This is a genomic window from Tardiphaga sp. OK246, from assembly GCF_900188215.1.
Classification (GTDB): domain Bacteria; phylum Pseudomonadota; class Alphaproteobacteria; order Rhizobiales; family Xanthobacteraceae; genus Tardiphaga; species Tardiphaga robiniae.
In genome coordinates this window covers 731,011-787,971 of the sequence record NZ_FZOX01000001.1, presented here as the reverse complement: position 1 = coordinate 787,971, position 56,961 = coordinate 731,011, and the positions used below count along the sequence as shown (strand labels likewise).

At 62.5% G+C, this 56,961-nt stretch carries 54 protein-coding genes and 1 pseudogene (2 of these 55 cut by a window edge); 34 read left to right on the top strand and 21 right to left on the bottom strand.

Annotated features, from left to right (window positions below; genetic code table 11):
* Positions 1-594, bottom strand: partial view of a Tex family protein gene (locus CHC01_RS03875; RefSeq protein ID WP_276511307.1) — the 5' portion only. Its footprint begins 1,749 nt before the window's first position; 594 of the gene's 2,343 nt are visible here — the first part of the coding sequence; the start codon lies at positions 592-594; its stop codon lies beyond the left edge, outside the window.
* Between the two features lie 239 nt (positions 595-833).
* On the opposite strand from CHC01_RS03875, the gene CHC01_RS03870 reads away from it, so the two are divergent.
* The 20 genes from CHC01_RS03870 (at position 834) to CHC01_RS03775 (ending at position 25,255) form a co-directional block, all read left to right on the top strand.
* Positions 834-2,087 (top strand): Hsp70 family protein, encoded by a 1,254-nt coding sequence (locus tag CHC01_RS03870; protein WP_089262612.1) that lies wholly within the window; start codon positions 834-836, stop codon positions 2,085-2,087.
* Positions 2,088-2,181: 94 nt separating this feature from the next.
* Positions 2,182-2,763: a TetR/AcrR family transcriptional regulator gene (locus CHC01_RS03865; protein WP_089262610.1), complete on the top strand. Its 582-nt coding sequence runs from the start codon at positions 2,182-2,184 to the stop codon at positions 2,761-2,763.
* 115 nt (positions 2,764-2,878) lie between these two features.
* Positions 2,879-4,225 carry an MFS transporter gene (locus CHC01_RS03860; RefSeq protein ID WP_089262608.1) on the top strand — a complete coding sequence of 449 codons (1,347 nt, stop codon included), beginning with the start codon at positions 2,879-2,881 and terminating at the stop codon, positions 4,223-4,225.
* Positions 4,226-4,337: 112 nt separating this feature from the next.
* Positions 4,338-5,444 carry an efflux RND transporter periplasmic adaptor subunit gene (locus tag CHC01_RS03855; protein WP_089262606.1) on the top strand — a complete coding sequence of 369 codons (1,107 nt, stop codon included), beginning with the start codon at positions 4,338-4,340 and terminating at the stop codon, positions 5,442-5,444.
* A 27-nt stretch (positions 5,445-5,471) separates the two neighbouring features.
* On the top strand, positions 5,472-8,612 hold the full coding sequence (locus CHC01_RS03850; protein ID WP_089262604.1) for an efflux RND transporter permease subunit: 3,141 nt from the start codon (positions 5,472-5,474) through the stop codon (positions 8,610-8,612).
* A 19-nt stretch (positions 8,613-8,631) separates the two neighbouring features.
* The gene (locus CHC01_RS03845) at positions 8,632-9,231 is read left to right on the top strand and encodes a TetR/AcrR family transcriptional regulator (RefSeq protein WP_089262602.1); all 600 of its coding nucleotides are present in this window, start codon (positions 8,632-8,634) and stop codon (positions 9,229-9,231) included.
* Between the two features lie 36 nt (positions 9,232-9,267).
* Positions 9,268-9,891, top strand: a complete 624-nt coding sequence (locus CHC01_RS03840; RefSeq protein WP_089262600.1) for a flavin reductase family protein — start codon at positions 9,268-9,270, stop codon at positions 9,889-9,891.
* 236 nt (positions 9,892-10,127) lie between these two features.
* Entirely contained in the window at positions 10,128-12,404 is a 2,277-nt protein-coding gene (locus CHC01_RS03835; protein WP_089262598.1) for an acyl-CoA dehydrogenase, read from the top strand.
* A gap of 13 nt (positions 12,405-12,417) precedes the next feature.
* The gene (locus tag CHC01_RS03830) at positions 12,418-13,701 is read left to right on the top strand and encodes an acetyl-CoA C-acetyltransferase (protein WP_089263640.1); all 1,284 of its coding nucleotides are present in this window, start codon (positions 12,418-12,420) and stop codon (positions 13,699-13,701) included.
* A gap of 7 nt (positions 13,702-13,708) precedes the next feature.
* On the top strand, positions 13,709-15,805 hold the full coding sequence (locus CHC01_RS03825; protein ID WP_089262596.1) for a 3-hydroxyacyl-CoA dehydrogenase NAD-binding domain-containing protein: 2,097 nt from the start codon (positions 13,709-13,711) through the stop codon (positions 15,803-15,805).
* Between the two features lie 27 nt (positions 15,806-15,832).
* Entirely contained in the window at positions 15,833-16,264 is a 432-nt protein-coding gene (locus tag CHC01_RS03820) for an acyl-CoA thioesterase (RefSeq protein WP_089262594.1), read from the top strand.
* 86 nt (positions 16,265-16,350) lie between these two features.
* Complete coding sequence (locus tag CHC01_RS03815; protein WP_089262592.1) at positions 16,351-16,545, top strand: hypothetical protein; 195 nt, start codon at positions 16,351-16,353, stop codon at positions 16,543-16,545.
* Positions 16,546-16,660: 115 nt separating this feature from the next.
* A complete protein-coding gene (locus tag CHC01_RS03810; protein WP_244558198.1) occupies positions 16,661-17,479 on the top strand; it encodes a DeoR/GlpR family DNA-binding transcription regulator in 819 nt (272 codons plus the stop codon).
* A 160-nt stretch (positions 17,480-17,639) separates the two neighbouring features.
* On the top strand, positions 17,640-19,184 hold the full coding sequence (gene glpD, locus CHC01_RS03805; protein WP_089262590.1) for a glycerol-3-phosphate dehydrogenase: 1,545 nt from the start codon (positions 17,640-17,642) through the stop codon (positions 19,182-19,184).
* The gene (locus tag CHC01_RS03800) at positions 19,181-20,269 is read left to right on the top strand and encodes an ABC transporter ATP-binding protein (RefSeq protein ID WP_089262588.1); all 1,089 of its coding nucleotides are present in this window, start codon (positions 19,181-19,183) and stop codon (positions 20,267-20,269) included. Before glpD ends, CHC01_RS03800 begins: the two co-directional genes overlap by 4 nt.
* Position 20,270: 1 nt before the next feature.
* On the top strand, positions 20,271-21,356 hold the full coding sequence (locus CHC01_RS03795) for an ABC transporter ATP-binding protein (protein WP_089262586.1): 1,086 nt from the start codon (positions 20,271-20,273) through the stop codon (positions 21,354-21,356).
* Positions 21,356-22,258, top strand: a complete 903-nt coding sequence (locus CHC01_RS03790; protein ID WP_068733714.1) for a carbohydrate ABC transporter permease — start codon at positions 21,356-21,358, stop codon at positions 22,256-22,258. Before CHC01_RS03795 ends, CHC01_RS03790 begins: the two co-directional genes overlap by 1 nt.
* Positions 22,258-23,064 (top strand): carbohydrate ABC transporter permease, encoded by an 807-nt coding sequence (locus tag CHC01_RS03785; protein ID WP_089262584.1) that lies wholly within the window; start codon positions 22,258-22,260, stop codon positions 23,062-23,064. Before CHC01_RS03790 ends, CHC01_RS03785 begins: the two co-directional genes overlap by 1 nt.
* 9 nt (positions 23,065-23,073) lie before the next feature.
* Positions 23,074-23,403 (top strand): DUF2160 domain-containing protein, encoded by a 330-nt coding sequence (locus CHC01_RS03780; protein ID WP_089262582.1) that lies wholly within the window; start codon positions 23,074-23,076, stop codon positions 23,401-23,403.
* Positions 23,404-23,464: 61 nt separating this feature from the next.
* Positions 23,465-25,255 carry an ABC transporter substrate-binding protein gene (locus CHC01_RS03775; RefSeq protein WP_089262580.1) on the top strand — a complete coding sequence of 597 codons (1,791 nt, stop codon included), beginning with the start codon at positions 23,465-23,467 and terminating at the stop codon, positions 25,253-25,255.
* A 114-nt stretch (positions 25,256-25,369) separates the two neighbouring features.
* Here the strand turns inward: CHC01_RS03775 and CHC01_RS03770 are convergent, their stop codons facing one another.
* From CHC01_RS03770 to CHC01_RS03750, 5 genes are all read right to left on the bottom strand, one after another.
* On the bottom strand, positions 25,370-26,470 hold the full coding sequence (locus CHC01_RS03770; RefSeq protein ID WP_089262578.1) for an alkene reductase: 1,101 nt from the start codon (positions 26,468-26,470) through the stop codon (positions 25,370-25,372).
* Between the two features lie 182 nt (positions 26,471-26,652).
* Positions 26,653-27,153: a DUF1993 domain-containing protein gene (locus CHC01_RS03765; RefSeq protein WP_089262576.1), complete on the bottom strand. Its 501-nt coding sequence runs from the start codon at positions 27,151-27,153 to the stop codon at positions 26,653-26,655.
* Between the two features lie 188 nt (positions 27,154-27,341).
* A complete protein-coding gene (locus tag CHC01_RS03760) occupies positions 27,342-28,571 on the bottom strand; it encodes a lytic murein transglycosylase (protein WP_502695622.1) in 1,230 nt (409 codons plus the stop codon).
* A 116-nt stretch (positions 28,572-28,687) separates the two neighbouring features.
* A complete protein-coding gene (locus CHC01_RS03755; protein ID WP_089262574.1) occupies positions 28,688-29,200 on the bottom strand; it encodes a GNAT family N-acetyltransferase in 513 nt (170 codons plus the stop codon).
* A gap of 41 nt (positions 29,201-29,241) precedes the next feature.
* Positions 29,242-30,687 (bottom strand): helix-turn-helix domain-containing protein, encoded by a 1,446-nt coding sequence (locus CHC01_RS03750; protein WP_089262572.1) that lies wholly within the window; start codon positions 30,685-30,687, stop codon positions 29,242-29,244.
* Positions 30,688-30,899: 212 nt separating this feature from the next.
* Between CHC01_RS03750 and CHC01_RS03745 the strand changes: the two genes are divergently transcribed.
* Together CHC01_RS03745 and CHC01_RS03740 are read left to right on the top strand one after the other, a co-directional pair.
* Entirely contained in the window at positions 30,900-31,109 is a 210-nt protein-coding gene (locus CHC01_RS03745; protein ID WP_068733054.1) for a DUF4170 domain-containing protein, read from the top strand.
* 248 nt (positions 31,110-31,357) lie between these two features.
* On the top strand, positions 31,358-31,906 hold the full coding sequence (locus CHC01_RS03740; RefSeq protein ID WP_089262570.1) for a hypothetical protein: 549 nt from the start codon (positions 31,358-31,360) through the stop codon (positions 31,904-31,906).
* A 5-nt stretch (positions 31,907-31,911) separates the two neighbouring features.
* Here the strand turns inward: CHC01_RS03740 and CHC01_RS03735 are convergent, their stop codons facing one another.
* Positions 31,912-32,796 carry a metallophosphoesterase family protein gene (locus CHC01_RS03735; RefSeq protein WP_089262568.1) on the bottom strand — a complete coding sequence of 295 codons (885 nt, stop codon included), beginning with the start codon at positions 32,794-32,796 and terminating at the stop codon, positions 31,912-31,914.
* Positions 32,797-32,934: 138 nt separating this feature from the next.
* Here CHC01_RS03735 and CHC01_RS03730 point away from each other — a divergent pair, with 138 nt between their 5' ends.
* Positions 32,935-33,423, top strand: a complete 489-nt coding sequence (locus CHC01_RS03730) for an NUDIX domain-containing protein (protein ID WP_089263637.1) — start codon at positions 32,935-32,937, stop codon at positions 33,421-33,423.
* A gap of 57 nt (positions 33,424-33,480) precedes the next feature.
* A complete protein-coding gene (locus CHC01_RS03725) occupies positions 33,481-33,993 on the top strand; it encodes a GNAT family N-acetyltransferase (RefSeq protein WP_089262566.1) in 513 nt (170 codons plus the stop codon).
* 135 nt (positions 33,994-34,128) lie between these two features.
* Here CHC01_RS03725 and CHC01_RS03720 read toward each other — a convergent pair whose 3' ends face one another.
* The 3 genes from CHC01_RS03720 to CHC01_RS03710 form a co-directional block, all read right to left on the bottom strand.
* Positions 34,129-36,483, bottom strand: a complete 2,355-nt coding sequence (locus tag CHC01_RS03720; RefSeq protein ID WP_089262564.1) for a TonB-dependent receptor — start codon at positions 36,481-36,483, stop codon at positions 34,129-34,131.
* 123 nt (positions 36,484-36,606) lie between these two features.
* A complete protein-coding gene (locus CHC01_RS03715) occupies positions 36,607-36,984 on the bottom strand; it encodes a hypothetical protein (RefSeq protein ID WP_089262562.1) in 378 nt (125 codons plus the stop codon).
* A gap of 204 nt (positions 36,985-37,188) precedes the next feature.
* The gene (locus CHC01_RS03710; RefSeq protein WP_089262560.1) at positions 37,189-38,115 is read right to left on the bottom strand and encodes a LysR family transcriptional regulator; all 927 of its coding nucleotides are present in this window, start codon (positions 38,113-38,115) and stop codon (positions 37,189-37,191) included.
* Positions 38,116-38,216: 101 nt separating this feature from the next.
* Between CHC01_RS03710 and CHC01_RS03705 the strand changes: the two are divergent.
* Together CHC01_RS03705 and CHC01_RS03700 are read left to right on the top strand one after the other, a co-directional pair.
* A pseudogene (locus tag CHC01_RS03705) lies at positions 38,217-39,934 on the top strand (FAD-dependent oxidoreductase).
* A complete protein-coding gene (locus CHC01_RS03700; RefSeq protein WP_089262558.1) occupies positions 39,931-40,917 on the top strand; it encodes a Bug family tripartite tricarboxylate transporter substrate binding protein in 987 nt (328 codons plus the stop codon). The pseudogene CHC01_RS03705 and the gene CHC01_RS03700 overlap by 4 nt, the downstream one beginning before the upstream one ends.
* Before the next feature lie 22 nt (positions 40,918-40,939).
* On the opposite strand, the gene CHC01_RS03695 is transcribed toward CHC01_RS03700, so the two are convergent.
* The 4 genes from CHC01_RS03695 to CHC01_RS03680 are packed head-to-tail and all read right to left on the bottom strand — an operon-like array spanning position 40,940 to position 47,771.
* Positions 40,940-43,003, bottom strand: a complete 2,064-nt coding sequence (locus tag CHC01_RS03695) for a hypothetical protein (RefSeq protein ID WP_089262556.1) — start codon at positions 43,001-43,003, stop codon at positions 40,940-40,942.
* A gap of 9 nt (positions 43,004-43,012) precedes the next feature.
* The gene (locus CHC01_RS03690; protein WP_089263636.1) at positions 43,013-45,826 is read right to left on the bottom strand and encodes a DUF4159 domain-containing protein; all 2,814 of its coding nucleotides are present in this window, start codon (positions 45,824-45,826) and stop codon (positions 43,013-43,015) included.
* The gene (locus tag CHC01_RS03685) at positions 45,826-46,767 is read right to left on the bottom strand and encodes a DUF58 domain-containing protein (RefSeq protein ID WP_089262554.1); all 942 of its coding nucleotides are present in this window, start codon (positions 46,765-46,767) and stop codon (positions 45,826-45,828) included. Before CHC01_RS03685 ends, CHC01_RS03690 begins: the two co-directional genes overlap by 1 nt.
* A complete protein-coding gene (locus CHC01_RS03680) occupies positions 46,767-47,771 on the bottom strand; it encodes an AAA family ATPase (protein ID WP_089262552.1) in 1,005 nt (334 codons plus the stop codon). The genes CHC01_RS03685 and CHC01_RS03680 overlap by 1 nt, the downstream gene beginning before the upstream one ends.
* A gap of 261 nt (positions 47,772-48,032) precedes the next feature.
* On the opposite strand from CHC01_RS03680, the gene CHC01_RS03675 reads away from it, so the two are divergent.
* From CHC01_RS03675 to CHC01_RS03655, 5 genes are read left to right on the top strand one after another with little or no spacing between them, the layout of a single operon-like run.
* Entirely contained in the window at positions 48,033-48,644 is a 612-nt protein-coding gene (locus CHC01_RS03675; RefSeq protein ID WP_089262550.1) for a DUF1285 domain-containing protein, read from the top strand.
* A gap of 35 nt (positions 48,645-48,679) precedes the next feature.
* Complete coding sequence (locus tag CHC01_RS03670; RefSeq protein WP_089262548.1) at positions 48,680-49,345, top strand: CoA pyrophosphatase; 666 nt, start codon at positions 48,680-48,682, stop codon at positions 49,343-49,345.
* Positions 49,342-49,605, top strand: coding sequence for a DUF6111 family protein (locus tag CHC01_RS03665; RefSeq protein ID WP_089262546.1), 264 nt, complete (start codon positions 49,342-49,344; stop codon positions 49,603-49,605). Before CHC01_RS03670 ends, CHC01_RS03665 begins: the two co-directional genes overlap by 4 nt.
* The gene (locus CHC01_RS03660) at positions 49,602-50,855 is read left to right on the top strand and encodes a CCA tRNA nucleotidyltransferase (protein WP_089262544.1); all 1,254 of its coding nucleotides are present in this window, start codon (positions 49,602-49,604) and stop codon (positions 50,853-50,855) included. Before CHC01_RS03665 ends, CHC01_RS03660 begins: the two co-directional genes overlap by 4 nt.
* 14 nt (positions 50,856-50,869) lie before the next feature.
* Positions 50,870-51,733, top strand: coding sequence for a serine hydrolase domain-containing protein (locus CHC01_RS03655; RefSeq protein WP_089262542.1), 864 nt, complete (start codon positions 50,870-50,872; stop codon positions 51,731-51,733).
* A 47-nt stretch (positions 51,734-51,780) separates the two neighbouring features.
* Here the strand turns inward: CHC01_RS03655 and CHC01_RS03650 are convergent, their stop codons facing one another.
* The 3 genes from CHC01_RS03650 to CHC01_RS03640 all read right to left on the bottom strand — a co-directional run bounded on the left by CHC01_RS03650 (position 51,781) and on the right by CHC01_RS03640 (position 53,294).
* Positions 51,781-52,029 carry a YodC family protein gene (locus CHC01_RS03650; RefSeq protein ID WP_068733086.1) on the bottom strand — a complete coding sequence of 83 codons (249 nt, stop codon included), beginning with the start codon at positions 52,027-52,029 and terminating at the stop codon, positions 51,781-51,783.
* Between the two features lie 82 nt (positions 52,030-52,111).
* Positions 52,112-52,834, bottom strand: a complete 723-nt coding sequence (locus tag CHC01_RS03645) for an aspartate/glutamate racemase family protein (RefSeq protein ID WP_089262540.1) — start codon at positions 52,832-52,834, stop codon at positions 52,112-52,114.
* A 106-nt stretch (positions 52,835-52,940) separates the two neighbouring features.
* On the bottom strand, positions 52,941-53,294 hold the full coding sequence (locus CHC01_RS03640; protein ID WP_176454488.1) for a nuclear transport factor 2 family protein: 354 nt from the start codon (positions 53,292-53,294) through the stop codon (positions 52,941-52,943).
* A gap of 50 nt (positions 53,295-53,344) precedes the next feature.
* Here CHC01_RS03640 and CHC01_RS03635 point away from each other — a divergent pair, with 50 nt between their 5' ends.
* Together CHC01_RS03635 and CHC01_RS03630 are read left to right on the top strand one after the other, a co-directional pair.
* Entirely contained in the window at positions 53,345-53,824 is a 480-nt protein-coding gene (locus CHC01_RS03635; RefSeq protein WP_089262538.1) for a MarR family winged helix-turn-helix transcriptional regulator, read from the top strand.
* A gap of 98 nt (positions 53,825-53,922) precedes the next feature.
* A complete protein-coding gene (locus CHC01_RS03630) occupies positions 53,923-54,372 on the top strand; it encodes a PaaI family thioesterase (protein ID WP_089262536.1) in 450 nt (149 codons plus the stop codon).
* Between the two features lie 80 nt (positions 54,373-54,452).
* Here CHC01_RS03630 and CHC01_RS03625 read toward each other — a convergent pair whose 3' ends face one another.
* Positions 54,453-54,818 carry a 6-pyruvoyl trahydropterin synthase family protein gene (locus CHC01_RS03625; protein ID WP_089262534.1) on the bottom strand — a complete coding sequence of 122 codons (366 nt, stop codon included), beginning with the start codon at positions 54,816-54,818 and terminating at the stop codon, positions 54,453-54,455.
* Positions 54,819-54,849: 31 nt separating this feature from the next.
* On the bottom strand, positions 54,850-55,482 hold the full coding sequence (queE, locus tag CHC01_RS03620) for a 7-carboxy-7-deazaguanine synthase (protein ID WP_089262532.1): 633 nt from the start codon (positions 55,480-55,482) through the stop codon (positions 54,850-54,852).
* Between the two features lie 192 nt (positions 55,483-55,674).
* Here queE and CHC01_RS03615 point away from each other — a divergent pair, with 192 nt between their 5' ends.
* Positions 55,675-56,217, top strand: a complete 543-nt coding sequence (locus CHC01_RS03615) for a hypothetical protein (RefSeq protein ID WP_089262531.1) — start codon at positions 55,675-55,677, stop codon at positions 56,215-56,217.
* Here CHC01_RS03615 and CHC01_RS03610 read toward each other — a convergent pair whose 3' ends face one another.
* Entirely contained in the window at positions 56,218-56,667 is a 450-nt protein-coding gene (locus tag CHC01_RS03610; RefSeq protein ID WP_089262529.1) for a tRNA (cytidine(34)-2'-O)-methyltransferase, read from the bottom strand.
* Between the two features lie 86 nt (positions 56,668-56,753).
* A protein-coding gene (fsrB, locus tag CHC01_RS03605; RefSeq protein WP_089262527.1) for a siderophore utilization protein FsrB crosses the window boundary here: on the bottom strand, positions 56,754-56,961 show its 3' end. The gene runs 1,082 nt beyond the window's last position; the window shows 208 of its 1,290 coding nt (coding positions 1,083-1,290); the start codon falls outside the window, past its right edge; it ends in the stop codon at positions 56,754-56,756.

Here is a 56,961-nt window from a genome sequence, read left to right as displayed (position 1 = left end):
GGTCTTCTTGCCGGTGCGCACGGTCGAGGCCATCAGACCGTTCGACCACATCTGTTCGCGCAGCGCGCCGATCAGATCGGCATCTTCGGCGAAGCGCTCGACAAGAATGGCGCGCGCGCCGTCGAGTGCAGCGGCTACATCGGCGACGTTCTTCTCGGCATTGACGAAAGCTTCGGCAACTTTCTTCGGATCGTTCTGCGGCTCGGTAAGCAGCAGTTCCGACAGCGGTTCAAGGCCGGCTTCCTTGGCGATCTCGGCCTTGGTGCGGCGCTTCGGTTTGAACGGCAGATAGATGTCCTCGAGACGGCCTTTGGTGTCGGCGGTCATGATGGCGGTTTCGAGCGCGGCATCGAGCTTGCCCTGTTCGCGCACCGATTCCAGAATCACGAGGCGGCGTTCTTCGAGTTCGCGCAGATAGGTCAGGCGTTCTTCCAGCGTGCGCAGCTGCGCGTCATCGAGACCGCCGGTGATTTCCTTGCGGTAGCGTGCAACGAAGGGCACCGTCGCGCCGCCGTTGAGCAGTTCTACCGTCGCCGCGACCTGCTGTTCGCGCACGCCAAGTTCGTCTGCGATCTTCTGATTGATGTTTGCCACGCGTAGAGATTCCTTCGAAATTCCGTGGCGGGTCATACCGCCGTCGCAAAACGCTTATGGACCGATGCCACACGATTCATCAACCCCGGCGGATGCAGTCGATTGTTCTGTGGATCGCGTTGTTTTGCTTCGAAAATTGCAGTGTTCGATACGCTTCATGACAGTGCGGCTGTGCAAAAATATAATGCTAGATCGCGGCCTGCGAACTGTGTAGACGGACGTTCCTTTCGGGAGCGGCAATGTCGGTTTGTGGTCTGGATTTTGGGACGTCGAACACGACGCTAGGCACGGTCATCAATGATGTTCCGGTGCTGGCGGCGCTCGAAGACTATCATGTCACAATTCCGAGTGCGATCTTTTACAAGGCCGATACCGGCGCCTTCATAGGCCGCAAGGCGATTGAGGCCTATGTCGAGGGCGCGCCTGGCCGCCTGATGCGCAGCCTCAAATCCGTGCTTGGCACATCGCTGATCGATGAGACGACGCGCGTCGGCCGCGAACGCGTCAGTTTCCGCAATGTCATCGCCTATTATCTCGGTGCGGTGAAGCGGCGTGCGGAACAGGCCACAGGGCTTGAACTCCGCCAGGTCGTCCATGGCCGTCCCGTCCATTTCGTCGACGACAATCCGGCGGGCGATGCCAAGGCCGAAGCTACGCTCCGCGCCATAGCGAAAGACGTCGGCTTCGAGGACGTCACGTTCCAGTTCGAGCCGATTGCCGCGGCGCTGGATTACGAGCGTCAGATCAATTCGGAGGAGATCGCGCTGATCGCCGATATCGGCGGCGGCACGTCGGATTTCTCCATCGTGCGCCTTTCGCCCGAGCGGCACCGTCATGCCGACCGCAAGGACGACATTCTCGCCAATGACGGCGTGCGCATCGGCGGTACCGATTTCGACAGACATCTCAGCCTCGGCGTGATCATGCCGCTGCTCGGCTATCGCTCGGCGATGAAGCGCGCGGGGCTCGATGTGCCGTCAGGCTATTTCCACGATCTGGCGACCTGGTCGAGCATCAACCGGATGTACGATTCCAAGGTCATGAATGAGGTGAAACAGGTGCGCTATGAGGCACAGCAGCCGGAGCTGCTGGATCGCTTGGTGCGCGTACTGGACGAGCAGCGCGGCCACACACTGGCCATGGAAGTCGAGGGCGCCAAGATTGGCCTGTCCGACAAGCCGAAATCGAGCATCGCGCTGGACTGGATCGAGCCGGGTTTGGCCGCTGGCGTCGCCCGCAAGGAACTCGTCAGCCACACCCAGTTGCTCGCCGATCGGATCACCGCGCGGATCAAGATCTGCCTGAACCAGGCCGGATTGAAGCCCGAAGCGATCGATGCGGTGTTCCTGACCGGCGGTTCGGTGCAGCTCGCCCATGTCCGCAAGGCGATCACGGCGGCGCTGCCGGCCGCCCGCGCTATCGATGGCGACACGTTCGGGGCCGTCGGCAAGGGTTTGACTGTCGAGGCGGCCCGCCGCTACGGGCACGGCTAGACCCAAAGGCCAGGGCAGTAAAAGGGGGCTGAACGCCTTGTGGTTATGCGCGGCGGTCGCTTGATCCGGCGCCCGGCACAGCCATATTAAGTCCATGGCGAAGCTCTCGAATCGCGACAGGATTCTCACCGCAGGCCTCGCGGTCGTGCATGCGCGCGGCTATGCGGGGGCCAGTGTTCGCGACATCGTGCATGCCGCGGGCGTGCCGCAGGGCACCTTCACCAACCACTTTACCTCCAAGGAAGAATTCGGCCTCGAGATCATCGATCTCTATTTCGCGAAGGGTCGCGAACTGATGGCGCAGACGCTGCGCAATGAGGGCCTGTCGCCACTGGCGCGGTTGCGCGCCTATATCGATGCCAATGTGGCCCGGCTCACCGAAGACCAGATGTGCAATGGCTGCCTGTTCGGCAACTTCACGGCAGAAGCCAGCGACCACAGCGACCTCATCCGCGACCGGCTGCTGACGATCTTCGCCGATGTTCAGCAGAGTATTGCCGAATGCCTGACCTCCGCGGTGAAAGCCGGCGAGCTGCCGGCCGACTTCAAATGCGCGGAGGTTGCGGGTTTCATCGTCTCCTCGCTGCAGGGCGCCAACCTGCTGTCGAAAGCCGAACGCAGCCCGGCACCGATTGAGCGCTTCGCGCAGGTGCTGTTCACGCAGGTGCTGCGCTGAGCTGATTGCTGCTCTGCACAGACATTGCCGCTCCTCGGCTCTTTCGCTAAACCGTGCGACATGACAGCGCGGCCCGCAGAGGCCGTCGCCGACAACAAGCGACCGGGAGTGAACCATGAGCCAGACCGCCGTCGGCGCGCGCGCCACGCGCAGCGCAAAATCCGACATCGAAACCTCGACCATCCGCGCCATTTCCTGGCGGCTGATCCCGTTTCTGGTGCTGGCTTATTTCCTGGCCTATCTCGACCGCGTCAATCTTGGCTTCGCCGCGCTCACCATGAATGCCGAGTTGAATTTCTCGCCCACCGTTTTTGCTTGGGGCGCCGGCATCTTCTTCATCGGCTATTTCATTTTTGAAGTTCCCAGCAACATCGCACTGGAGAAATTCGGCGCCAGCCGCTGGATCGCGCGCATCATGGTGAGCTGGGGCATCATCTCCGCGCTGATGGCGATCGTCAGTGGCCCGTGGAGCTTCTACACGCTGCGCTTTCTGCTCGGTGTCGCCGAGGCGGGTTTCTTCCCTGGCATTATCCTCTATCTCACTTACTGGTTTCCGGCTGAATATCGCGCGCGCTTCCTCGCGGCCTTCGCGATCGCGGTCCCCGTATCCACGGTGATTGGCGCGCCGATCTCCGGCATGCTGCTAGGGCTCGACGGTGTCATGGGCCTGAAGGGCTGGCAGTGGTTGTTCATCATCGAAGGGATTCCTTCGGTCATTCTCGGCGTCGTCACCTGGTTCTATCTCACCGACAAGCCTGAAAAGGCCGAATGGCTGACGCCCGACCAGAAGATGTGGCTGTCCGACAAGCTTGAAGGCGAGCGCCTCGCCAAGGAGAGCGCCCATGGCATGACACTGGGGCAGGCGCTGTCATCGCCGAAGGTACTGATGCTGAGCGTGATCTATTTCGGCTTCGTCGGCGCGCTTTATGGCATGCAGTTCTGGCTGCCGCAGATCGTGAAGGCGTTCGGCTTCACCAACCTGCAGACCGGTTTCGTCACCGCGATCCCCTATCTGTTCGGCTCCATTGCCATGGTGCTGTGGGCGCAGCATTCCGACAAGACCCGCGAACGCGTCTGGCATGTCGGCCTGCCGCTGCTGCTGACCGCCGTGGCGCTCGCGCTGTCCGGCATCTCCACCAATCCGACCCTGACCATGGTCGCGCTGACGGTCGCTGCGATCGGCGTGTTCTGCACCTTCGCACTGTTCTGGACGCTGCCGACCGCGTGGCTCAGCGGCACGGCGGCGGCCGGCGCCATCGCGCTGATCAATTCGATCGGCAATCTCGCGGGCTTCGGCGGTCCCTATCTGATCGGCTGGGTCAAGGAATTGACCGGCAGCACCTCGACCGGGCTTCTGGTGCTGGCGGCGATGCCGCTGGTCGCCGGTATTCTCGTGCTGGTCGGCAATCACGGGACAGCAACGGAGTTCGCAGCTACCGGCAAACCGGCGCGGGTGAAATAAGGCCGGGATGGGGTGTTGCAATCTGCCGAAATTGTGACCACTGACGAATATTGACATTCGTCAGTGGTCACGCCTAAGTTCCCTTCGAACATTCATTCGAAGGACGCTCGTGATGCTCGGCCACACCAAAGTCAGCGCTTCCCGCAAGCCATTCGCTGCCGCGCTCTTGCTGATCCCGGCCCTTGCTCTGGCCGGATGCGGCAAGAAAACTGAGGCGGAAGCCAAGCCAACCCGCCCCGTGCTGGTCGCGACTGTGCATTACGAGCCGGAATCGCCGCAGCGCAGCTTCGTCGGCACCATCCGCCCGCGGATCGAGACCGATATGGGCTTCCGGGTGACCGGCAAGGTCGCCAAGCGCCTCGTGGAGGTCGGCCAGAACGTCGAGATCGGCCAGCCACTGGCGACCCTCGACGAGGTCGACCTGAAGCTGCAGGCCGAGCAGGCGGTCGCCGAACTCAACGCATCCACGGGCGTGCTGGCCAATGCCACTGCAGCCGAGGGCCGCGCCACCGAACTGCGCGCCAAGGGCTGGTCCACTCAGGCACAGCTCGATCAGGCCAAAGCCACAGGCGACGAAGCTCGCGCGCGTCTCAATCGCGCCGAACGCTCGGTCGAACTCACCAAGAACAGCCTCTCTTATGCGACGCTGATCGCCGACACCCGCGGCGTTGTCACCGCGACGCTGATCGATGCCGGGCAGGTCGTCGCCGCAGGGCAGGCCGCCATCCGTGTCGCGCGTTTCGGCGAGAAGGAGGCGGTGGTTTCCATTCCGGAAACGCTGGTTGGCCGCGCCAAGGAAGGCAAAGCTAGCGTGACGCTGTGGTCCGAGCCCGGCAAGCAATATGCCGCCAAGTTGCGTGAACTTGCGCCCAATGCCGACACCGCGACGCGCACTTATCTCGCCAAGTTCTCGCTGCCCGAGGCCGACGACAAGGTGTCGCTCGGCATGACGGCGACGCTGACGCTCTCCGATCCCGCCACCGAACGCGTTGCGCGCGTGCCGCTCTCGGCGCTGTTCAGCCAGGGCAACAACCCTTCGCTCTACGTCGTGAGCGCATCGGGCGACGTCGCGCTGCAGCCGGTCAAGGTGAAGTCCTATGAGAGCAACGACGTCATCATCTCAGGTGGCGTCGATGAAGGTGCCAAGATCGTGACGCTGGGCGTGCAGAAGCTCGACCCGGCGCTGAAGGTTCACGTCGTCTCCGCATTGTCGTTTTAAGACGCTCGCATTCAAAGGACGAAGCCGATGCATCGCTTCAACCTCTCCGCCTGGGCCGTCGCTCATCCGGCACTGATTTTGTTTCTGATCATCGCGCTCGGTGTCGGCGGCTTCTTCTCGTACGAGAAGCTCGGCCGCGCCGAAGACCCGTCCTTTACGGTGAAGGTCGTCAACGTCACGGCGATCTGGCCGGGCGCGACGGCCAAGGAAATGCAGGAGCAGGTTGCAGATCCCATCGAAAAAAAGATGCAGGAGCTGCCTTACTTCGACAAGGTACAGACCTATTCGAAGCCGAACTTCACCGCGCTGCAGGTCACGTTCAAGGACAATGCGCCGGCCAAGGACGTGCCGTTCCTGTTCTATCTGCTGCGCAAGAAGCTTGCCGACGTGCAGGGCAGTCTGCCGGCCAATCTGGTCGGGCCGACGGTCAATGACGAGTTCAGCGACGTCGACTCCATTCTTTACATGATGACCGGCGACGGCGCCGATTTCAAACAGTTGAAGGTGGTCGCTGAAGGCCTGCGCCAGCGCCTGCTGAAGGTGAAGGGTGTCACCAAGGTCAATCTCTACGGCACCCAGGACGAGCGCATTTTCGTCGAATTCTCCCACGCCAAACTGGCGACGCTCGGCATCACGCCGCAGACGCTGTTCGACTCGCTGGCCAAGCAGAACGCGATCCAGCCGGCGGGCACGGTGGAAACCTCATCGCAGCGCGTGCCGCTGCGCGTCACCGGTGCACTTGATGGCGCCAAAACCGTCGCGGAGACGCCGGTCGAGAGTAACGGGCGCACGTTCCGCCTCGGCGATATCGCGACGGTCAGCCATGGCTTCGTCGATCCGCCGGATTTCAAGGTCCGGCAGAAGGGCCAATACGCACTCGGCATCGGCGTGGTGACGGCGAACGGCGCCAACATTCTTGAACTCGGCAAGGACGTCGAAAAGGCCAAGAACGAGTTCATGGTCGCCGTCCCGCAGGGCGTCAATGTCGAGCAGATCGCCGATCAGCCGCTGGTGGTCGAACATGCCGTTGGGGAATTCACGCACTCGTTCATCGAGGCGTTGGGCATCGTGCTGTTCGTCAGCTTCCTGGCACTCGGCTGGCGCACCGGCATTGTGGTGGCGCTCTCGGTGCCGCTGGTGCTCGGTATCGTCTTCATGGTCATGAATGCGATGGGTATGGACCTGCACCGTATTACGCTAGGTGCGTTGATTATCGCGCTCGGCCTACTGGTCGATGACGCCATTATCGCAGTCGAGATGATGGTGGTGAAGATGGAGCAGGGCTGGGACCGCGTGCGCGCGGCCTCCTTCGCCTGGGAGTCCACGGCATTCCCGATGCTCACCGGTACGCTCATTACAGCGGTCGGCTTCCTGCCGATCGGCTTTGCGAATTCCGCAGTGGGCGAATATGCCGGCGGCATTTTCTGGGTTGTGGCGATATCGTTGATCGCCTCGTGGTTCGTCGCGGTGATCTTCACACCCTATATCGGCGTCAAGCTGCTGCCGAACTTTGCTGCCCACGGAAAGGCCAATCACGATCCGCATGCGGTCTATGAGACGCGCATCTATCGCGGGTTGCGCAGCGTCGTGCAGTGGTGCGTCACGCACCGCATCAAGGTGGTGGCTGCCACCGTCGGCATCTTCATCGCCGCCATCGTCGGTTTCGGCCATGTCCAGCAGCAGTTCTTCCCGCTGTCTGAGCGCCCCGAACTGTTCCTGCAGCTGCGCCTGCCGGAAGGCACGGCCTTTGGCGTTACCGAAAAGGCGGTCAAGGACGCCGAGAAGCTGCTCAAGGACGACAAGGACATCGCCACCTATACGGCCTATGTCGGCCGCGGCTCGCCGCGCTTCTGGCTCGGCCTCAATCCGCAGCTCCCGAACGAGGCCTTCGCCGAGATCGTGATTGTGTCCAAGGATGTCGAGGCACGTGAGCGCATCAAGTCCAAGATCGAGAAGGCCGTCGCCGATGGCCAGCTGCCGGAAGCACGCGTGCGCGTCGATCGCTTCAATTTCGGTCCGCCGGTCGGTTTCCCCGTCCAGTTCCGCGTCATCGGGCCGGATACCGCGACCGTGCGGGATATAGCCTATAGGGTGCGCGAAGTAATGCGCGCTAACAAGAATATGGTCGATCCGCAGCTCGACTGGAACGAACAGACACCTTCCCTCAGGCTGGTGGTCGACCAGGATCGCGCTCGTGCGCTCGGCCTGACGCCGCAGGAACTGTCACAATCCCTGGCGATGCTGATCTCCGGCGCGTCGGTCACGAACGTGCGTGACGGTATCGAGAAAGTGGGTGTCGTTGCCCGTGCCGTTCCGTCGGAACGCCTCGATCTCGGCCGTGTGGGCGATCTCACCATCATCTCGCGCAACGGCGTTCCGGTGCCTTTGTCACAGGTGGCAAAGATCGAATATGCCCATGAGGAGCCGATCCTCTGGCGCCGTAACCGCGACATGGCGATCACCGTGCGCGGCGACGTCGTCGATGGCGTGCAGCCCCCGGATGTCACCAACCAGATCTGGCCACAGTTGCAGCAGATCCGCGACAGCCTGCAGCCGGCCTATCGCATTGAGATCGGCGGCGCGGTGGAAGAATCCAGCAAGGGCAATGCCTCGATCGCCGTGCTGTTTCCGCTGATGATGATCATCATGCTGACGCTGCTGATGGTGCAGTTGCAGAGCTTCTCGCGCCTGATCCTGGTGTTCCTGACGGCGCCGCTCGGCATCGTCGGCGCCTCTTTGGCGCTGAACGTTGCCAACAAGCCGTTCGGCTTCGTGGCACTGCTCGGCCTGATCGCGCTGGCGGGTATGATCATGCGCAACGCCGTTATTCTGGTGGATCAGATCGAAACCGACGTGCGGCACGGCCTGACCCGCCGCGAAGCCATCGTCGAGGCGACCGTGCGCCGTGCGCGTCCGGTCATCCTGACGGCGCTGGCGGCCATTTTGGCGATGATCCCGCTGTCGCGCTCGGCCTTCTGGGGGCCGATGGCGGTCACCATCATGGGTGGATTGTTTGTGGCGACGTTCTTGACGTTGTTGTATCTCCCGGGTCTCTATGCCCTATGGTTTCGCAAGAGCCTGGATGAACGCGGATCGGGTGAGGATGTGGATCATCACGCACCGCACCATCACGACAAGCAACAGGCCTTTCCGCTTGCTGCCGAATAACTGAAGACTGCACGCCGAGATGACTCTGATTTCTGATCACGTCGAAGCCGATATGCGGGGCCGCATCGTTGTGGTCGCGGAAAAGCTGTTTCGTGAAATCGGCTACCAGAAGACCACCGTCGCCGATATTGCGAAGGTGCTGCGGATGTCGCCGGCGAACGTCTATCGCTTCTTCGATTCGAAGAAGTCGATCATCTCGGCCGTGGCGCAGCGGTTGATGGGGGAAGTTGAAGAGGCCGCTGGAGCGATTGCTGAAAATCCGCAGCCGGCCGCCGCGCGGCTCCGCGAACTGCTGACGTCGATCCATGAGATGAATGCCGAACGCTATGTCGGCGATGCCAAGCTGCATGAGATGGTCGCCATCGCCATGGAAGAGAGTTGGGATGTCTGCACTGCTCATATGGAGCGCATCACCGTTACCATCGGCGGTGTCATCGCGGACGGTGCTGCCAAGGGTGAGTTTCAGGCTCCGGACGTCGAATTGGCAGCCATGTGCGCCTGCACCGCCATGATGCGCTTCTTTCACCCGCAGATGATCGCGCAATGTGCGACGAAACCTGGCCCGACCCTGGACCAGATGATCGACTTCGTTCTTGCCGGGTTGGCCCCGCGGGGCTAGACGATCTCTCTGACGTCAATTCAGGGGATCTTCCGCGTGACCGCATTCGATCTGCATTCCTACGAGCCCGTCAACGGCCACGGCCTCAAGCACGATCCCTTCAATGCCATCATCGGTCCGCGTCCGATCGGGTGGGTCTCCTCCCGAGATGCCAATGGACACGTCAATCTGGCGCCGTACAGCTTCTTTAACGCCTTCAACTACACGCCGCCGCTGATCGGCTTCTCCAGCATCGGGATCAAGGACTCCGCCCGCAACATGCAGGCGACGAAGGAATTCGTCTGGAATTTGGCCACCATGGATCTGGCCAAGCAGATGAACGCCACGGCGGCGCATGTCGGCCCGGAAGTCGATGAATTCGAGATCGCCGGCCTGACGCCGGTGCCGAGCAAGTTGGTGAACGTACCTCGTGTCGGCGAAGCCCGCGTTGCTTTCGAGTGCAAGGTGACTCAGATCATCGAACTCAAGGGCGCGAACGGCGCTTCGGCCAACGCCTTCCTCACCATGGGTGAAGTCGTCGCCGTGCATATCGACAAGACCCTGATCGTGGATGGCGTGTACCAGACCGCATTGGCTGGCCCGATCCTGCGCGCCGGCCGCCGCGGCGACTATTTCCACATCAAGCAGGACGCCATGTTCGAGATGAACCGGCCGGACTGAGGCCGGCTATTCTTCCGGCATTTCGGTCGCGCGACCACTGGTCACGCGGCGGGAAATCGCCTTTCGGGAACCGTTGCGGTATCCTGTCGTTAATGATGGCTCGATGCTGTCAAATTTCGCTTGAATTTCAATGCGAAAGCTAAGGTGACACCGACACCGTCCCGCTAAGAGCGTCTGCCTTTTGGCGCCCGTGGTCCACCCGGACTGCTGGTCGTCTCGATTGAGAGGAAGCCTCCATGAGCTCGTCCAGCTTGCGCCGTGATTATCTCACCAAGCCGATCTTTGGCTGGGCCAAGGGCGTGCTGCCGAAGATGTCGGACACCGAGCGCGAGGCGCTGGAAGCCGGCGACGTCTGGTGGGATGCGGATCTGTTCACCGGCAATCCGGACTGGGCCAAGCTGCTCGCCGTCAAGCCGGCCACACTGACCGACGAAGAACAGGCCTTCATGACCGGTCCGGTGGATCGTCTCTGCGAGATGATCGACGACTGGAAGATCAATTGGGAATTGCGCGACCTGCCGCCCGAGATCTGGGACTTCATCAAGCGCGAGAAATTCTTCGGCATGATCATTCCGAAGGAATTCGGAGGTCTCGGCTTCTCGCCTTATGCGCATTCGGAAGTGGTGCGCAAGATTTCGTCGCGGTCGGTGGTCGCCGCCGTCACGGTGATGGTGCCCAATTCGCTCGGCCCCGGCGAACTGCTGATGAAGTTCGGCACCGACGCGCAGCGCCAGCGCTGGCTGCCGCGCCTTGCCGATGGACGCGACATTCCCTGTTTCGGCCTTACCAGCCCGGAAGCGGGTTCGGACGCGGCGTCGATGATCGACAGCGGCATCATCTGCAAGGGCACGTTCGAAGGCCAGGAGGTTCTGGGCCTGCGCCTCAACTGGCACAAGCGCTACATCACGCTCGGCCCGGTCGCGACGCTGATCGGTCTCGCCTTCAAGGCCTATGACCCCGATCACCTCGTGGGCTCACAGGATGAGCTTGGCATCACGGTTGCGCTGATCCCGCATGATCTTCCGGGCGTCGAGATCGGCCAGCGCCATCTACCGTCGATGCAGGTGTTCCAGAACGGCCCGAACTGGGGCCGCGACGTTTTCATCCCGCTCGACTACATCATCGGCGGTCAGGAGCGGCTTGGTCAGGGTTGGAAGATGCTGATGTCGGCGCTCGCCGCCGGTCGTGGCATCTCATTGCCGTCGCTGTCTGCGGCCGGTGCCGCCTATGCCGCGCGCACCACTGGTGCCTATGCCCGCATCCGCGAACAGTTCAACATTTCGATCAGCAAGTTCGAAGGCATCGAGGAGCCGCTCGCCCGCATCGCCGGCACGGCCTATCTGCTCGATGCCGCGCGACGCCTGACCTCGGCGGCGCTCAATCTGGGCCATCATCCCGCGGTTATCTCCGGCATCATGAAGCTGCATGCCACCGAGCGCATGCGCATCGCCATCGACGATGCCATGGACATCCATGGCGGCAAGGCCGTCATCGACGGCCCGCAGAACTATATGGGCAATCTCTATCGCGCGGTGCCGGTGGGCATCACGGTTGAGGGCGCCAACATCCTGACGCGTAATCTCATTGTGTTCGGGCAGGGCGCCATCCGCGCGTATCCCTATTTGTTGCAGGAAATGAATGCGCTCGGCGATCCCGACAAGGCGAAGGGCTTAGAGGCCTTCGACGCCGCGTTCTGGAAACATATCGGCCACAGCGTCACCACGCTGTTCCGCGCCTGGGGCCGCTGCTGGACCGGTGGCGTATTCGCGCCTGCGCCGGATGCCGGCGATGCCACACAGTTCTATCGCCAGCTCTCGCGTTATTCCTCGGCCTTCGCATTGTGTGCCGACATGGCGTTGTTGACGCTGGGCGGAGCGTTGAAGCGCAAGGAAATGCTGTCGGCCCGGTTCGGCGATATTCTCTCCGAGCTTTATCTGCTCTCGGCTGCGTTGAAACGCTGGGAGGACGAAGGCCGCCAGCAGGACGACTTGCCGGCGCTTGAATGGTGTATGGCGTCCGGCTTCAAGACCATCGAGAACCGCTTTGCGGAGATTCTGGCCAACCTGCCGAACCGCTTTGTCGCCGGCATCCTCAAATTCATCGTGCAGCCATATGGTGCATCGGTGCTCGGGCCTTCGGATCGTGTGGTGCATCGCTGCGCGCAGATGATCCTAGAGCCGTCGGCGACGCGCGATCGCCTGACGCCGGACCTGTCGCATGTTGACGACGATCGCGGCCTGGCGCGGCTGGAGAAGGCGTTCAAACTGGTGACATCGAGTGACGATATTGCCAAGCGCATCCGCACGGCAAAGCTCAAGAACTGGAAGGATGCAGTGGCACAGGGCGTCATCACTCAGGCCGAGGGCGAAAAGCTCGCCGCTGCGCAAGAAGCCGTCAAGCTGGTGATCGAGGTCGATCACTTCGCACCGGAAGAGCTGTCGCCCGGCTATAAGAAGTCCGATAACGTGCACCAGTTCTTCCAGGAACTTGGTGAGCAGCGGGCAGCAAGCTGATGGCAAGACTTTCATGACAAGACCAGTCTATATCGTTGACGGCAGCCGGACGCCGTTCCTGAAGGCGCGCAGCGGTCCCGGTCCGTTCACCCCTGTCGATCTTGCCGTTCAATGTGGCCGCCCGCTGCTGGCGCGGCAGCCCTTTGCACCGGATGCCTTCGACCAGGTGATCCTTGGCTGCGTCAATGTCATCGCGGATGAGATGAACCCGGCGCGCGTCGCGGCACTTCGGCTCGGTATGGGCGAGGCGATGGTCGCCTTCACCGTGCAGATCAATTGCGGCTCCGGCATGCAGTCGATCGATACCGGCTATCGCTACATCCGCGAGGGGAATGCCGATCTGATCCTAGCCGGGGGTGCCGAAGCGCTCAGCCACGCGCCGCTGGTCTGGCCGCAGAACGGCGTACGCTGGTTCGCCGGGCTTGCCATGGCCAAGGGTGTGCTCGGCAAGGTGGCGGCGATCGCCAAGGCCCGGCCGGCTTATTTCAAGCCGATCATCGGCCTTGAGCGCGGTCTCACCGATCCGATCACCGACCTCAATATGGGCCAGACCGCCGAGAAGGTCGGGCATCTGTTCGGCATCACGCGTGCGCAGGCCGATGCCTATGCCGTCGAAAGCCACAAGCGCCTTGCGCATGCGCAGGAACAGGGCTGGCTGAAGGGTGAGGTCGAAACCGCCTTCGATCGCAAGGGCAATTTCTACGACCACGATGACGGCGTCCGCGCGGATTCGTCGATCGATAAGCTCGCGACACTGAAGCCGGTATTCGAACGTCCGTGGGGGCAGGTCACCGCCGGCAATTCTTCGCAGATCACCGATGGCGCATCATGGACGATTCTTGCGTCCGAAGAAGCGGTGGCGAAACATGGTCTCACGCCGAAGGCTGTGATCGTCGACAGCCAGTGGTCTGCACTCGATCCGTCGATCATGGGGCTCGGTCCGGTGTTGTCGTCGAACGATCTGTTGAAGCGCAACAACATGACGATTCAGGACATCGAGACCTGGGAGTTGAACGAAGCCTTCGCCACGCAGGTGCTCAGCTGTCTCGCCGCCTGGAAGGACGAGAAATTCTGCCGTGAGGTGCTCGGCCTCGATGGCGCCGCCGGCGAGATCGATCGTGCCAGGCTCAATGTCGATGGTGGTGCGATCAGCCTCGGCCATCCCGTTGGCACGTCTGGCAACCGTATTGTGCTGCATCTCGTCAATGCGATGAAGCGGCTTGGCACCAAGCGGGGTATCGCTACCGAATGTATCGGCGGCGGCCTCGGTGGCGCGATGTTGATCGAGACGGTGTGAGGGCGTCATGGACAGCAAGATCATGGACGTTCTTGGGGATCGCGTGCTCGAACTCGGGCCGGCTCCCGACACATCGGGCGCCTATCGCCACTTCAAGCTGACACGCGATGCCGATGGCATCGCGTGGCTGTTGTTCGACCGCGCCGATGCGAGCGCCAATACGCTGTCGGCTGTGGTGCTGGAAGAATTCGATCAGGTGCTGAATGCGCTGGAAGCTCAGCGCCCGACCGGCATCGTGGTTCGTTCGGCCAAGACGTCCGGTTTCATCGCCGGCGCCGACGTTAATGAATTTCGTGGCGCCAGCGATCCATTGGAAGTGGAAACGCAGATCAGCCGTGCTCACGCGGTGATCGACCGCTTCGAGGCGCTGAAGATCCCGACGGTGGCCGTCATTCACGGTTTCTGCCTGGGCGGCGGCCTCGAAGTGGCGCTGGCCTGCCAGATGCGCATCGCCATCGATGGTGCGCGGTTTGGTTTTCCTGAAGTGATGCTCGGCCTGCATCCAGGTTTGGGCGGCACGGCGCGTTTCACGCATCTGGTCAATCCGATGCAGGCGATGCCGCTGATGCTGACCGGCAAGACCATCGACGCGCGCAAGGCGAAAGCGATCGGCCTTGTCGATGCGGTGACCGAGGAGCGCCATGTCCGTAACGCCGTGCGCGATGCGGTGTTCGGCAAGCTCAAGCGCGCCAAGCCGAGTGCGCTGATCCCGATCATGAACTTCTCGCCGGTGCGCGGCATTCTCGCATCGCGCATGGTCGCGGAGGCCAGCAAGGCTGCGCCGCGCGAACATTATCCCGCGCCCTATGCGCTGATCGAGCTGTGGGAGAAACATGGCGGCGACCGTGCGGCGATGCTCAATGCCGAGAAGGCGTCCTTCGCCCGGCTAATGGTGACGCTGACGGCGCAGAACCTGATCCGCGTCTTCTTCCTGCGCGAGGCGATGAAGAAGCTCGCCGGTGACGGCAACACCATCAAACATGTCCATGTCATCGGCGCCGGCGCCATGGGCGGCGACATCGCGGCGTGGTGCGCGCATCAGGACATCCGCGTCACGCTGGCCGACATGAAGCCCGAGCCGATCGCGGGCGCCATCAAGCGGGCCGCCGATCTCTATAGCAAGATCATCCGCAAGCGCACCGATCAGCGTGATACGCTGGATCGCCTGATCCCCGATATGGACGGCGAGGGCGTACGCAATGCCGACCTCATCATCGAGGCGGTGTCGGAGAAGCTCGAACTGAAGCAGAAGGTCTATGCCGGCATTGAGCCGCGCATGAAGCCGGATGCGATCCTCGCCACCAATACATCGAGCATTCCCCTGCAGGATCTGCGCAGCACACTGGCGCGGCCGGAGCGGCTGCTCGGCCTGCACTTCTTCAACCCGGTGTCCCGCCTGCAACTGATCGAAGTCGTCAGCCATGACGGTGTGGATCAGGATATGCTGAAGAAGGCCACGGCTTTCGTCGGCGCAATTGATCGCCTACCGCTGCCGGTGAAGAGTTCGCCGGGTTTCCTCGTCAATCGCGCACTCACGCCCTACATGCTCGAGGCGATGATGCTGATGGAGGAGAAAGTCGACAAGGAAACCATCGACGCCGCCGCCGAACAGTTCGGCATGCCGATGGGACCGATCGAGCTGGCCGATCAGGTCGGGCTCGACATCTGCCTTGCCGTAGGCGACATGCTGCGCTCCAAGTTTGGCGACCTGCTGCCGCCGACGCCGGCCTGGCTGCGCGAGAAGGTCAACAAGGGCGAGCTCGGCAAGAAGACCGGCAAGGGCTTCTATACGTGGCGCGACGGCAAGGCCGAGAAGAGCTCCAGCGCGGTCGCAACGGCCCGTCCGACGCAGGAGATGATCGATCGCCTAGTGCTGCCGATGTCCAATGTCTGCGTCGCCTGTCTGCGCGAAGGCATCGTTGACAACCCCGATGTGGTCGATGGCGCAATGATCTTCGGCACCGGCTATGCGCCGTTCCGCGGCGGCCCGCTGAACTATGCGCGGACGCGTGGAACCGAGAATATCACCGCCACGCTGCGCACGCTGGCGGCCCGGTTCGGCGATCGCTTTGCGCCGGATGCCGGCTGGGAAACCTTTAAATGATGACTCAATTTGCGGCAGGCTTTGCTCATGACTGAATCAACGACGCAGCCAGTGACGGGGCTGGATGCGGAACCGACCGGCGATCTCACCATCCGCACGGTGGCGATGCCGGCAGATACCAATGCCAATGGCGATATCTTTGGCGGCTGGCTGCTCAGCCAGATGGATCTTGGCGGCGGCGTCTTTGCCGCCAAGGTGGCGAAGACGCGCACCGTCACCGTCGCCATCGAGGCAATGACCTTCCGCAAGGCCGTTCATGTCGGTGACGTCGTGTCCGTGCATGCGGAACTGGTGCGGATGGGCCGCACGTCACTTACCGTGCATATCGAGGCCTGGGTGCTTCGCCGCAACGAAAACGCCCCGATCCTGGTGACCGACGGCAATTTCACCTTCGTGTCCATTGACGAGGCGGGGCGCCCGCAGGTGATCAAGCGTCCGGACGCGACGATCTCGACCTGAGCAATTCTAAACACCGGCGGGAACGAAATACCTCCCCTGCAGTTAGTGGCCCGGAATATGCATCGCCTATCGCGTAGGGGGCCGCCATGTCAGACACTTACATCATCGAAGTCTCATCGCAGGCTGCCGGCATCGTGGTTCGCGATCCCGGTGGGTATAGGTTCTTCGCCGCGTCTCACCGTTTCAACCCGATGGAAGGCCAACTGTTTCGCAATGCGCGCGAAGCTGAACGCGCTGCCTTTCAATTCGCGCAGGGTATCCAAGCGGTTGTGACGCCCTAGAGGGCGACTCTCTTACGACATCGCAGCGGCGAAGCGCATGGCGCCTGCGCCGGTGATGCGTTGACCATTGCCGCCAACACCCGCACCATGGAACCGTTCGATCCGAGGTGCTGTCGTGACTGCTGGCCTGACCCATCGCCAATCCGAAATCCTGAATCATGCGCGCGCCTTTGGCCGCGTGATGGTCGATGATCTGGTGCGCCGCTTCGAGGTGTCCGCACAGACCATCCGCAAGGATCTCAACGATCTTTGCGACCAGCGCCTGCTGACGCGCATTCACGGCGGCGCCATCGTCGCCTCCGGCGTGGAAAACCTTGCTTACGAAGCGCGGCGATTCGTAGCCGCCGAAGAGAAGAAAGCCATCGGCGTCGCTGCCGCGGCGCAGATTCCCAATGGCTCGTCGCTGTTCATCAATATCGGGACCACCACGGAAGAAGTCGCCAGCGCTCTGACCAATCACGAAAACCTGCTGGTCATTACCAACAACCTCAATGTTGCGATGATGCTCTATCGTCACCCGCATATCGAGGTGATTGTCGCCGGCGGTACCGTGCGTCGCTCCGATGGTGCGGTGATCGGCTCCACGGCGATCAAGCTGATTGGCCAATTCAAGGTCGATTACGCCATCATCGGTGCCTCCGCGATCGACGAGGAGGGCGCGCTGCTCGATTTCGACTATCGCGAGGTGCAGGCGGCGCAGGCGATCATCGCCAATGCCCGCAGCGTCATGCTGGTCTGCGACTCGACCAAACTACGGCGTTCGGCGGCCGTTCGCATCGCCCATATCAGCCAGATCCAGACCTTCGTCACCGACGTGCCCCTGCCGCCCTCTTTGCAGGAGATTTGCCGGAGCCGGGGCGTGCAGGTTATTGCGGCCTTGCCGGGGTCCGCGGACGATTCTGACGATCTGGAACCCGAACCGACCCCACTCTAGAGCCTGTTTATAGCCCCAAAACGGGATTTCAAACCGTCACAGACCCCATTGCTTTCGTTTTTGGTTGTGGTTTAATCGAAAGCGAAAGCCAAATCGCTGAAAGCGAAGATGGCGCGTCCGAAGGAAGGCGCCAGACAATTGGCGCAGGAGGGGACACGGGGTGGGTCAGATCTACGACCTCGCAATCATTGGTGGCGGTGTGAATGGCTGCGGCATCGCCCGCGACGCCGTCGGCCGCGGCAATTCCGTGTTCCTTTGCGAGATGAACGATCTGGCCAGCGGCACCTCGTCGTGGTCGACCAAGCTGATACACGGCGGGTTGCGCTACCTCGAATATTACGACTTCAAACTGGTGCGCCACGCGCTGCTGGAGCGCGAAGTTCTATGGCAGATCGCGCCGCATATCATCCGCCCCTTGCGTTTCGTGCTGCCGCATCACGCCGGTCTGCGGCCCGCCTGGCTGCTGCGCTTGGGCTTGTTCCTCTACGACTATATCGGCGGCCGTAAACTTCTGCCCCCGACGCGCACACTCGATCTCACCCGCGACGAGACCGGCAAGCCGCTGGCGCCCGGCCGGTTCAAGCGTGGCTTTGAATATTCCGACTGCTCGGTAGATGATGCGCGCCTTGTCGTGCTCACTGCGCGTGATGCCGCCGACCGGGGCGCTGAGATCCGCACGCGCACGCGCGCAACCGAGATCAGGCAGGCCGACGGGGTGTGGCAGGTCACGGTGCAGGATACGGCGACGGGCGACCGCTCGACCATCAGTGCGCGCACGCTGGTCAATGCCGGTGGTCCGTGGGTCGAGAATGTTCTGGCGGTCGGTGCCGGCGTCAATGCGAAAGCGAAAGTCCGCCTCGTGCAGGGCTCGCATATCGTGGTGCCGAAACTTTACAGCCACGATCGTGCCTACATCTTCCAGAACGCCGATGGTCGTATCGTGTTTGCGATTCCCTATCAGGACGATTTCACCCTGATCGGTACCACCGATATCGATTATGACGGCGATCCCGCCGATGTGAAAATCTCTGCCGACGAGATCAATTATCTCTGCAAGTCGGTCAGCGAATATCTCGCCAGGCCCGTGCTGGCCGAGGACGTGGTGTGGACCTATTCCGGCGTGCGCCCGCTCTATGACGACGGCGCCAACGAGGCCAAGGCGGCGACGCGCGACTATGTGTTCGAGCTCGATCTGCCCGGCGGCCTGCCGCTGCTGTCGATTTATGGTGGCAAGATCACGACCTATCGCCGCCTTGCCGAAGAAGCCTTGCAGAAGCTAGCGCCGTATCTGAAGGGCACCAAGGCCAAGGAAGGCTGGACGGCCCATGCGACGCTGCCCGGTGGCGATTTCGACGTCTCTGCCGTCGATGCGCTCGTCGCAGAGCTGTTGCGCGACTATCCGTTCCTCACCCCGGCCCATGCCAACCGCCTGGCGCATGCCTATGGCACGCGCGCAGCGAAGATGCTGGGCACCGCGAAGTCGCCGGCCGATCTGGGTCAGGCCTTTGGCGCTACGCTGACCGAGCGCGAAGTGCGCTATCTCATGGCCAATGAATGGGCCGTCAGTGCCGAGGATATCGTGTGGCGCCGTTCCAAACTCGGTCTGCGCCTGTCGAAGGAAGAGATCGCGGCTCTCGATCAATGGCTGCAGGCTAATCGTGCCCAGCCCGCCAATCCAATGCGTGAAGCGGGAGCGCGGTCATGAGCGTCGCACTCGATCATGTCTCGCAGATGGTTGATGGCGTCACGACGATCCGTGACGTCTCGCTGACGCTGGAGCGCGGCACCTTGAACGTGTTGCTCGGGCCAACGCTGGCCGGCAAGACCTCGATCATGCGGCTGCTGGCCGGGCTCGACAAGCCAACGCAAGGCCACGTGTTGGTCGATGGCAAGGACGTCACCGGCGTCGATATCCGTAAGCGTTCGGTGGCGATGGTCTATCAGCAGTTCATCAATTACCCCTCGCTGTCGGTCTATGAGAATATCGCCTCGCCGCTGCGCGTGCAGGGCAAGCCGAAAGCCGAGATCGAAACCCGCGTGCACGAAGCTGCGGCCTTGCTCAAGCTTGAGCCCTATCTGAAGCGCACGCCGCTGCAACTCTCCGGTGGCCAGCAGCAGCGCACCGCCATTGCTCGCGCGCTGGTCAAGGGCGCCGATCTCGTGCTGCTCGACGAGCCGCTCGCCAATCTCGACTACAAGCTGCGCGAGGAATTGCGCACCGAACTGCCGAAGATTTTCGAGGCCTCTGGTGCGATTTTCGTCTATGCGACGACGGAGCCCTCCGAAGCGCTTTTGTTGGGCGGCAGCACCGTGTGTCTGTGGGAAGGCCAGGTTTTGCAGGTCGGCCAGACTTCCAAAGTCTATCGCCACCCCGAGACTCTCAAGGCCGCCGAAGTGTTCTCAGATCCGCCGCTCAATCTGGTGGCGATCGAGAAGAAGAATGGCAATGTGCATTATGCCGGCGGCGCGACGGCGCCCGCCAGCGGGCTCTACGCAAACCTCGCCGACGGCAGCTATCGCGTTGGCTTCCGCGCGCATCAGCTAGAAGTCGCCAGTGGTCTCGCCGGACGGCATGCATTTCCTGCGGAAGTGACCGTGACCGAAATCACCGGGTCGGAAAGCTTCGTTCATCTGAAGCGCGACGCGTCGAATTGGGTTGCGGTGCTGCAGGGCGTGCATGAATTCCTGCCCAGCCACATGCTCGACGCCGTGCTTGATCCCGCCAATCTGTTCGTCTTCGATGGCAGCGACCGTCTGGTCGCCGCTCCCAACACTGTGCAGGGAGCGTAATATGGCCCGCATCGATCTCGTCGATCTCGCGCAGTCCTACAGCGGCGCCGATGCCGATCTGGAGAGCTTTGCCCTCAAGCCGATCTCCATGACCTGGCGGCAGGGCGGCGCCTATGCGCTGCTCGGCCCATCCGGTTGCGGCAAGACCACGCTGCTCAATTTGATCTCCGGTATCGTGACGCCGACGCGCGGCCAGATCCTGTTCGACGGTAAGGACATCACGCCGCTGTCGACCCAGAAGCGGAACATCGCGCAGGTGTTCCAGTTCCCGGTCATCTACGACACCATGACGGTCGGCGAGAATCTCGCTTTTCCGCTGAAGAATCGCGGCGTGCCGAAGGCGCAGATCGATGCACGTGTCGCCGAGATCGGCGAACTACTCGATCTCACGCCTTATCTGGGTCGCAAGGCGACGCGGCTAACGCCCGATGCCAAGCAGAAGATCTCGCTCGGCCGCGGTCTGGTGCGCTCCGATGTCGCCGCCGTGCTGTTCGACGAGCCGCTGACAGTGATCGATCCCGCCCTGAAATGGGAATTGCGGTCGAAGCTGAAGGCGCTGCACCGCGCGCTGGATCTGACGATGATCTATGTAACTCACGACCAGACCGAAGCGTTGACCTTTGCCGATACGGTGGTGGTGATGCATGACGGCCGTGTCGTACAGTCCGGCACGCCGCAGGAATTGTTCGACAAGCCCGCACATACATTCGTCGGCTATTTCATCGGCTCGCCCGGCATGAATATCGTGCCGGCCGAAGTCAGCGGCCGCGAGGCGCGTATCGGCGGGCACGTGATCGCGCTGCAGCGCAGCTACGACAAGTTGCCAGCGGGCGCGACAATCGAAATCGGCGTTCGCCCCGAATTTGTCCATGTTGCGACGCCCGCGCCGGGCTTGCTGTTGGCGCAGGTCGAGCGCGTCGACGATCTCGGCCGTATCAGTTTCGCGCGCGTCCGCGTCGGCGGCGTCAAATTCGCCGCGCGCGTACCTCAGGGATTTTCTATTGCGGGGAGCGATGTCGGGCTGGTGTTCGATCCCAGCCGGGTGCACGTTTACGCGGACAGCCGCCTTGTCGAAGGGGTTGCATGATGGACAAGACCGTCAATCAAAAGGCCTGGTTCCTCGTCCTGCCGGTGTTTCTCATCGTGGCGTTTTCTGCGGTGCTGCCGCTGATGACGGTCGTGAACTATTCGGTGCAGGACACCTTCGGCAACAACCAGTTCTTCTGGAACGGCGTCGGATGGTTCAAGGAGCTGCTTGATCCGTCCAGCGATCTCGGCGGGCGCTTCTACGCGTCCCTGCTGCGCAATCTGGCTTTCTCCGCGATCATCCTCGCCATCGAAGTGCCGCTCGGCATTCTAGTCGCGTTGTCGATGCCGCGTGACGGCTGGCGCGTCGCAGCCTGCCTCGTGATCCTCGCGCTGCCGCTTTTGATTCCATGGAACGTGGTCGGCACCATCTGGCAGATCTTCGGCCGTCCCGACATTGGCCTGCTCGGCTATACACTCAACCACATGGGTATCGACTATAATTACGTGTCGAACGAGTTTGATGCCTGGGCCACCGTCATCGTGATGGATGTCTGGCACTGGACCAGCCTCGTCGCGCTGCTGTGTTACGCAGGCCTGAAATCGATCCCCGATGCCTATTATCAGGCGGCACAGATCGACGGCGCGTCGCGCTGGGCGGTGTTTCGCGCGATCCAGTTGCCGAAGCTCAACCGTGTGTTGCTGATCGGCGTGCTGTTGCGTTTCATGGATAGTTTCATGATCTATACCGAGCCCTTCGTGGTCACCGGCGGCGGCCCCGGCAATTCGACCACCTTCGTCTCCATTGAGCTTGTCAAGATCGCGCTCGGCCAGTTCGATCTCGGCAAGGCTGCGGCGCTGTCGCTGGTCTACAACATCATCGTGCTGATCGTGTGCTGGATATTCTACACCGTGATGACCAATGCCGGCGTCGATCACACCAAGCGTGAGGGAGCGGTCTGATGCATACGATCCCCGGACGCCGCATTATCCTGTTGTTGTTCCTGATCTTCCTACTGTTGCCGATCTACTGGCTCGTTAATATGAGCTTCAAGACCAATGGCGAGATCGTCTCGACCATGACGCTGTGGCCGCACCAGCCGACGCTGGAGAACTATACCCGCATCTTCACCGATGAGAGCTGGTATTCCGGTTATATCAATTCGCTGAAATACGTCATCATCAACACCATTCTCTCGATCTCCTTCGCTCTGCCGGCAGCGTATGCGTTCTCGCGCTATCGCTTCCTCGGCGACAAGCACCTGTTCTTCTGGCTGCTGTCGAACCGGATGGCCCCGCCTGCGGTCTTCGCGCTGCCATTCTTCAATCTCTATTCGGCGATCGGCCTGTTCGATACGCCGTGGGCCGTGGCGCTGGCGCATTGCCTGTTCAACGTTCCGCTCGCGGTGTGGATTCTCGAAGGCTTCGTGTCGGGGGTGCCGCGCGAGATCGACGAGACAGCGTTTCTCGACGGCTACTCGTTTCCGAAATTCTTTGTGAAGATTCTCGTACCGCTGATCGCATCGGGCATCGGCGTCGCTGCCTTCTTCTGCTTCATGTTCTCCTGGGTCGAACTGCTGTTGGCGCGCACGCTGACCTCGGTGAATGCCAAGCCGATCTCGGCGGTTATGACGCGCACCGTGTCGGCCTCCGGCATGGATTGGGGCCTGCTCGCCGCTGCCGGCGTGCTGACCATCATCCCCGGTGCCCTCGTTATCTGGTTCGTCCGCAATTACATCGCGCGCGGTTTCGCGCTTGGCCGGGTCTAGGAGGCCGTCATGGAAAACATCGCATGGATGGCCTGGACGCCGCCGACGGCGATCTTCTTTGGGCTGCTGGCATTGACGCTGGGCACCATGACTTGGCTCGCAGTCGCCTATCCCGAGGCCGAACGCATCGGCATCCTGCGCATTCCCACCACGCGCGGCGACCGGCTGTTCCTGTCGCTGATCGCAGCGGCCGTCATCCACCTGTTGTGGATCGGCTTCGTCGGCAGCGATCCGATCGCGACGCTGCCGATCGGCGAGGAGGGAGTTGAAATCTCGAATCTGTGGTTCGGGACATTGATTTCGCTGGTCTCGGCGGTGGCAATTTTTCGCACCGTCTGACCGGCATGGACTGCAGTCTCGGGATGAACCCGGGCCTGAAACAGAAGTGAGGGAGGAAGCTATGAGGCACCTGACGACACAGGCACGTCGCCCGACGCGCCATATCATGATGACCAGCGCTGCTGCGTTGATCACGGCGACTGCGTTGCTCGCCGCACCGGCCAAGGCCGACGACGCCACCATTCAGAAGTGGATCGACAGCGAATTCCAGCCATCGACGCTGTCGAAGGCAGAGCAGCTGAAAGAACTGCAGTGGTACGAGAAGGCCGCGCAGCCGTTCAAAGGCATGGAGATCAATATCGTCTCCGAAACCATCACCACGCACGAATACGAATCGCGCACGCTGGCCAAGGCGTTCTCCGAAATCACCGGCATCAAGCTGAAGCATGACCTGATCCAGGAAGGCGACGTGGTCGAGAAGCTGCAGACCCAGATGCAGTCCGGCAAGAACGTCTATGACGGCTGGATCAACGACTCCGACCTGATCGGCACGCATTTCCGCTACGGCCAGACCATCGCGCTGTCGGACTACATGACCGCAGAAGGCAAGGACGTCACCAGCCCGACGCTCGACGTCAAGGACTTCATTGGAACGTCCTTCACCACCGCGCCGGACAAGAAGATGTATCAACTGCCCGACCAGCAGTTCGCCAACCTTTACTGGTTCCGGTACGACTGGTTCACCAATCCCGACTACAAGGCCAAGTTCAAGGCCAAGTATGGCTACGATCTCGGCGTGCCCGTGAACTGGTCGGCCTATGAAGATATTGCCGAGTTCTTCACCAACGACATCAAGGAGATCAACGGCGTCAAGGTCTATGGCCACATGGACTACGGCAAGAAGGATCCGTCGCTCGGCTGGCGTTTCACCGACGCCTGGCTGTCGATGGCCGGCAACGGCGACAGGGGTCTTCCGAACGGTCTGCCCGTCGATGAATGGGGCATCCGCATGGAAGGCTGTCGTCCTGTCGGCTCCTCCGTCGAGCGCGGCGGCGATACCAACGGTCCGGCAGCGGTCTACTCGATCGCGAAATACCTCGACTGGATGAAGAAGTATGCCCCGCCGCAGGCGCAAGGCATGACCTTCTCGGAGTCGGGGCCGGTGCCGGCGCAGGGCAATATCGCCCAGCAGATGTTCTGGTACACCGCCTTCACCGCCGACATGGTGAAGCCGGGTCTTGCGGTCATGAATGCCGACGGTACGCCGAAGTGGCGCATGGCCCCGTCGCCGCATGGCTCGTACTGGAAGGAAGGCATGAAGCTCGGCTATCAGGACGTCGGTTCGGGCACGCTGCTCAAGTCGACGCCTGCCGATCGCCGCAAGGCAGCCTGGCTCTATCTGCAGTTCATCACCTCGAAGACGGTGTCGCTGAAGAAGAGCCATGTCGGTCTCACCTTCATCCGTGAGAGCGATATCTGGGACAAGTCGTTCACCGAACGTGCGCCGAAGCTCGGCGGTCTGGTCGAGTTCTATCGCTCGCCGGCCCGCGTGCAGTGGTCGCCGACCGGCAACAACATCCCGGACTATCCGAAGCTGGCGCAGTTGTGGTGGCAGAACATCGGCGATGCGTCGTCCGGTGCGAAGACCCCGCAGCAGGCGATGGACTCACTGGCCGCAGCTCAGGATTCGGTGCTCGAACGTCTTGAACGATCCAAGGTTCAGGGCGAATGCGGACCGAAGCTGAACAAGAAGGAAACGGCCGAGTTCTGGTATGCGAAGTCCGCCAAGGACGGCAACATCGCGCCCCAGCGCAAGCTGGCCAACGAGAAGCCGAAGGGCGAGACGGTGGACTACGACACGCTGATCAAGTCGTGGCCCGCGACTCCGCCGCAGAAGCGCGCGTCGAACTAAGACGAGTTTTCTGAACAAACAAAAAAGGCCGGGAGCGATCCCGGCCTTTTCTCTTGCTGTCATTCCGGGTTCGCGCCCGCAAAGATGCGTGTGCGCCCCGGAATGGCGGCGTACTTACTCCGCTGCCTGCTTCGCGCCCAGCACCGGATAATCCGTGTAGCCCTTGGCGCCGCCGCCATAGAACGTCGCCTTGTCGGCATCGTTGAGTGGCGCGCCGGTCTTCAGCCGCTCGACCAGATCCGGATTCGAGATGAACGGCTTGCCGAAGGCAATCAGGTCGGCGGCATCGGCCGCGAGTACCTTGTTGGCCAGCGCGAGATCGAAGCCGTTATTGGCGATATACGTTCCACTGAAACGCTTGCGCAGGCTGACATAGTCGAACGGTGCCACGTCGCGCGGACCGCCGGTCGCGCCTTCGACGACATGTAGATAGACCAGCTTCTCGGCGCTGAGCCCGTCGGTGATGTAGTCGAACAGCTTTTGGGCCTGCGTGTCGGCGGCGGCATCGTTGGCCGGCGTCACCGGCGAGATGCGGATACCGGTTCTGTCGCCGCCGATTTCCTTGGCAACTGCCGCGGCCACTTCCAGCATTAGTTTGGCGCGGTTCTCGAGCGAACCGCCATAGGCGTCGGTGCGCTTGTTGGTGCTGTCACGCGCAAATTGCTCAAGCAGATAACCGTTGGCGCCATGGATCTCCACGCCGTCGAAACCGGCTTCGACCGCATTGGCAGCGCCGCGTGCGAAACTGTCGATGACGCCTTGAATTTCACCCAGCTCCAGCGCGCGGGGCTCCGAGACGTCGGTGAAGGTGTTGTTGACGAAGGTCTTGGTGTTGGCGCGGATCGCCGAAGGGGCCACCGGCGCGCCGCCATTCGGCTGGAGGCTGACATGCGAGATGCGGCCAACGTGCCAGATCTGCATATAGATATGACCGCCCTTGGCATGCACGGCCTCGGTCACCTTCTTCCAGCCGGCGATCTGCTCCTTGGTGTAGATGCCCGGGACGTCCTGATAGCCCTGGCCCTGCTGCGAGACGGGTGTGCCTTCGGTTACCAGAAGGCCGGCGCTGGCACGCTGGCTATAATATTCGACCGCCAGCGGGTTAGGTACGTTGCCCGGCAATGCGCGATTGCGCGTCAGCGGCGCCATCACCGTGCGATTGGTTAGCGTGTTCGCACCAAGCTTGTAGGGTTCGAAGAGTTTGGACGTGCTCATGATGAATGATCCAGTCGATGAAGGTGAAATCGAATTGGGCATCATGCAGCGCATTGGCAATACCGCTGCGCTGCATGTCGTTGGTTCAGGATAAAACAATCGTGGCGATGACGGATTGAATGATCATGATCTCTCTATCGGTCGGCCAGTAGCCGAATATCCTTTGGTGATGGTCCGGCTTACTACGCGCCGAGGAAGTCGCGCTTGCCGATCTCGATGCCGCTATGCCGGAGAATGCCGTGGGCGATAGCGACGTGGAAGTAGAAGTTCGGCAGCGAGAAGCTGCTCAAATACTGCTGGCCCGTCATGGTTGTGGTCTTGCCGCCGCCGATCGGAAACGTGACCTCGCGTGCGTCGGCGCCTTCGAATTGAGCCGGCGTGAAGCCCTTCACATAGTCCATCGCCTTGGCCAGGCGCTGTTTCAATTCGCCGAAGGTTTTCTCGGTGTCCGGTACCGACTGAGGGTCGTTCTGGGTGAGCCGGGCGCAACCACGCATCGCCTGGTCGCAGGCGACCTGAACCTGGCGAGAGAGCGGCAGCATGTCGGGATAAAGCCGCGCGCCGAGCAAGGCTTCCGGCTCGATCTTTTTCGCGGTGACGTGGGCCTCAGCCTTGTCGAGAATGGCGGAGAGGCTGCCGAGCATCTGCAGATAAGCAGGCACGGCGGAATCGTAAAATGACATGTGATGCTCTTTTTCGGTCGATTGTGGCTGCGCAGCGGTGACGACCCGGAAGGGTCAAGAAAGATGCTGCTGCATGGACTTGGGGCGCGGCCAGCCGAATTCAACCGCCCCAGCCTTACAAAAGAGAAGAAATTTCGAGCATGATCCCGAGATGTGGATACCGTTTCTCGGATCAGATAAATCAGGCTCTAGCGCCCGGATTTCAGCGCCGCCAACAATTCAGCCGTCGGCCAGGAGTCCGCGGGCAGGCCGAATTTGACCTGCATGGCTTTGACAGCCGTGCGGCTCTGCTGGCCCAGGATGCCGTCGATCTTGCCGACATTGAAGCCGCGCTTCGCCAGCAGTTGTTGCAGCTCGCGCAGTTCGGGATGTGACAGCTGCGCGACAGGGGCGGAGGGCTGCCGCATCTTGGGTGCGCCATTGATGCGGGTGGCGAGATAGGCCGCGGTGGTCGAATAGATCAGCGAATTATTCCATTCGGTATAGGCGGCGAAATTCGCGTAAGCGAGGAAAGCGGGACCGTGCCGGCCCATCGGCAGCAGCAGCGATGCCGGCATGCTGTCATTTGGCAGCGGCCGTCCATCGGGATAACTCACGCCGAATGACGCCCATTTGGCGCGCGGCAGTTGAATGGTGAGATCGGCCTGATCCCACGGAATGTTGTCGGTGACGCGCACCTCTTGCAGCCATGGTTCGCCGCGCCGCCATTTAAGGCCCGTGGAAATGTAATGCGCCGTCGAGCCGATCACGTCGGCCGGGCTGCGCAGCAAATTGCGATGGCCATCGCCGTCGTAGTCGACGGCATAGTTGAAGTAGTGCGTCGGCAGGAACTGCGTCTGGCCGAGTTCGCCGGCCCATGAGCCGATCATCTCGGCCGGCGACAGGTCGCCGCGATCGATGATCTTCAGCGCGGCGATGGTCTCGTCCTGAAACATCTTCGAGCGCCGGCAATCGTAAGCCAGCGACACCAGCGAGCGCAGCGTCTGCAGATTGCCCATCTGCACGCCGAAGTCGCTCTCCAGTGCCCAGAACGCCGCGATGACCGCGGGCGGCACACCATATTCCTTCTCGGCGCGCGCAAAGGCTGCGGCGTTCGCCTTGATCTTCAACTGCCCGTTCTGCATCCGGTAATCCGCCGCCATGCGGCCGGCGAATTGCGTGAACAACTGCCCGAACACCCGCTGCCCGCGGTCGCGATTGACGATGCCTTGATCGTAGACGAGATAGGGCGCCGCTTCCGCCATCGCGCGCTGCGATACCCCGCTAGCGACAGCCTGCTGTTTCAGCCCGGCAAGGAATTGGTCGAAGCTCTGGCCGCCATGACAGGACGCTGCGCGCTGCGCGGAGGCGGGGGAGGTGAAGGAGATAAGGGCAGATGCTGCAACGAGAATTGTGAATCGCACAGACATTCGCAGCATGAACCAGACCTCTCCGCTGTCGTACCCGGACTTGATCCAGGCATCCATCTTTCTCCCACACTAACATTCAAGATGGATGGCCGGGTCAAGCCCGGCCATGACATGTCATACAAGCATCAGCGCTCGAGGACCCACCGTGTCACGGCCTGATGAAAATTCAACGGTCCGGGTACGGTCATATGGGTCTTCACATACTTGAAGCCGGCTTTTTGCAAGGTTCGATTCGGCCCGATGTTGAAGGCATTCGGCTCGCAGAACAGCGATCTCAGCTTCAGCATATCGAAATAAAGTGCGGCGCTCTGGCGGACGCATTGAGTGCCGATACCGCTCTGCCGTTTATCCGGGTGCAGCACGTGAAGATGCATGGTGGCGCTTTCGCCATAGACGATCTTGTCACAACTGGAAAATCCGATGGGCTGATCATCCATGAGCCACAGCGCAACAACGGCGGCGCGGCGTTCCGGCGGGAGGGCATATTGTTGGCCGATACGCTCCTGCCAGATCAGCGCCGGCGGCATCCTCGTTGGATCGACGCCCATCGCTTCCAGGAATTCCGGCGTGGCATTGTGGAAATAGGTGCTGACGACGTGAGCTTCGGACGGCAGCATTTCCCGGACCAGCAACGTCATCAATGGCCTCAATGTTAGGGGCGATCGGGAAGACCTTGCAATTATAGTTCCCGCGCATTGCTGAAAGCAAATGACGACACCCGCCGTGTGTTCTCATCGAGGATCAGGCTGCGCGTGATCGGCGGCTCCGCGCGCTGGCTGCAATTCTCGCGCTCGCACAGCCGGCAATTGACACCGATCGGCGTCCCCTCGGTTTTTTCTAGATCAAGGCCGGCCGAATAGGCCAGCTTGCCGGCGTGGCGGATCTCGCAGCCGAGGCCGATGGCGAAGCGCGGTTGCGGCTGCGGATGCGGCGCTGCGGGCCGGCGTAGCGTCTGTGCGATGGAGAAATAGCGGCTGCCGTCGGGCAGTTCGATCACCTGGCTCAGCAGGCGGTCCGGCGTGTCGAAGGTCGAATGCACGTTCCACAGCGGGCAGGTGCCGCCGAATTTCGAAAACGGGAAGGTGCCCGACGAGAACCGCTTCGATACGTTGCCGGCATTATCGACGCGCAGCATGAAAAAGGGAACGCCGCGCGCATTCGGCCGCTGCAGCGTAGTGAGGCGATGACAGATCTGCTCGAAGCCGACATTGAAGCGCTGGCCGAGCACTTGCACGTCGTAGCTCAGCGCTTCCGCCGCAGCATGGAACGCCGCATAGGGCATCAGTGCGGCGGCTGCGAAATAGTTAGCCAGCGTGATGCGATAGAGCCGCCGTGTGGTGTCGTCGAGCGGCCCGGCGCGGCCGATGATGGTCTCGAAATGCGATGAGCACTCGACGAGGCCGATCTGGAAGGCGACCTGAAAGGCGCGGCCGGGCGCATCGATCATCTCCGAGATCAGCAATTGCCGGCGATGCCGGTCGAAACGTCTGAGCGTCTCGCGCATCACATCCACCGGCATGATGCGGGTGACGATCGAATACTTTTCGCGCAACCGTGTGCTCAGGGCAGCAAACAGATCCTGCGACGGCACATTGATCTCGTCGCGCAGGCCCTCGGCCGCCGTTTCGAGTTCGGGAAAGTAGTTACGGTTGGCTTCGATCAGGTCGCGCACGCGCTCGATCGGATTGGCCTCGAATGGCGCGCCTTCATGGCGATCGGCCATCTGCGCCGCCACCATGGTCTCGCCGCGCCGCGCTTCGGTATAAGCCGCATAGAGCCGCTGCAGCGCATGCGTGACGCCGGGACAGAGTTCGGCAAGGTCGCGCAATTCCTGTTTCGGCAAATCGATCTGGCGAAACAGCGGATCGGAAAAGATCTCGTTCAGCTCCGCGAAGAAGCGATCTTCATCCGCCGTCGCGAGATCGCGGAGATCGAGGTCGTAGGTCTCGGCGAGGCGCAGCAGCAACTGCGCGGTGACCGGCCGCTGGTTGCGCTCGATCAGGTTGATGTAGCTCGGCGAAATGCCGAGGCCCTCTGCCATCTGGGTCTGGGACAGGCCCTGCTGCTGCCGGATCCGCCTGAAGCGCGGCCCCACGAACAGCTTCTTGCCAGACTCGCCCGCCATCCGCGCCAATTCCTGGTTCCCCGAGTCGCCACTCGGTCGTTGATTGTGACAAAATTGACAAAATGACATTTATTACAAGTCGTGATGTTACATCACATCACCATTCAAACACAAGGCATCTGGTGGTTTTGCCTGACATGGCGTTATCTGTTCACACGGTGAATGCATCGCATGTCACGAATGTCGATTTAAGGAATGAACAGGAGCACGACATGTCACACGGTAGCAATTTCTGGGTCATCGGCGGCGAGTTCGGTTCGATGAACTTCCACAAGCTGGTTGAAGGCTCGGCCCAGGTGCAGGGCCCGTTCAAGACGCGCAAGCAGGCCGAAGAAGCCTGGAAGACCGTGTCGGAAGAGAATCGCCACCGCGCCGGCGTCCGCTTCTCCATCGTCGAAGAGCCGAGCCGCCAGGTCGCTTAGGACCGACGGTTCGCCTGAGGCTGAGACCCGAGCGGCGCCAGTGCCGCCGCTCGCCTCAAGCCTGTCGCTGATTTGCCCATAAGAAGACGTCCAAGGATATCAGCGGCCTCATCCGGGAAACCGGGTGGGGCCGTTGATGCGTTTAGCAGCCAAGCCTCTGGAAACAAACGGCCTTTTCGGAACTCGTGGTTACTGATAGGTTACTGCCCGGTGGATGGCGCGCTCAGGCAGCCAGAAAGGGGTCCAGCGTGGCGAGTAACGGGACGAAGCCTGTAGAGGAAGTCAGGCCGCAGCGACTGCGCGACGCGTTGCGTCAGGCCCGCATCGAGGCGGCCGATCGCACCGGTGTCGTCGTCGAGTTGCGCGATGCCGAAGTGGCGCGGCTGGAGATCCTCAACGAGGCGCTCGATTCGCTGTTCGCTGAAATCCCCCCGGGCGTGGAGATGTTCGACCGCGGCATCAGCCAGGGCGACACGCCGCGGCTGTGGATCGACATGGTGGCTCACGTGGTGATGGGCCGTGACAAGCGCATGTATCGCTTCGTGCAGGACACCCGCCATGGCCGCGTCGTGCTGGCCGAGGCGCATGACGTTCCGACCATCGTGAAGGCGGTTACCGACTATATCGCGCGCCGCATGATTGAGCGCGAGCACGCGCTGGCGACAATGCCGGCGCCGGAGGTGCCGCCACCGGTGAAGAAGCCGCGCAGCAGATTCTGGCCGTTCGTGTTCGGTGTGATTGTCGGCGTCGTGGGACTATTTGCGCTCGCGCTGTTCGTGTCCGTGCGCGGACATTAGTCACGCTACACCAGCATCGTCCGCGTCAGCTCGTGCACCATATTGCTGCCCCCGAATCCTCGCACCGTCTGCTCGCAGCGCCAGCGTTCGCCGTCGCGTTCGATGGCGAACAGATTGTAGGCGGCTGCCGGCTTGTGGCCGTGTGCAACCGATGATGCCGATGGCACGCCGATTGCGGGAATGCGCCGCTGTGGGCCGTCGAACCACATGGTCGAATGAATGTGGTCGTGGCCGTGCAGGATCAGTTCGACGCCGTGGCGCTTGAGCACAGCTTGCAGCGCTTCGGAATCCGTCAGTCGCTTCATTTTCTGCTTTGAGCGTAGTGGATGATGAATCAGCAATACGCGAAACAGATGAGCGTCGGCGAGGCCGCCAAGCATAATGTTGAGCGCCCTAAGCTGTGCGTCGCCGAGCGAGCCCGTCGCCATGAACGGCGCGGTTGGCACACTCGACGACACGCCGATCAGAGCCAGCGGGCCGCGGATACGCAGAAATGGAAAGCGCGTATCGGGGGTGCCGTCACTGCGCATATAGTCGCCGAAAGTCTCGGCGAAACGTTCGGGTGCTCCGCGCACATAGCCGTCGTGATTGCCGGGTACCAGCGAGACCTTGTCCGGTGTGCCGACGCTTTCGATCCAGCGGCGCGCGCGCGGGAATTCGGCATCCAGGGCGAGATTCACGAGATCGCCAGTGACGGCAATATGGTCCGGCTGCTGCGCCTGCATGTCGCTGACGATGACATCCAGCATGTCGCGGCGGTGGATCAGGTGCCGGTTACGCCGCCAGTTCAGATAGCCGAGCACGCGCTGCCCCAGGAGCTCGCGCCATTGCGGCTCTGGCATCGGCGGAACATGCGGATCGGACAGATGGGCGAGGGTGAAAGCGGTCATGAGAAGCGATCTGCCCCTGCGCGTATGTGAACAAGCCGGCTCAATGCGCCCTCATGCCTGTGAAATCCCTGCATGTTTTGGCAAGGTGGGGCATATGACGCAAGCACCCACCGTGTCGCCAGCCAGGAATTTGCCGCGATGACCTCACCGACGTTGCGGCAGCGGCTGGAGCCGACCCTGCGCAAATTCGTGCATCTGTATTTCCGCTTCGCCCGCGGCATGACCTTGGGCGTCCGCGCCGTGGTGCTGGACGCTGACAATCGCGTGTTTCTAGTCCGGCACACTTATGTCACCGGCTGGTATCTACCCGGCGGCGGCGTCGAAGTCGGCCAGACCTTTCGCGAGGCGCTAGACATGGAGCTGCGGGAAGAGGGGCGCATCGAACTCACGGGAGAGCCGGTTCTGCATGGTGTCTTTCTCAACAGTCACGTCTCGATCCGCGATCATGTGGCGGTCTATGTGGTCAGGCAGTTTCGGCAGGACTGGTTGCCCGACCCCAATCGCGAAATCGCCGAAACCGGTTTCTTCGCCCTCGATGCCCTGCCTCACGACACCACCGAGGGCACCCGGCTGCGGCTGGCCGAGATCTTCGACGGCAAGCCGATCAGTGCTACCTGGCGGGTCTGATCCCGTCCGCCCAGGCAATGGACCGCGCGCCCGCCAAATGCTATCCCGCCTCCCGACATGAATGACCTTTCTCTGACCATCCTGGCGGAAACCGCCAACGACGCCCAGATCATCGAACGGCTGCATGCCCGCACCTTCGGCCCGGGCCGTTACGTGCTATCAGCCTACCGGCTGCGTGAACATGTCGGTCATCTGCTCGATCTGTCGTTTACGGCACGGATCGGTACGCTGCTGGTCGGCTCGGTCCGGCAATTGCCGATCTGTGTGGGCGATACGCCGGCACTGCTGCTCGGGCCGCTGACCGTCGAGCCGCCATTCCGCAGCCGCGGCGTCGGCCGCAAGCTGCTGGACCGTGCCATCGCCGATGCGCGCAAGAAGGGCCACAAGCTCATCCTGCTGGTCGGCGACGAGCCCTATTACCGCCGGGTCGGCTTCAAGGCGATCCCTAAGGGCAATGTGACCATGCCGGGTCCGGTCGATCAAAACCGGTTGCTTGTGCTCGAGCTGGTGGAGGGCGCCGCTGTGGGTCTCGCCGGCGCCGTTCGGCCGGACTGGGACGCGGCGAAGTAAACCGCAACTGTCATTCCGGGGCGCGGGCAGCGCAAGCTGCACGCGAACCCGGAATCTGGAAGTGATAGAACCGCATGAGGTTCCGGGGCGTGCACTCAGCTGCGCTGAATGCACGCCCCGGAACGACGCTTACAATCAGAACTTCACACTCGCAAACGCCCGCACGTTCAGTCCGGGTTGCAGCACGTTGTCCTTGTTGTAGGACACCGCATTGCGAATGTTCTCGTTCAAGAGATTGTTGCCGACCACGCCAAGCGTCATTTCCTTGGCGCCGTAGATGCGCGGATCGAGCAGCGTCTTGTAGCTCACTTCCGCTTTCAGCAGGTTGTAGCCCGATGTCGGCGTCTCGGCGATCTCAGCGATGTCGTTCTGCGCGAAAGCGTGCAGCAAGTTCACGCGGGCGAACCAGTTGGCATCGCGCCAGAACAGACCGCCGCCGGCACGCACCGGCGGGATACGCGGCACATTGGTGCCGTCGCTGAAGGTCGCGCGGACGATGTCGGCCTGGGTCTCGATGCCCCACGTGCCGCCATAGATCTGCGCAACATCGAGTTGGCTCTGAAATTCGCCGCCGCGGAAGGTGGCGTCACGCTGCGAATAGATCGCCTGGTTCAGTTCGAGGCCAAGTCCCGCTTGGCAGACTCCATCTCCGCAGGTGTTGCCGGTCAGGCGGCGATAGATGAAGCCACTATACTGCGTGTAGTAGCCGGTGAGCTCGAAGCGGAACGGACCGGCGGCACGGCGCAGGCCGAGTTCGACCGACTTCGCCGTCTCGATGCCGAGATTGGGATTGCCAATGTCGAAGGTCTCGGTGGCATCATGTCCGCCGCGCGAGAACAGTTCGGCGGGCTTCGGTGCGCGCTCGGTATATTGCGCGGTGATGCTGGCGGAGAGCCCATACCAGGGCAGGTCCTGGATCAGGCCGATGCTGCCGCTCTTCGGCGTGAAGGTCAGGTTACGCCCGACAGCCGGCCCAATGGCACCGGGATCGGCATTGAGATCGAACTCGTTCGGGATCGACGATGGCGTCGTGCCTGACAGTTCGACATGCTCGATGCGGCCGGCGATCTGCGCCTTCGTGGTTTCGGTGAATTTGAACTCGTTGAAGCTGTAGCCGGCGACCCTTGTATTCTTGTTCGGATCCCACAGACCATTGAGCGGGCTGCCGATGTCATCGGGGCTCGGTGCCGTCAGCTCCTGATGATTGACCTGCAGGCCAAAGGCCGAAGTAATCGTGGCGAAGCGCGCGTTGAAGGGCATCATCTGCACTTCGAGCCGGCCTTCCTGTTCCTTGTTGGTGAAGGTCTGGCGCACGCCGTCAGACAAGAGATCGCTGGCGTCGGCAAGGCCGATCTCGTTGTGCTTGTAGTCCGTCGCGCCGACCCAGAAGCGGATCGCTTCGACCGCCGCGGCGTCCGGGCGATATTCGCCCTTCGCCGTGAACTTGGTTTGCTGGCCGGCGATACGGGTGCCGACCTGCGCGCCTTCAACGCCCGGAATGCGATAGGTCGTGTTGTTCTGTGTGATCGCCGCGCCGATATAGCCGCCGGTGAAGAAGTAGGAGCCGCCGACCGATGCGCCGGCCGACTGGTTAGCCGAGTTCGGTTGACGCCCGTTGAAGGCGAGGCCGGGCGCGGCATAAGGATAGCTCGGCACATTGTAGTCGCCGGCCTTGCGGCCATAGACATCGGCATGAACCGCGACATTGCCGCCGCCGGCATCGAGCAGGATGCCGCCATCAACACCGCGATCCACCGAACTGAAAGAGGTGCGGACTTCGGCATTCATGCAGCCCGGCGCCGCGAGACCGGCGACCGGCGCCTTCACCGGCATGCCGTAGCTCTGGAACGGCGCCGCCACGGCGCAGTTCGGCAGCGCGTCGGGAATGCGATTGTTTGATGAGCTGACCACGCCGCCGATCGATTGCGATCCGTAGCGCAGCGTCGCCGGGCCGCGGATCACCTCGACCTGATTGGCGGCAAACGGATCCACCGGCACGAAATGATCTTCGCCGAGGTCCGACGCGCCATTGCTTCCGATGCCGTTCTCGACGATGCCGACGCGGTTGACGTCGAGACCCCTGATGATCGGCCGGCTCGATGCGCCCGGTGCGTAGCCGGAGCCGGTGATGCCGGGCTTGTTGGCGAGCAGGTCGCCGAGCGTCGAGGCGCCAGAGCGGCGGATCTCGTCATTCGGCACCACGGTGACGGTGGCGAACTGATCGGTGACGATCGGCAGCTCGCCCTGTTGCGCCTGCACGGCCGGCTCTGCCTCGACCGGCACCGGCGCGGCATTGCGGTTCGGCGCGGGGCGCGTGACATGAGTATGCGCGGTGCGTGACGGCACCGGCTTGCGGCGCACGATCGGGCTTGGCGCGGTGACTTCCACGGCGGGAAGCTGCGTCTGCGCCAGCGCGGATTGCGGGAGGCAGCTCAGTCCCACCACGGCAGATGTGCCGAGCAGGAGGGCGCGCTTGAATTGAATCGACATAGGTTTGTCCTGACTTCACCGGCCGCGCGCTCGGGCGCTTGCGCCGGGACTCGCGGTGATGCGAATCTGACTTCGGTTACGCTGTTCGCGAGGAATTCGCGGCAGCGATCGTCAAAGGTCGTGTCAGGATACAGGAGGGCCGCGCGGCTGCGATGCGCCGCTGATGGCGTCGAGATGGTCGAACTCAGCCTCGGTGATCCGCTGCAGCAGGACGGCAGCCTGCGGCAACAGCAGCACCGGCGGCGCGGCGAACAGCGCTGTACCGGCCATCGCCATGACGGCGCAGATGGCGCAGGGATCAGCTGCGCGGTGATGGTGGTCAGTATCGGGAGCGGCCGGTGTTTGCGCAACGTCGCTGGCCGAGAGTGCCAAGGTGGCGTCGAGAGGGACAGCATGGACCGTCCCGCCGTGAACGTGGCCGGATGACAGAACGAGCTGCACCGCCAGCGCGAACAGCGCCAGCTTTGCCCCTTGTCTGATATTCGCGCGAAACCACTTCATGCCAATAGGCCGCCCCGCATCGGCTGGCGGAGAGGTCTGCCAGTACCGATGTTATAATGTAACATCGCGCGGTGAGGGGCGGGGTGTCAACGGCCAGTCATCTCCGGACACAGAAACCGCGCAGGCTGTGGGATTACGGCAACGCTTCGCGTCGATGGATGTTGGCCAATCCACGCTGATGATGAGAGGGACCGAAATTGCGCGTTACACCGTCGCGCGCCTTGCAATGGCTGTCGCATGTGCGCTGGCCAGCACACGCGCCGTCATCTTCTGAAATTGAAGCGCTGCCGGTGACAGGCTGCGGCCGGTCTGCTGAATCCAGGACAGTTGTCGCGTGATCGCCGGCCGCACGAGTTGGAAAGCGATCAGACCCGGATACTGCTCGGTCGGCATCATATAGGAGGGCAAGATCGCATAGCCGATGCCCTTCGCCGTCATCGAAAGCGCTGTGTTGATGAGCGACACTTCGTAGGTCGGGGTGAGCACCTTACCATCGCGCCCCAGCCGTCGGTCGATCTGTGCTCGGATCAGCGTGTCGCGGCGCATCGCGATGGTCGGCAGTGTCGCGAGTTCATCCCACGATAGCGTTTGCATCGCTGCGATCGGGCAGCCCGGCCAGCCGATGGCGCTGAGACGCCCTCTCACCAGAGGCGTCAACGTCACCTCGGGCACCGGGCCATCCACGCTGCCGATGGCGAATTCGGCGTCCGACGCGAGCAGCGCGCTTACAAGCTGATCGGATGCGACATCGCGCATGATGACATCAACGTCGGGATAAGCGGTGCGGAATGTCGCGAGCACTGCCGGCATGAGCGCGGAGGCTGCACCGGCCGATGCGACGAAGACGACTGTACCGCTCCGTGCTTCCGACAGGCTGCGCATCTGACGCGTGAGGCTGAGCGCGTCGCCCAACATACGCTCTGCGGCTCGGACCGCGTCGCGTCCGGCTGCCGTCGGTATACACGAGCGTGTCGTGCGGTCGAACATTGGCAGGCCCAACTGCAATTCAAGCTGGCGGAGCAGCAGGCTGACCGCAGCCTGGGTGATGTGAAGTTCTTGAGCTGCGCGCGTCATCGAGCCTGTGCGGCTGACCGCGACCAGTGCTTCCAGTTGGCGAAGGGTGATATTCATGAGGTAATTTTATCAATCAATACTGGAAAAGCGACTTCTCTTATCAAGAGTTGCGGCTAGCTTCAACGTAACGCGCGCAGACGCGGTCGAGGGAGCCAGCCATGCTAGACTATGAGACATCCGTCGTTATCGTCGGCGCAGGGCCTGTGGGCCTCACTGCTGCTCTGGACCTCGCATCCAGAGGGATAGACGTGATCGTGCTCGAGACGCGGCACGCCGGCGAGCCGCCCAATGTCAAATGCAACCATGTTTCGGCGCGATCGATGGAGGTTTTTCGCCGGCTTGGCATCGTGACCCAATCCGCGACGCCGGTCTGCCGCCCGACTTTCCCAACGATTGCTCGTATCGCACCACCGCAACGGGCATCGAACTCAGCCGGATCGTCATTCCGTCGCGCGCCACGCGCTACACCGCAACGGATGGACCCGACACGTGGTGGCCGACGCCTGAACCTCCGCACCGGATCAACCAGATCTATCTGGAGCCTGTTCTGTTTGCGAACGCGGCCGCCAATCCCAGGATCACGATCTTGTCCCGCACCGAGATGGTGCATTTCGATCAGGACATATCGGGCGTCTCGGTCAAGGCCCGTGGGCTCGATGAGGACCGATCCTTCACCATCCATGCCCGTTTTCTCGTTGGATGTGACGGCGGCCGCTCATTGACACGCAAGCTGATCGGCGCGTCATTTGTCGGAACGCCTGTGATCCAGCGGGTTCAATCGACCCTCATCGATGCGCCGGATCTGAAGACCCTGATGCAGCCCCACACACCGGCCTGGATGGTGCTGGCCCTCAACCCGCGCCGTACCGGCACTGTCGTTGCCATCGACGGGCATGACCGGTGGCTGATCCACAATCACCTCAAGCCGGGCGAGCCGGAATTCGACTCGGTCGATCGCGACTGGTCCATCCGTACAATTCTGGGTGTCGGGCCTGATTTCAATTACGAGGTCGTCAGCAAGGAAGACTGGGTAGGGCGCCGTCTTGTCGCCGATCGCTTCCGCGACCGCCGCGCCTTCATCTGCGGGGATGCTGCGCATCTGTGGATGCCTTACGCCGGCTATGGAATGAACGCCGGCATCGCGGATGCGGTTTCGCTCTGCTGGATGCTTGCAGCGCATCTCAACGGCTGGGCGGATGCCGGTCTGCTCGATGCCTATGCGGCCGAACGTCAGCCGATCACCGATCAGGTGTCGCGGTTTGCGATGGAGCATGCGCTGGCCAGCATCAGCCAGCGCGGTGCCGTGCCTGCGGTGATCGAGGAAGACAGCGAAGCGGGTGCGGCGGTGCGTGCCGCGGTCGGCCGTGCCGCCTATGATCTCAACGTGAAGCAATACTGCTGCGCGGGGCTCAATTTCGGTTACTTCTATGATCAGTCACCGGTCATCGCCTATGATGGCGAGGCGCCGCCGGCCTATACGATGGGCGATTTTGAACCCTCGACGGTGCCGGGCGCCAGAATGCCGCATGTCTGGCTGAGCGACGGCCGTTCGATCTTTGACGCGATGGGGCCCGGCTATACGCTTTTGCGCTACGATCCGGCTTGCGACGTGACTGCGTTGAGAGAGGCGGCGCGCCGCAACGGAGTTCCTCTGACGCTGATCGATCTGTCGATAGCGGACGTCGATGCAGGGCAACCCGCTGAAGCATTGCTGCTGGTGCGGCCGGATCAGCATATTGCCTGGCGTGGTCGCCTCCCTCCGCCGGACCCCGACGCGTTGATTGATCTCATCACGGGCAGAACCGCGTCTACGCATCGGGGCGCAGCCGCGCACCAAAACTCAGCCTCGCATACTGTTTCGGGAGCAATCGCATGACTGTATTCGCTCCGACACGCAGGATGTTGCTTGCAGGCGCCGCCAGTTCGATCGTGGTCGGTACGACGACGCCCGTGTGGGCCGCCTATCCTGACCAACTCATCAAGATTGTCGTCACCTTTCCGCCAGGCGGCAGCGCCGACATCTTCATTCGTGCGCTTGAGCCGGTGATCGCTGCAGACCTGAAGCAGGGCTTCATCATCGAAAATCGTGGCGGCGCGGGCGGCAATATCGGTATGCAGGCGGTGGCGCAGGCGAAGCCTGACGGCTACACCTTAGGCGTGGCGCCGGCAGGCGCATTGACCATCAACCCTCATATCAGCCCGGCGACGTCTTTCGATCCGATCAAGGATCTGGCGCCGATTGCGCTGCTCGCCGATATCCCGTTTGTGCTGGTCGCAGCGCCTGACGCCCCATTTGCCACACTGAAAGAGGCGCTTGCGACTGCTGCTGCAAAGCCCGGGCAACTATCGGTGGGATATGGCGGCAACGGCACCGTGATGCACATGACGGCTGCGCTGTTTCTCCAAACAACGAATGTCAAACTGACGCTCGTTCCCTATCGGGGCACAGGGCCTGCGGTGACCGATGTCCTTGCCGGGCATATCCCGCTTGCGGTGTTGGACATCCCCAGTTCGCTGGAATTGATCCGTGCCGGCCGACTGAAACCACTTGGCGTCACCAGCGCCAAGCGCGTGCCGTTCCTTCCCGAAGTGCCCACACTCGATGAGCAAGGTGTTGCCGGGTTTGAATCGACGGGCTGGTTCGGCCTCGTCGCTCCCGCCGCGACACCTGGCGACATCGTGACGCGCTTGAATGCCGCATTCGTCAAGGCTCTGGGAGATCCGGACGTGATCGAGAAGCTGCGGACGATCGGTGCACAGCCGGCACCAATGACGCCGGAAGCCTTCGCCGCCTATATCCGCTCGGAAAGCGCCAAATGGGGGCGTCTCACGCGGGAGATGAATCTGGCGGCGCAATGACCTGCGCCGCCATTGGTTCGTACTATCGGCTCTCTCGCAGCCACGTCGCGGCGAATGCGCCGAGCAGCAGCAGCAGCCCGATCAGGCCGGCAAACATCGGCAGCACGCCGACGCCGCGGACCACGCTGGCATCGCGCATATGCACGCCCATCCAGCCGTCGCCACGGAAGACGGTCGAGGAGCGCACCGGCACGATGCGCGGCAGCTCGACGCCCGAGCCTTCATTGATCCGTCGGGCGTCGCCACCACTGGCCTGCGCCAGCGGCTTCAGCATCTCGGTGGTCGAGGTGACCTCGGAGAATTCCTTCGGGTTGATCGGGCCGACATTGATCAGCGCCTTCAGCGTGCCGTCGGTGGCCTGCCACAGGCCGAGTTCATCGGCCGGCGTGGTCGCGCGCCACAGACCGGGCTCGCCGGCTGACAGCGTCAGTTCGCGGGTCTTGCCTGATGGTGAGGTCACAGTCACGGGCTGCACGGCGTCGCCCATGGTCTGGCGCAGCACAACGAGATCCTTGCCCTGACTCTGCAGCTTGAGTGCTTCCTCGTCGAGATCCGGCTGCTTCATCAGCCAGTGCGACGTGCGACGAAGCAGATCAAGATGCGGGCCGCCGCCTTCATAGCCGCGCGCCCACAGCCAGATGTGATCCGACAGCAGCAGCGCGACGCGGCCTTCGCCGGACCGCGACAGCAGCAGCAGCGGCTGGCCGTCGGCGCCAGTCATCACAGGCGGCGTGGTGGTGTTGCGGGTCTCGACGGTGCGGAAGAAGCGGCTCCATTTCGGTGGCTCGGAATTGGAGCCTTCGAGCCCGCGCGTCACCGGGTGACGCTTACCGATATCGCTGAGATGCGCATAGAACGGCTTCTCGCTGACACCGACGGGTTCGGCAGGGAGCACCGAATCCAGCGGTGTGCGCCAGATCGAGGTGTTCGACGCATAGTCGGGACCAGCCGACACCAGCACGGCGCCGCCGGCGCGGACATAGCGCGCGATATTGTCGAAATAGGCGATCGGCAGCACGCCCTGGCGGGCATAGCGATCGAAGATGATCAGCTGGAATTCGTGAATCTTCTGCTGGAACAGTTCGCGGGTCGGAAACGCGATCAGCGAGAGCTCATTGATCGGCGTACCGTCCTGCTTCTCCGGCGGGCGCAAAATCGTGAAGTGCACGAGATCGATCGACGCGTCGGACTTCAAGAGGTTGCGCCATGTGCGCTCGCCGGAATGCGGCTCGCCGGAGACCAGCAGCACGCGGAGTTTGTCGCGCACGCCGTCAATGGCGACCACGGCGCGGTTGTTCACCAGCGTGAGTTCGTTGTCGAGCGGCGAGGCTTCGATCTCGACGATATTCGGGCCGGCATGTTTGATGTCGATATCGACTGACACGGTCTGGCCCGACAGCACCGTGCGCTCGCTCAGCGTATCGCCGTCGCGGCGGATGGCGACACGGGCGCGCTCGCCGGTGACGCCCTGATCGTCCAGGCGAAACGTGACGCGTTGCGACTGGCCGACAATACCGAAGCGGGGCGCGGCGGTGATGGCAATGCGGCGATCGCGTTCGTCCTTGCGGCCGGTGATCAGCGCATGGACCGGCGCATTGAAGCCGAGACCCGCGACATTGGCCGGAATATCGTGAACGCGGCCATCGGTGATCAGGAAGGCGCCGGCGACGCGGTCGGTCGGGACGTCGGAGAGAGCGGAGGACAGCGCGCCGAACAATTTGGTGCCGTCGGTTTCGCCATCAGCCTGTCCGGCTTCGACAACGCGGACCTCGAGGCCCTTGACCTGCTTCAGCCGGTCGACCAGCTGCTTCTGCGCTTCCTCGGTTTCCTTGGTGCGCTCGCCGAAATTCTGGCTCGGGCTCTTGTCGATGACGACGGCGGCGACCGATGTGAGCGGCTCGCGCTCCTCGCGCGTAAATGATGGATTGGCCAGCGCCAGCAGGATCAGCGCCAATGCGGCCACACGCACTGCAGCACCGCGTGCACGGCCGAGCAATAGCAATGCTGATATCGCGACGATGGCGGCGAGGCCGATCCACAGTACGATGGTCGGAACGAGAGGCGTAAACGCGATGCCGTATTGCATGTCGCGCTCCTACTGTCCGAGACGTTCGATAAGCGCGGGCGCGTGCACCTGATCGGCCTTGTAGTTACCGGTCAGCGTGTACATCACGATGTTGACGCCGGCGCGGAACGCGAATTCGCGTTGCCGCGGTTCGCCGGGCGTCAGCGGCAGCATAGGCTGGCCGTCCGGCCGCATTGCCCAGGCTCCGGCGAGATCGTTCGAGGTGATGATGATCGGCGACACGCCGTCACCGCCACGGGCCGGACGCGAAGCGGCATCGTCGCCATCGTCGCGCGGCAGGGTTTCGACCCAGGTCGGTCCGGAATTGAAGCGGCCGGGGAAGTCGCGCAGCAGATAGAAGGTCTTGGTCAGTACGTGTTCACGCGGCACCGGCTCGAGCTCCGGCACATCGAGCGAGGACAGGATATTGCGTAGCGTCAGCATGCCGGGCGTCTGCGACTCGCCGTTCGGTCCGGGCGGGGCTTCGACCGCGTCGCGGGTGTCGAACAGCACCGTGCCGCCTTGCTTCATATAGACGTCGATGCGGTTGATGGCTTCCTGCGGCGGCTTGGCCGCGCCGGGAATGATCGGCCAGTAGATCAGTGGGAAGAATGACAGTTCGTCGCGAGAAGGATCGACGCCGACCGGCTCACCGGCTTCCAGCGCGGTACGCTGCGCGAGAAACAGCGTCAGTCCGGTCATGCCCGACTTCACGATCGAGTCGACATCGGCATTCCCAGTAACGACGTAGGCGAGACGTGTCTGCGACACGGCCTTAACGGCGAAATCGTCACTGGCTGGATCGGCCCGCGATGGCACCGGCGATCCCATGACGGTGCCGAGAGCGAATGCCACGGCGAGGGCCGCCGAGACGGCACGGCGGCGGAACATGGCGGCGATGGCACCGCCGAGCAGCGCGACAATGATCGCGTCCACCAAAAACAGCGCCAGCGCCGTGGAGAGCAGGATGCCGCGAAGGTCGCGAGGTTCGGCATTGGTGTAGCTGGCGCGGTTGGCCTTCAGGCCTGAGAAATCGATAGGCTCAATGCGATCGGCCGATGCCAGTGCATTCACCGCGAGCGGGCCATCGGCAGGGCCATAGAAGCCCGGCGGGTGATCGAGCGTGGCGCGGTCGCGATAGTCAGCGGCGAGCGGCTTGGCCGTCGATGGCGGCGGGGTGAAAGCACCGAAACCATCAAGGGTGCGCAGCGGCGCAACCGTTTCCGCGCCGGTCTCGCCGGCGACACCTGCGCCGGGCGTGGACGTATAGCCGGAGATATCGACGACCCTGCGCAGCATTTCGACGAAGGTGCCAGACAATGGCAGATCGGACCAGCGCATATCGGCGCTGACATGGAACAGGGTGACGAGACCTTTGCCGCGGCGTTCGCCGGTGACCAGCGGCGTGCCATCGACCAGCGACGCCCAGCTCTTCGAGGCCAGCGCAGCGTTCGGCTCTGCGAGCACCTGGCGGTTCACGGTGATGTCTTTCGGCACAGGGAGGCCAGCGAATGGGCCATCGGCGGCGAAGGACGCCAGATGTTGCGGCTTCTCCCAGGTCAGGCTGCCGCCGAGGCTGCGGTCGCCGCGGCGCAGTTTCACCGGGACGAGATCGTCGTCGCCTTGCGCGAGGCGTGGGCCGGCGAAGCGTACCAGCACGCCGCCCGCATCGATCCAGGCATTCAGACGCTCGCGGATTTCCGGCGACAGCGTGCCGACATCGGCTAGCACGATCATCGGAAGTTTCTGGTCCAAAAATTGCGTGATCGCCTGCTGCGGCGCGCCGCGATCGCCGAGGCGGACGTCAGCGAACGGCGCCAGCGCGCGCGTTAGATAGAAGGTCGAGGCTAGCAGCGGCTGCGCGGTATCATTGGTCGCGCCCGAGACGATGCCGATGGCGCGACGGCGCCAGCGCTTGTCCAGCAGTTGCACGGCGCCGGCGGAGCGTTCGCCGGTGATTTCAAGCCGCGCGATGTCGTTGCGCAGTTCCACGGGCAGATCGAACGAGGCTTCGGTCTCGCGGTCGTTTGGCGTGAACAGGAATTTGGCTTCGCCAACCGGCGACCCCTTCTGGTCGAGACCGCGGACCACGCCGCCATCCGGGCCGCCGCTATTGGCGCGCAGCACCTTCACGGTCATTTTCGCCGCGGCATTTTCCGCTGCGACCAGCGCATGGGCCGGCGTGGCGCCGCCGTCATAGATGGTCAGCGTGCGGTCGCCGATGGTCTTCGCAAGGCCTTGCGTGAAGTCAACGCCACGGCCGGTATCGACACCATCCGAGAGCCAGACAATCTCGCTGTCGCCGGTGGCTTTCAAAAAGCGCTCCAGCGCCGGCAGTGTATCGACGCGGTCGATCGCATAGGGCTTCGGCGAGAGCTGACGCAGCGCGACGCGGGCGGTGCCGCCGGGCAGCAGCGTGACGTCGCGGTTGGGCTCCGACAGCGGAACAAGGGCCACGCCGCGGCGATTGCTGTCGGCATTGGCAATCAGCTCATCCGCCGCCTTGACGCGAGCGTCCCAGCTCGCCGCGGCGCTCCAGCCATCGTCCAGCAAAATCGCAAGCGGTGCATTGCTGCCGGCCGTGCCGGTCTGCGGATTCCAGATCGGGCCGGCGGCAGCGAAGATGATGAGCGCCGCAGCCAGCAGGCGCAGCAGCGTCAGCCACCAGGGCGAGCGCGAGGGGGTTTCTTCCTTCGGCGTGATATCGAACAGCAGACGTGTCGGCGGAAACGCGATGCGCTGCGGGCGCGGCGGCATCACGCGCAGCAGCCACCATAGCACCGGGAGACTGATCAGGCCGAGCAGCAGCAGCGGTTGGGCGAAGGCGAGCGGGAAGCCACCGATCATGCTGAACGTCCTGCCTTGACCATGCCGCCGCCCGCAGATTTGCTGACCATCATGCCGCCATGCAGGAACAGCAGCAGCTCAGCCGCCGAGCGGCTGGTGGTGTGTGTCGAGAACAGCCAGCCGAGCTTGGCGGTTTCAGCGCGGATTTCCTCGCGATGCGCGGCGACGCGGGCCAGATAGTCTTCGGCCCAGGTCTGTGCACGGCCGGCGGTGATGACATTGCCGCTTTCGGGCTCGACGAATTCGACGCGGCCGGAATAAGGGAAACTCTCCTCGGCGGGATCGACGACCTGCACCAGCGCGCCATGCGCGCCGGATGACGACAGACCGGCCAGCATCTCCTTGATCTCCGGCATCGGCGACCAGAAGTCGCCGAGCACCACGATCTCCGCCAGCGCCGACGGCACAAACGACGGCGGCAGGCTGGCGCGGTTTGTCGTGTCGTGCAGCATCGCCTGCGCCATCTTGTCGATGACACTGCGGCTCGAGGTTGGATTCATCAGGCCGGGCACGCCGACGCGTTCACCGCCAGCCACCAGCAATTCAGCCAGTGCGAAGGTGACGATAAGGGCTCGTTCGAGCTTGCTGTCGCGCGCGCCCTTGGAGGCAAAGGCCATCGACAGCGACCGGTCGGGCCACAGCCAAACTGTGTGCGCGGCTTCCCATTCCTGCTCGCGGACATACAGATGATCGTCGCGCGCCGAACGGCGCCAGTCGACATTCTGCGACGGTTCGCCGGAGACGAAGCGGCGATATTGCCAGAAACTTTCGCCATGGCCCGCACGGCGCCGGCCATGCAGGCCATGGATGACGGTCGCAGCAATGCGCCGGGCCTCCAGCACCAGACGTGGCAATGACGCAGCAAGCGAACGGCTTTCACCATCGGCGCGGCGGACTGCGATGATCTCCTGCGTGGCGTGATCCGGCGCTGCGGCCATTAACCGATCCGCGTCTTGAGCTGACGGATGACGTCGGGGACTGTGCGACCTTCGGCACGCGCCGAGAAGGTCAGCGCCATACGATGCTTCAGGATCGGTTCGGCGAGATAGAGCACGTCGTCGATCGACGGCGCGAGACGGCCATCGAGCAATGCACGGGCACGCACTGCCAGCATCAGGGACTGTGACGCGCGAGGACCTGGGCCCCAGGCGATCAGCTTGCTGGCATCGCCTGCGTCCGGTCCCGGACGTGCCGAGCGCACCAATGTAAGAATCGCTTCGACCACGCTGTCGCCGACCGGCAGACGGCGGATTAGGCGCTGCGCGGTAATCAGCGTTTCAGCGGTCACGGCAGCCTTGGCGATGGTTTCTTCGGCGCCGGTGGTTTCGAACAGGATGCGGCGTTCAGCATCGCGATCCGGATAATCGACGTCGATCTCCATCAGGAAGCGATCGAGCTGCGCTTCCGGCAGCGGATAGGTGCCTTCCTGTTCCAGCGGATTCTGCGTGGCCAGCACATGGAACGGCTTCGGCAGATCGTGCCGGGCGCCGGCGACGGTGATGTGCTGTTCCTGCATCGCCTGCAGCAATGCGGATTGCGTGCGCGGCGAGGCGCGGTTGATTTCGTCGGCCATCAGAAGCTGTGCGAACACAGGTCCCGAGATGAAGCGGAACGAGCGCTTGCCGGCGACGCTCTCGTCGAGCACTTCGGCGCCGAGAATGTCTGAAGGCATCAGGTCGGGGGTGAACTGGATGCGCTTGGCATCGAGGCCGAGCGTGACGCCCAGCGTTTCCACCAGCTTGGTTTTGGCGAGGCCCGGAACACCGATCAGCAGCGCATGGCCGCCGGACAGGATGGTCACCAGCGTGTTTTCGACGACGCGTTCCTGGCCGAAGATGACAGTGGAGATAGCTTCCTTGGCGGCGCGCATCTGGCCAGCCACCTGTTCCGCGGAGCGGACAATCACGTCTTCGAGTTTCTCGACACTGTCAGCGCCAGCCATCCATTGCTCCTTCGGGTGAACGGCGCCTGAAATACGCCGCCGCATTTGTCGTCACGCCATCTTAGTATTCCATGGACCTGATGCTAAACTTAAGCGAAGGCCATGTATTTGTTGAATTAAACTATCCCCACAATATCGGGATGCGGCTATGAACTGCATCACGTTGTGGCGAGTTTGAGTGTGACACCGCACGTTTCAAGACTTGAGGTTCAAGGCTTGCACCAAACGTGCCAAATGGCAGTGGTAAAGTCAGGGCAAACAATGGCGAAGCAAGGGCAGATCGCAAATCAGGGGCTGGATGGCCTGACCACTGCGGCGAGGGATGCGGCGGCCAACGGTAAAGCCGGCAAGGGCCTGCCGCCGGTGCATCTGTGGAATCCGCCATTCTGCGGCGATCTCGACATGCGAATCGCTGGCGATGGTACGTGGTTCTATTTGGGAACGCCGATCGGCCGGCCCGCATTGGTGCGGTTGTTCTCAACGATCCTGAAGCGTGAGGGCGGCAAGCACTTTCTCGTGACCCCCGTGGAGAAGGTCGGCATCACCGTGGACGATGCCCCATTTCTCGCCGTCGAGATGCTCAAGGAGCAGGACACACGTGGCACGGTGTTGAAGTTTCGCACCAATGTGGACGATTGGGTGGAGTGTGACAGCATACACCTGCTGCGATTCGAGATGGCTGAAGACGGCGGGCTGACGCCCTATCTGCATATCCGCAGTGACCTGTGGGCCAAGGTGACGCGGGCGATCTATTACGATCTGGTTGACATGGGCGAGGAGCGGATGGTCGATGGTATCGCGATGTTCGGCATCGCCTCCGCGGGCGCGTTTTTTGCCATGGCCGATGCGGAGCAGGTCAGGGAAGCTACATAAGTGAGCCGATTGAAGTGAGCCGGGCGAATGAGCCGATGCTGAAGACCGACGCGGATGCCGCGGATATCGGTTCAGTTGAGTTTTTCAAGCGGGCGAAGGCACGCCTGAATTTCGATGTGCCCGAGGGGCTCACCGACGCCAGCATCGTTCCCGTCACCGGCGATGCCGGCAACGACCGCATGATCCAGATTGTGGCGCAGGAGCGGCCGATCCGTCCGGCCGCGGTCCTGATCGGCATCGTCGAACACGAACAGCCAACCGTGCTGCTCACCCAGCGCTCCGCGCATCTCAACGATCATGCCGGACAGATCTCGTTTCCCGGTGGCAAGATCGATCCGACCGATGCCTCGCCGCTGGACGCCGCGTTGCGAGAGGCCGAGGAGGAAATCGGTCTCGATCGCTCCTTCGTTGAGCCGATCGGTTATCTCGATCTCTATGCGACCGGCTTCGGCTTTCGAATCCTGCCGACGCTGGCGCGAGTGAAGCCAGGCTTCAGTCTCACGATCAACGAGAACGAAGTGGAAAGCGCGTTCGAGGTGCCGCTGGCATTCCTGATGGATCCCGCCAATCATCAGCTGCACAGCAAGGAATTCCGCGGCATGGAGCGGTCCTACTACGCGATGCCGTTCGCCGAACGTTACATCTGGGGCGCCACCGCAGGCATCCTGCGCGTACTGTATGAACGGATCGTGCTCACATGATCCGTCCGGTTCTGACCGAAGTCGGCATTTTCCTCATCCCGTTTGCGCTCTATGCCATTTTCCTGATCGCGACCAAGAATGGTGTGACACTGAAATCGTCATGGCCGATGCCGGTGATGATCAGGCTCGCCATCGCCGCCGCCGTGCTGGTGATCGTGAGCCTCGTGCTGCTGGCGCAGTTTTCCGGCGCGCCGCCGGGATCGACCTATGTCCCGGCGCATATCGAAAACGGCAGGCTCGTTCCCGGGGTCGAAAAATGAGCGTGCGCAGACTGTACGACGCGCCGTGGCTCACGTCAGGACCGTCCGGGCAGGTGTTAGCGCTGCTCAACGGCAATGGCGAGGAAGCCCGCGCGGTCGGCGGCGCCGTCCGCAACGCGCTGATGAAGCTTGATGTCGGCGAAATCGATATCGCCACGACGGCCATGCCCGATGAAGTGATCCGCCGCGCCAAGGCGGCCCATATCAAGAGCGTGCCGACGGGCATTGAGCACGGCACGGTGACGCTGGTTATCGACGGCGCGCCGTTCGAGGTCACGACACTGCGCGAAGACGTCGAGACCTTTGGCCGCAAGGCCAAAGTGGCATTCGGGCGCGACTGGAAGCGCGATGCCGAACGACGTGATTTCACGATGAACGGCCTTTCGGCATCCATCGACGGCGTGGTGCATGATCATGTCGGCGGCCTGTCCGATCTCGATGCCCGGCGGGTGCGCTTCATCGGCGATCCCGACCGGCGCATCGCTGAAGACTATCTGCGCATTCTCAGGTTTTTCCGCATTCATGCCGCCTATGGCGCCGGGACGCCGGATCGCGAAGGTTATCTCGCCAGCATTCGCGGCCGCGATGGACTGGCGGGAATATCGGCCGAACGTATCAGGATGGAGTTGCTGAAGCTGCTGGTGGCGGATGGGGCCTTCGCGGCGGTGGATGCGATGGTCGATGCCGGCCTGATGCTGCGGATCGCCGGCGGCGTCACCTACAAGGGACCATTCGCCGCAATGATCGCCATCGAGCAGGTGCTTGGGCAGAAACCTGATGCGGTTCTGCGGCTTGGCGCGCTCGGCGTGGCCGTCACCGAGGATGCGCGGCGGCTTGCGCAAAAGCTGCGGCTGTCCAATGACGAAACAAAGGCCTTGGATTCCATGGGCCATCGCTGGTGGCGGCTGAAGGGCATGGATGAATCCCATGCCCGGCGGCGGCTCTATCGCCTCGGCGAAACGCGCTATCGCAATCGCATGATGCTGGCCTGGGCCCGCGCCGGCCGCGATGCTGATGTGGAGGCGTGGAAAACGCTCGTGGCCTTGCCGGAGCGGTGGACTCCGCCGGTGTTTCCGCTCAGGGCTGCCGACTTCATGGCGCGCGGCATCGCCAAGGGCCCGGCGCTCGGCCATGTGCTGGCGCTGGCGGAAGATGCCTGGCTGGCGCTGGACTTTCCGATGGAGGTCGATGTGTTGACTGTTATCGCCGACCAAACGATTGCGCGATTCAAGCACGACCATCAGCTCTAAGTCTCGACGGCACCATGAAGCATGTCATTCGCCCCGGTTCTGCCGATATCAGCGATGATGCCGACGTCGTTGTGCCGTGGTGGAGTTTCACCAAGACGCTGATTGCCGCCACGGCACTAACCATGGTGCGTGATGGACAGTTGGCTCTGGATGATGCGTTGCCGGGCGAGTCCTTTACGCTCCGCCAGTTGTTGCAGCATCGCGCCGGTCTGGCCGACTACGGTTCTGTTACGGCCTACCATGCGGCTGTCGCTGCCGGTGAAGACGCCTGGCCGGTGGACCAGCTGCTGCACTCAGTTTCTGCTCTGCATGCCGGAATTGAGCCGGGCCATTTCGCCTATTCGAATGTCGGCTATTTGCTGGTCCGGGAACATCTCGAACGCGTGAGCGGGCTGGGGCTCGATGCCTTGATACGACACCGGTTGCTCGAACCCTTCGGTGTGGTCGGGCCGCGCATCGCCAATCAACGCAGCGATCTCGCCGATGTCCGGATGGGCAATGCGCAGTCCTACGATCCGCGCTGGGTCTATCACGGGCTGGCGGTCGGGACATTGCGCGATGCCGCAATGCTATTGCACCGCTTGATGACGACGGACTTGCTGCCTGCGGGGCTGCGCGACGAGATGTGCCACGGGATCGCAGTAGGTGATCCCGGTGCAGGACGTCCATGGCAACACGCGGCTTACGGCCTTGGCGTTATGGCTGGAACGACAACCAGTAATTTACGCGTCGTCGGGCATACCGGCGGAGGTCCGGGCAGTGGCATCGCCGTCTATCATTGTCCCGAACATGCGCAAGCAACCGTTGCGGTCTTCGCGACCGACGGTGCTGCAGGCAATATCGAGGCGGACGCGTTCAAACTCGGTCTGCAAAGATGAGTAACAAGCCGCCGCCGGACATTTGCGTCCGGCGGCGGACGGCCTGATCAGGCCACCTTGCTCTTGTGCTCTTCTTCGTCGTCGTGTTCTTCAGCTTCGTCCTCTTCGCTCTCGTCTTCGTCGTCATGCGGGATGACGAGGGCGAGTTCGAGCACGGCACGCGGAAGGGTCTCGCGGAACAGATCGCCTTCCTCGCCCAGCCAGATGCATTCGATGTTGTCGCCGTCAACGTCGGCCACGGTCAGCGGGCAACCGCCCGACTTCAACATGACGACATCGCCTGATTTCAATTCCATGGTCGGCTCCCGAAATGTGTTTGACGCGCACTGAGTCTAGCTCCGCGTCATGACAGGCCGAACACGGGGATGTTTCTGTCAGCTATTTTTGCTGAAGCAGTTTTGCGAGTTCCGCGCCGAGGCCGACGCTCTCCAGCGCAGGCGGCGGGCTGCTGTCGAGACCTTTCGCTGCTGCGGCGATCACGGCACGCGTGCCGGTTTCGACGGAACACAAGACGGGTACCGGCACGTCAGCTTGGATGCGAGACGCAAGGCCGGCGAGCGCAGCGCCGCCAAGGATCACGACCTCGGCCCCGTCGTCCGTGGCACAGGCCGTGCAGGCGCTGGCGAGCGCGGCCAGTGCTGCATCGGGATTCCGCGCGATATCGCCGCCGGTCGGTGCGATGGTGCGCACCTTGGCGAGCTTGTCGGCCAAGCCGATACTTCCGACGAACTCCCGGAGCATCGGCCCCCACAGCGCGCCGCCGGTGACGATGGCGAAACGCCCGCGTCTGGACGCCTCGATGCAGGACGCTTCGGCCATGCCGACCACGGGAACGTCTGCAATTTCGCGCAGCGCCAGTAGGCCGGGGTCGCCGAAACAGGCGAGGTAGACCGCATCGCAGCCGGCGCCATGAGAAGCATAGGCGTCGAGCGCCGCATGGCCTGCGATGGCCGCCGAGGCGCGCGTCGAAATATAACGCGCGCCGAACCGGCCGGTCACCGGCACGAAGTCGGCGTCCTTGCCGGCGACGGCTTCGACGTGCCGTTTCACCAGCGTGGTGACGCTCTCGGTGGTGTTGGGATTGATCAGCAGGATGCGCACGGGATGGGCTCTCGATGAGTCCGTCCACTATAGGCGCCAGTGCGAGAAATGCACGGCGATCATCGAAACGCATGCGGGCGCATGAGACGTGCCGCCCGCCGCCGTCCTAGCTGCCGGCGCCGTAATAGGCTTCGCTGCGGATGATCTGGTGATCGGCGTCGAAATCCATCATTTCGCAGGCCCGGGTCGGTCCACCGGGCAGCGGCGCGCTCCACCAGACCGTCAGGCGCTGTAACTCGCCGTCCCAGGCGGTGCTTTCCAGGGTGAGGCGCGGCTCTGTCAGCCCGCCATAGGCGGCGTGCCAGTAGGTGCGAATGGCGTCGCGTCCCTTTATGGTGGATGATCCCGCCAGTTTCGTTGCCAGCGGGCTGCGCATCTCACCTTCGGGAGCAAAATGATCAACGATCGTATCGATCGCGAGCCGATTCCAGTTTGCAGCCCACTGCTGCGCGAATGCCATCGCGTCCTGCCGGGTCAACATGCGTCCCGTCTCCCTGTCGTGAGCCTTCGATGAGCCCATCTCCCAGAAAACCTAGCATCGCCGTTTCTCAAGTCAATGATATTGACCTTAAGAAACTCGATCCGCTCGATGATGCACTGGCGCTGATGTATTTCGGATGGCGCGGGATGACGCGTGCGGCTGACGAGTATCTGGCGACGGTCGGCCTGTCTCGGGTTCACCATCGCATTCTCTATGCCGTGCTGCGCGGCGAGGGCATCACGATGTCGGATCTGCTGGCGATCCTGCAGATTTCGAAACAGGCGCTGCATCGCCCGATGAAGCAATTGCTCGATGAGGGCTATGTGGCCGTCAAGCGCGATCCGACGCGGCATCGTTTCAAGATTCTTGAACTGACGCCCGCCGGCCGCGCGGTCGAGCGCATCGCATCCGGTCATGAGCGCAAGATCATGGCCCGTGCCTTTAAGAAGGCGGGGGCGGGCAGCCAGGCCGCATGGTCGGCGGTGATGGCGGAGGCGGCGCGCGACTAGCCAAGTTCAAGTCTTGAGGTCAACAATATTGACTTGATAGGCAAGCTCTGCCATCCCGGTCCCATAACAAGGATGTTCACGGGACGGCGGAGGCAAACATGACAACTGAGATTGGTGACGCGAGCAGCGGCCTGAAGCTTGTGCAGCAGGCCTTCGCCGCAGGCGGATTTGCGCGCGGCATCGGCCGCACACTCGGCATCAAGGGCGAGTCCGCAGAGCAGGGCAAGGTTGTGCTGGTCGGCTCGCCGAACGAGGATCACTACAATCCGCTCGGAACGGTGCATGGCGGTTACGCGGCCACGATGCTGGATGGCGCCATCGCGCTGGCGGTGCAGACCTCGCTGCCAGCAGGAACCGGTTACGCGACGCTCGATCTCAAGGTCACCTATATCCGTGCCATGACGGCTGCATCAGGGCCGATCCGCGCCGAAGGCCGTATCATTTATATGGGGCGCAGGATGGCCGCGACGGAGGGTACACTAACCGACAAGGATGGCAGGCTTTGCGCGCATGCGACCGCGACCTGCATGATCACAGGGAAAGACTAGAGCATCATCCCGAAAAGTGGATACCGGTTTTCGCCGACAAACGAATTCGTTTGTCGAGAGATCATGTGCCAATAAAGACTCTAGCCTTTCGGCCCGAAATACACGCAGCTCTCGTTGCAGCTGTCGCGAAACACGCCGACGCGGACGACCGGAGCCTTGTCGGCGACGCGGTCCCAGATGAAGCGTGAGAGATTTTCCAGCGTCGGAATGCCGATCGCTTCGATCTTGTTGAGAAACTTGTGGTCGAGCGTCTTGCGCAGCTCATCGAGGCTGCGGTCGAGCAAGCCGAGATCCATCACCATGCCGGTCACGGGATCAGGTACGCCGCGGATGGTGACTTCGGCACGGAAGGAGTGGCCATGGATTTCCTGGCTCACTTCACCGAGCGTGGTGTGAGACAGCGCATGCGCCGCCTCGAAGCGAAACGATTTGGTCAGTTCCCACATCGGAAGTCGTCGTCCTTAGAAGTCCGGGTCCTTAGCGGATCCCAAGTGTCTTGTGTGTCTGCACGCTTAGCCGCCATTGCGGGTGGCGCAGGCAGTAGTCCACCGCGTCAGCGGTATTGCTGATAGCGTCCGGTCCGTCCATCGGCTGCAATGAGAAACGCTCGAAGGTGAGGCCTTCGAATTTTTCCGGCATCGCCTGCGCCTGCGGATAGACCAGCTTCAATTCGTGTCCGCTGTGCACCACCAGTTCCGCACCGGCCTTCGGGCTGACGCAGATCCAGTCGATGCCTTCGGGCGGCGCGACCGTGCCGTTGGTCTCGACGCCGATCTCGAAGCCGCGCGCATGCAGCGCGTCGATCAGTTCGGCGTCCACCTGCAGCAGCGGCTCGCCGCCGGTCAACACCACATAGCGATTGCCGGACGGTCCCACCCATTGTGCGGCGATGGTGTCGGCGAGTTTGTCGGCGGTGGGGTAACGACCGCCCAAAGTGCCGTCCATGCCGACGAAGTCGGTGTCGCAGAACTGGCAGGTGGCGTCGGCGCGGTCCTGCTCCCGGCCGGTCCAGAGGTTGCAGCCCGAGAACCGGCAGAAGACGGACGCGCGGCCGGCATGGGCACCTTCGCCCTGCAGCGTCAGGAAGATTTCTTTGACCGCGTAACTCACTGTCTTAGCTCTCTAAAACCGGCATGTCCGATCCGGCTCGGGCCACGTCTCGGTTCCATATGGGGTAAGCGGCGGCTCTTAGCACGGCTGGGCCGTGGATGTCCCGGCCGATCACCGACATGTCAATTGCGATGTCCGGCGCGGGCCGCCAAAGGTCGATGACATTACGTCAAATTGTCGCACCTGGATACCATGCAGCCGTCGCTCGTCACATCCGGCAGTTCTGCCGCCGCCACACGTACGTGCGGGACCTGCACCATGTGCTGCAAGGTCTATCGCATCGACGACCTCGCCAAGCCGGCGGGCAAGTGGTGCAAGCACTGCGCGATCGCGCAGGGTTGTAAGATCTACGACAGCCGGCCGCAGCAATGCCGCGCCTTCGATTGCGTCTGGATCCAGGACGACGAGATGCCGGAATCCTGGAAGCCGGAAAATTCGAAGATCGTGTTTTCGGTCTATCCGACCACCGGCTTCATCTATGGCCAGGTCGATCCCGGCACGCCTTTCGCCTGGCAGAAGGAGCCGATCCATTCCGGCCTGATCGCCTGGTCGGAGAAGCTGCTGGCAGAACGTCGCCACCTGCTGATCTTCGTCGGCGGCAATGCCACGCTGATCATGCCCACCGGCCCGGTGCCGATCGGTCCGATGTCGCCGGCGGACGGCTTCATCATCCGCGAAACCTTCACGGCCAAGGGCAAGGACTACATCGCCACGCGTGTCCCGAGCGGGCGGTAGTCAGCCGCGCACCTGCCGCAGCGCCTCTCCCAATGCCATGGCCACCGTCATCGCCAGATTGATCGACCGCAGGCTCTCACGCATGGGAATAACAACGCGGCTGTCTGCAGCAGCCGCGACATCCTCCGGCACACCGGCGCTCTCGCGGCCGAACAGCAGAATCTCATCGTCAGAATAGCGATGATCGAGATAGGGCTCCGCGCCCTTGGTCGTGAACAAGGCGAGCCGATACTTCGCCTCGCGCCGCCAGTCCTCGAAATGCCGCCATGAATCGTGCCGGACGATCGACACCTGATCGAGATAGTCCATGCCGGCGCGGCGGAAATGGCGGTCGGAGGTCGGAAAGCCCGCCGGCTCGATAATATGCGCCTCGACATCGAGACAGGCACAGAGCCGCAGTATGGTGCCGGTGTTCTGCGGAATGTCTGGCTGGTAGAGGGCGATGCGCACGGCGGACTTTCTCCGGCCGCATCTTGATCGACGCGGCCCATGTCAGGCGATAGCGCCTGACATGCAGTCGGACAAGGCCGGCGGCTCTACTCAGCCGGCGCGAGTCGCGTATTCGAACGCGCTTCCGTCGTCTCGCGTACCTTCACGCGTGCGCGGCGCTTGCGCCACCAGATCACCACGCCGGTCACTGAGAGCGCCGCTACGACCAGACCCATCGCCGAAATCAGGATGCGGCCGGGCAAACCCAGGATTCGTCCCGAATGCATCGGGAACTGCATCTGCACGAAGATGTCG

Excerpts from the sequence above, each read along its gene's own strand:
- CHC01_RS03855 (WP_089262606.1), top strand. The coding sequence starts at position 4,338 with ATGCTCGGCCACACCAAAGTCAGCGCTTCCCGCAAGCCATTCGCTGCC.
- CHC01_RS03685 (WP_089262554.1), bottom strand. The coding sequence starts at position 46,767 with ATGGCCGCAGCGCCGGATCACGCCACGCAGGAGATCATCGCAGTCCGC.
- CHC01_RS03635 (WP_089262538.1), top strand. The coding sequence starts at position 53,345 with ATGAGCCCATCTCCCAGAAAACCTAGCATCGCCGTTTCTCAAGTCAAT.
- CHC01_RS03835 (WP_089262598.1), top strand. The coding sequence starts at position 10,128 with ATGAGCTCGTCCAGCTTGCGCCGTGATTATCTCACCAAGCCGATCTTT.
- CHC01_RS03770 (WP_089262578.1), bottom strand. The coding sequence starts at position 26,470 with ATGAGCACGTCCAAACTCTTCGAACCCTACAAGCTTGGTGCGAACACG.
- CHC01_RS03680 (WP_089262552.1), bottom strand. The coding sequence starts at position 47,771 with ATGGCTGGCGCTGACAGTGTCGAGAAACTCGAAGACGTGATTGTCCGC.
- CHC01_RS03850 (WP_089262604.1), top strand. The coding sequence starts at position 5,472 with ATGCATCGCTTCAACCTCTCCGCCTGGGCCGTCGCTCATCCGGCACTG.
- CHC01_RS03735 (WP_089262568.1), bottom strand. The coding sequence starts at position 32,796 with ATGACCGCTTTCACCCTCGCCCATCTGTCCGATCCGCATGTTCCGCCG.
- CHC01_RS03670 (WP_089262548.1), top strand. The coding sequence starts at position 48,680 with ATGCTGAAGACCGACGCGGATGCCGCGGATATCGGTTCAGTTGAGTTT.
- CHC01_RS03775 (WP_089262580.1), top strand. The coding sequence starts at position 23,465 with ATGAGGCACCTGACGACACAGGCACGTCGCCCGACGCGCCATATCATG.
- CHC01_RS03745 (WP_068733054.1), top strand. The coding sequence starts at position 30,900 with ATGTCACACGGTAGCAATTTCTGGGTCATCGGCGGCGAGTTCGGTTCG.
- CHC01_RS03640 (WP_176454488.1), bottom strand. The coding sequence starts at position 53,294 with ATGGCATTCGCGCAGCAGTGGGCTGCAAACTGGAATCGGCTCGCGATC.
- CHC01_RS03710 (WP_089262560.1), bottom strand. The coding sequence starts at position 38,115 with ATGAATATCACCCTTCGCCAACTGGAAGCACTGGTCGCGGTCAGCCGC.
- CHC01_RS03785 (WP_089262584.1), top strand. The coding sequence starts at position 22,258 with ATGCATACGATCCCCGGACGCCGCATTATCCTGTTGTTGTTCCTGATC.
- CHC01_RS03695 (WP_089262556.1), bottom strand. The coding sequence starts at position 43,003 with ATGCAATACGGCATCGCGTTTACGCCTCTCGTTCCGACCATCGTACTG.
- CHC01_RS03820 (WP_089262594.1), top strand. The coding sequence starts at position 15,833 with ATGACTGAATCAACGACGCAGCCAGTGACGGGGCTGGATGCGGAACCG.
- CHC01_RS03730 (WP_089263637.1), top strand. The coding sequence starts at position 32,935 with ATGACCTCACCGACGTTGCGGCAGCGGCTGGAGCCGACCCTGCGCAAA.
- CHC01_RS03765 (WP_089262576.1), bottom strand. The coding sequence starts at position 27,153 with ATGTCATTTTACGATTCCGCCGTGCCTGCTTATCTGCAGATGCTCGGC.
- CHC01_RS03800 (WP_089262588.1), top strand. The coding sequence starts at position 19,181 with ATGAGCGTCGCACTCGATCATGTCTCGCAGATGGTTGATGGCGTCACG.
- CHC01_RS03795 (WP_089262586.1), top strand. The coding sequence starts at position 20,271 with ATGGCCCGCATCGATCTCGTCGATCTCGCGCAGTCCTACAGCGGCGCC.
- CHC01_RS03725 (WP_089262566.1), top strand. The coding sequence starts at position 33,481 with ATGAATGACCTTTCTCTGACCATCCTGGCGGAAACCGCCAACGACGCC.
- CHC01_RS03780 (WP_089262582.1), top strand. The coding sequence starts at position 23,074 with ATGGAAAACATCGCATGGATGGCCTGGACGCCGCCGACGGCGATCTTC.
- CHC01_RS03870 (WP_089262612.1), top strand. The coding sequence starts at position 834 with ATGTCGGTTTGTGGTCTGGATTTTGGGACGTCGAACACGACGCTAGGC.
- CHC01_RS03660 (WP_089262544.1), top strand. The coding sequence starts at position 49,602 with ATGAGCGTGCGCAGACTGTACGACGCGCCGTGGCTCACGTCAGGACCG.
- CHC01_RS03655 (WP_089262542.1), top strand. The coding sequence starts at position 50,870 with ATGAAGCATGTCATTCGCCCCGGTTCTGCCGATATCAGCGATGATGCC.
- CHC01_RS03720 (WP_089262564.1), bottom strand. The coding sequence starts at position 36,483 with ATGTCGATTCAATTCAAGCGCGCCCTCCTGCTCGGCACATCTGCCGTG.
- CHC01_RS03760 (WP_502695622.1), bottom strand. The coding sequence starts at position 28,571 with ATGCTGCGAATGTCTGTGCGATTCACAATTCTCGTTGCAGCATCTGCC.
- CHC01_RS03625 (WP_089262534.1), bottom strand. The coding sequence starts at position 54,818 with ATGTGGGAACTGACCAAATCGTTTCGCTTCGAGGCGGCGCATGCGCTG.
- CHC01_RS03860 (WP_089262608.1), top strand. The coding sequence starts at position 2,879 with ATGAGCCAGACCGCCGTCGGCGCGCGCGCCACGCGCAGCGCAAAATCC.
- CHC01_RS03630 (WP_089262536.1), top strand. The coding sequence starts at position 53,923 with ATGACAACTGAGATTGGTGACGCGAGCAGCGGCCTGAAGCTTGTGCAG.
- CHC01_RS03650 (WP_068733086.1), bottom strand. The coding sequence starts at position 52,029 with ATGGAATTGAAATCAGGCGATGTCGTCATGTTGAAGTCGGGCGGTTGC.
- CHC01_RS03790 (WP_068733714.1), top strand. The coding sequence starts at position 21,356 with ATGGACAAGACCGTCAATCAAAAGGCCTGGTTCCTCGTCCTGCCGGTG.
- CHC01_RS03700 (WP_089262558.1), top strand. The coding sequence starts at position 39,931 with ATGACTGTATTCGCTCCGACACGCAGGATGTTGCTTGCAGGCGCCGCC.
- CHC01_RS03665 (WP_089262546.1), top strand. The coding sequence starts at position 49,342 with ATGATCCGTCCGGTTCTGACCGAAGTCGGCATTTTCCTCATCCCGTTT.
- CHC01_RS03865 (WP_089262610.1), top strand. The coding sequence starts at position 2,182 with ATGGCGAAGCTCTCGAATCGCGACAGGATTCTCACCGCAGGCCTCGCG.
- CHC01_RS03755 (WP_089262574.1), bottom strand. The coding sequence starts at position 29,200 with ATGACGTTGCTGGTCCGGGAAATGCTGCCGTCCGAAGCTCACGTCGTC.
- CHC01_RS03815 (WP_089262592.1), top strand. The coding sequence starts at position 16,351 with ATGTCAGACACTTACATCATCGAAGTCTCATCGCAGGCTGCCGGCATC.
- CHC01_RS03845 (WP_089262602.1), top strand. The coding sequence starts at position 8,632 with ATGACTCTGATTTCTGATCACGTCGAAGCCGATATGCGGGGCCGCATC.
- CHC01_RS03830 (WP_089263640.1), top strand. The coding sequence starts at position 12,418 with ATGACAAGACCAGTCTATATCGTTGACGGCAGCCGGACGCCGTTCCTG.
- CHC01_RS03675 (WP_089262550.1), top strand. The coding sequence starts at position 48,033 with ATGGCGAAGCAAGGGCAGATCGCAAATCAGGGGCTGGATGGCCTGACC.
- CHC01_RS03715 (WP_089262562.1), bottom strand. The coding sequence starts at position 36,984 with ATGAAGTGGTTTCGCGCGAATATCAGACAAGGGGCAAAGCTGGCGCTG.
- CHC01_RS03825 (WP_089262596.1), top strand. The coding sequence starts at position 13,709 with ATGGACAGCAAGATCATGGACGTTCTTGGGGATCGCGTGCTCGAACTC.
- CHC01_RS03615 (WP_089262531.1), top strand. The coding sequence starts at position 55,675 with ATGCAGCCGTCGCTCGTCACATCCGGCAGTTCTGCCGCCGCCACACGT.
- CHC01_RS03750 (WP_089262572.1), bottom strand. The coding sequence starts at position 30,687 with ATGGCGGGCGAGTCTGGCAAGAAGCTGTTCGTGGGGCCGCGCTTCAGG.